Consider the following 56,350-nt stretch of genomic DNA (forward strand, 5'->3'; position numbering starts at 1 on the left):
AAATAGTTGAAGCACGACGAATAGCCTCTTCAGGATCAATCGTACCATTAGTTTCCATATCAATAACTAATTTATCTAAATCGGTACGTTGTTCCACACGAGCCGCATCGACAGAATAAGCGATACGCTCGACTGGGCTATAACATGCATCAACTAATAGACGACCAATCGGTCGCTCTTCATCTTCTGACTTAACGCGAGCAGAAGCAGGGACATAACCACGTCCTCGTTGTACACGAATACGCATACTAATTGAAGCATTGGCATCAGTAAGATGACAAATTACTAAATCAGGATTTACAATTTCAACATCACCATCGTGAGTGATATCTGATGCAGTTACCGCACCTACCCCTGATTTATTTAAAGTCAGCATAACATCATCTTTAGTATGTACACGTACTGCTAATTTTTTCAAATTAAGCAGAATATCAAGCACATCTTCTTGAACGCCTTCTTTAGTACTATACTCATGCAGAACACCGTCAATTTCAACTTCGGTCACTGCATATCCCGGCATAGATGATAATAAAATGCGGCGTAGTGCATTACCTAAAGTATGTCCAAAACCACGCTCAAGTGGCTCTAAAGTCACTTTTGCATGAGTTGGGCTGTATTGAACAACGTCAACTAGGTGAGGTTTTAAAAACTCTGTTACAGAACCCTGCATTATGTCCTCTCTTAAGTGCTAAACTTTACTTAGAGTAAAGTTCGACGATCAAATGTTCGTTGATGTCAGCAGATAAATCTGAACGTTCTGGTAAGCGTTTGAACACACCTTCCATTTTGCTAGCATCAACTTCTAACCATGTTGGTTTTTCACGTTGTTCAGCTAACTCTAAAGCGGCTTTAATACGTGCTTGTTTTTTAGATTTTTCACGAACACTAATCACATCTTCAGGTGAAACTTGATAAGATGCGATGTTAACAACGTGACCATTAACAAGAACAGCTTTATGACTAACTAATTGACGAGCTTCAGCACGAGTTGCACCGAATCCCATACGATAAACAACGTTATCTAAGCGACGTTCTAAAAGACCTAACAAGTTTTCACCTGTATTACCTTTAATACGTGCTGCATTTTTGTAGTAATTACGGAATTGACGTTCTAGAATTCCATAAATACGTCTAACTTTTTGTTTTTCGCGTAACTGAACACCATAATCTGATAAACGCGGTTTACGCGCACCATGTTGTCCAGGAGCTTGTTCTAACTTACATTTACTGTCAACCGCTCGGACGCCAGACTTAAGGAATAAATCTGTACCTTCACGACGACTTAATTTGAGCTTTGGTCCCAAATATCTTGCCATTTTTTTTCTCCAATAATCCTATAAACATTCAATGTTTAATAAAAAATTAAACACGACGTTTCTTTGGTGGACGACAACCGTTATGAGGAATCGGAGTAACATCAGTAATATTAGTGATGCGATAACCCGCTGCATTTAATGCACGAATTGTTGACTCACGACCAGGACCAGGTCCTTTTACCATAACTTCTAGATTCTTAATTCCGTAGTCTTTTACGGCTTCTGCACAACGCTCTGCTGCTACTTGAGCTGCGAACGGAGTTGACTTACGAGAGCCACGGAAACCAGAACCACCAGCGGTTGCCCAACCCAACGCATTACCTTGACGATCGGTAATTGTTACGATTGTATTGTTAAATGATGCATGAATATGAGCTATACCATCAGAAACTTGCTTTTTAACACGTTTACGTGTACGAACAGGTGTCTTTGCCATTTATTATCACCTCAATTATTTCTTGATTGGCTTACGCGGTCCCTTACGGGTACGAGCGTTAGTCTTAGTGCGTTGACCACGGACAGGAAGTCCACGACGATGACGCACACCACGATAACAACCAAGGTCTAATAAACGCTTGATACTCATAGTTACTTCACGACGTAAATCACCTTCAACAGTGAATTTAGCGACTTGTTCACGTAACTTTTCAATCTGATCTTCAGATAGTTCTCTGATCTTAACATGTTCAGGAATACCAGCTTCAGCACAAATTGTCTTAGCGCGGGTATTACCGATACCATAAATTGCTTGTAACGCAATAACAGTATGTTGTTGATCAGGAATGTTAATGCCTGCTATACGGGCCACTATGCACTCCTTTATTGTTAATGTTCAGCAAATCCACCATACTGAAAAGCCCGTTTTCAGGATACTCAAACGGCGGATCTACAAAAAAATTTTAGGCTGGCTATTCTAGCCAGCTTTACTATACTTTGGCAAGTAAAATATGCAAAAGTTCAATTTCGCAGTTAAATAATATTAACCTTGACGTTGTTTGTGTTTACCTTCAATGCAAATAACACGAACGATGCCATTGCGTTTGATGATTTTACAATTTCTGCATAATTTCTTGACTGAAGCACGAACTTTCATGTTTTTCTCCGTAACTTCTGGCTAACTTATCGGCCGTAGCCTTTAAGGTTCGCTTTCTTTAACACTGACTCATAACGATTTGGCATCATTAAAGTCTGTACTTGTGCCATAAAATCCATGATTACAACAACTACAATTAATAAAGATGTTCCACCAAATTGAACTGGAACTTTCATCGCACTTGTCATAAACATTGGTACCAAACATACAAAAGTAATGTAGATAGCGCCAATTAGCGTTAAACGTGTCATTACTTTATCAATATACTTCGATGTTTGTTCACCTGGACGGATACCTGGAATAAATGCACCAGATTTTTTTAACTGATCTGCTGTTTCTCTCGGATTGAAAACCAATGCGGTATAGAAGAAACAGAAGAAAATAATCGCAGCTGCAAAAAAGATTATGTATAACGGTTGATCATGAGAGAAATATTGCCCAATAAGAACAAAGATATATCTCCATCCTTCACCATTTCCTTGAAACCAAGAAGCCATCATTGATGGTAACATAATAATTGTTGAAGCAAATATTGCTGGAATTACACCTGCCATATTAATTTTAAGAGGTAAATGCGTGCTTTGTGCGGCATACACACGACGACCTTGTTGTCTTTGAGCGTAATTAACGACAATACGTCGTTGACCACGTTCAACAAAAACGACAAAGTAAGTCACACCAACCACTAATGCAGCGATTACTAATAATAAAATCGGATGCAAATCACCAGAACGAGCTTGTTCAATTGTTTCATATATCGCATGAGGAAGACTTGCCACAATACCAGCAAAGATAATGATAGAAATACCATTACCTACACCGCGCTCTGTGATCTGTTCACCCAACCACATAAGAAACATAGTGCCAGTAACTAAGCTAACCGATGCAATAAAATAGAAAGAAAATCCTGGATTAATCACAACTTGACTATAACCAGGAATATTCGGTAAACCAGTCGCAATACCGACTGCTTGTACAATCGCTAAAGCTAGTGTGCCATAACGAGTATATTGGCTAATTTTCTTACGACCTGATTCACCTTCTTTCTTCAATTCAGCTAATTTAGGATTAATTGATGTCAATAACTGCACAATGATTGATGCAGAAATATAAGGCATTATCCCTAAAGCAAATATTGAAGCACGGCTTAAAGCACCACCAGAGAACATATTGAACATACCAACAATACCATTAGATGATGCTTGTAGTAAGTCCGATAACGCTTTAGTATCAACACCAGGAACCGGAACGTAAGAACCAAGACGGAAAACAATAAGCGCTAAAAGCACAAATAATAAACGTCTTTTAAGCTCACTACTACCGCCTCGTGTGCTTTGAAAATCTAATCCTGGTTGCTTTGCCATCTTTCTAATTATTCCTCAATTTTTCCGCCAGCAGCTTCAATTGCAGCTTTAGCACCTTTAGTTACTCGAATACCACGAACTGTTACTGGTTTAGAAATTTCACCAGATAACATGATTTTTGCATATTCGATTTGTGAATTAATCACATTAGCAACTTTTAAGCTATTTAGGTCAACAATATCACCTTCAACTTTCATTAAATCTGAAAGACGAACTTGTGCTGTTACCATAGCTTTACGTGAGGTAAAACCAAATTTTGGTAAACGACGATATAAAGGCATTTGACCACCTTCAAAGCCACGACGAACGCCGCCACCTGAACGAGATTTTTGACCTTTGATACCACGAGTACCAGTTTTACCAAGCCCTGAACCGATTCCACGGCCTACGCGCTTAGGTGCATGCTTTGAACCTTCAGCAGGAGATAAAGTATTTAAACGCATTACTATTACTCCTCAACTTTAACCATGTAATAAACTTGGTTTACCATACCGCGAATTGCAGGTGTATCTTCACGTTCAACAGTATGACCAATACGACGTAATCCTAAACCAACTAACGTTGCTTTATGCTTCGGTAGACGACCAATAGAACTACGAGTTTGTGTAATTTTAATTGTCTTTGCCATGGCTAATTACCCCAAAATTTCTTCGACGGTTTTACCACGCTTAGCAGCAACCATTTCTGGAGATTTCATATTTTCTAAGCCATCAATCGTTGCACGAACCACGTTAATTGGGTTTGTAGAACCATATGCTTTAGCTAGAACGTTACGAACACCAGCAACTTCTAATACAGCACGCATCGCACCACCGGCGATAATACCAGTACCTTCTGATGCTGGTTGCATATAAACACGAGAACCTGTGTGAGCACCTTTAACTGGATGCTGTAAAGTATCGTTGTTTAACGCAACATTGATCATATTGCGACGTGCTTTTTCCATTGCTTTTTGGATTGCTGCTGGCACTTCACGTGCTTTACCATATCCAAAACCTACGCGGCCATTACCGTCACCAACAACAGTTAGTGCAGAAAAACTAAAAATACGACCACCTTTTACGGTTTTAGAGACTCGGTTAACTGCGATTAATTTTTCCTGCAGTTCACCAGCTTGTTTTTCGATGTTTGACATCTTTAACTCCTACCTTAGAACTGTAGGCCAGCTTCGCGAGCAGCATCTGCTAGCGCCTGAACTCGACCATGATATTGGAAACCTGAACGATCAAAAGAAACTTCTTTGATATCTTTCGCTAATGCACGCTCTGCAATTGCTTTACCAACTGCTGCTGCTGCATCTTTGTTTCCAGTGTATTTTAAACTTTCACTGATAGCTTTTTCTAATGTAGAAGCGGCTGCCAGTACTTCTGATCCGTTTGGTGCGATAATCTGCGCATAAATATGACGCGGAGTACGGTGAACTACTAAGCGAGTTGCAAGTAGTTCATGCATCTTACGACGCGCTTTAGTTGCACGACGGATACGAGCTGATTTCTTATCCATAGTGTTACCTTACTTTTTCTTAGCTTCTTTAGTACGCACAACTTCATCTGCGTAACGAACACCTTTACCTTTATAAGGTTCAGGACGACGATAAGCACGGATATCTGCTGCCACTTGTCCGATTAACTGTTTATCAGCACTTTTTAGTACGATTTCAGTTTGAGAAGGACATTCAGCTGTTACACCTTTAGGTAATTGATGTTCAATTGGATGTGAATATCCAAGAGATAAACCAATTGCATTACCTTTAACTTGTGCACGATAACCGACACCAACTAGCTGAAGTTTTTTAGTAAAACCTTCAGTAACACCAATTACCATTGCATTAATCAATGCACGAGCTGTACCTGCTTGAGCCCAAGCATCAGCAAAACCGTCACGAGGTGCAAATTTAATTTGACCTTCTTCTTGATTAATTACAACAGCATTATTTATTGTGCGAGATAACTCGCCATTTTTACCTTTAATCGTAATTACCTGACCATTGAGTTTTACCTCTACGCCAGCAGGAACAACGACAGGTGCTTTTGCAACACGAGACATTTTTTTCTCCCTTACGCTACGTAGCAGATAATTTCACCACCAAGACCAGCTTGGCGTGCTGCACGATCAGTCATAACACCTTTAGAAGTAGAAATAACTGCAATACCTAATCCAGCCATTACTTTTGGTAATTCATCTTTACGTTTATAAATACGTAAACCTGGACGGCTAACACGTTTAATACTTTCTACAACAGCCTTACCTTGGAAATATTTTAAAGTGATTTCCAATTCTGGTTTAGTGTCACCAACTACTTTATAGTCCCCGATATAACCTTCTTCTTTTAGCACATTGGCAATTGCCACTTTTAGCTTAGAGGAAGGCATGGTGACTGCAACTTTATTCGCAGCTTGACCGTTACGAATACGGGTCAACATATCTGCTATAGGATCTTGCATGCTCATCTATAACACTCCCCTGATTACCAACTTGCCTTTTTAAGACCAGGAATCTCACCACGCATGGCTGACTCACGAACCTTAATACGGCTTAAACCAAATTTACGAAGGACGCCATGAGGACGACCGGTTTGACGACAACGACGACGTTGACGTGATGGACTAGAATCACGAGGAAGCGTTTGCAATTTAAGCACTGCATTCCAACGATCTTCATCTGATGCATTAAGATCAGAGATAATCGCTTTTAATTCTTGACGCTTTGCAAAATATTTTTCTGCTAGCTTTACGCGTTTCTTATCGCGTTCAATCATTGATTGTTTAGCCATTATGCCCTACCTTACTTACGAAATGGGAAGTTAAAGGCAGATAATAAAGCTCGGCCTTCTTCATCAGATTGTGCAGTAGTTGTGATAGTAATATCTAAACCACGAACACGATCAACTTTATCATAATCGATTTCAGGGAAAACGATTTGTTCACGAACACCCATGCTATAGTTACCACGACCATCGAAAGATTTTGCGCTTAAGCCACGAAAATCTCGAGTACGAGGAAGAGCAATATAAACTAGACGTTCAAAAAATTCCCACATACGTTCGCCACGTAAAGTGACCTTACAACCAATAGGATACCCTTGACGGATTTTAAAACCAGCAACTGATTTGCGTGCTTTAGTGACAAGTGGTTTTTGACCACTGATTGCTGCTAAATCAGCAACCGCATTATCTAATAATTTCTTATCAGTAATTGCTTCACCCACACCCATATTCAAGGTGATCTTTTCGATCCGAGGGACTTGCATGACAGATTTGTAGCCAAACTGTTCTTGCAGTTTATTTACTACCTGTGCTTTGTAGTAATCATGCAGTTTCGCCATCGTACACTCCAAATTACTTAATTGATTAATTTATTAGTAGACTTATAAAAACGGACTTTTTTTCCATCTTCAAAACGAAAGCCTACGCGATCTGCTTTGCCTGTATCTTGGTTAAAAATTGCTACGTTAGAAACGTTAATTGGCGCTTCTTTCTCAACAATTCCACCTTCTTGATTTAATGCAGGTACTGGTTTTTGGTGTTTTTTCACCAAATTAATACCTTCAACAATCACTTTACCAGTAGACAAAACACTTTTTACTTTACCGCGTTTACCTTTATCTTTACCGGCTAACACGATAACTTCATCTTCTCGACGGATTTTAGCTGCCATTACCCGCTCCTTACAGTACTTCTGGTGCTAATGAAATGATCTTCATAAACTTCTCAGAACGAAGTTCACGAGTGACCGGTCCAAAAATACGCGTACCAATCGGTTGCTCACTGTTATTATTTAAAATAACACAAGCATTGCGATCGAAACGAATGACAGATCCATCAGGACGACGAACACCTTTTCTAGTGCGCACGACGACAGCTTTAAGTACATCACCTTTTTTCACTTTACCACGTGGAATTGCTTCTTTAATGGTAACTTTGATGATATCACCGACAGCTGCATAACGACGATGCGATCCACCGAGAACCTTGATACACATTACGCTACGTGCGCCAGAGTTATCAGCAACATCGAGCCTAGTCTGTTCTTGGATCATTTTAATGCTCCGTATAAATTAATTATTGTCTAATCTACCTTCATCCACCTCAACTACCATGGATAAGAATAGACAACCAAAAACCCACATATGTGAGGGCGCATAGTATAACACCACTCAAATAAAATGGATAGCATAAAATAAACGGCCGATGAGCCGTTTATTAAATTATGTACAGTTTTTAATCAAAAAAGATTAACTAACTGCTTTTTCAACGATTCGAACAAGAGTCCAAGATTTGGTTTTTGATAATGGACGACACTCTTTAATTTCAACAGTATCACCAATACCACACTCGTTGTTTTCATCATGTACATGCAATTTAGTCGTACGTTTAATGAACTTACCATATAACGGATGCTTCACTTTACGTTCAATAGCTACAGTAATAGATTTATCCATTTTGTCGCTAATAACACGACCTTGCTGAGTACGAATTTTTACTTCAGTAGTCATATTACGCACCCGCCTTCTCAGTTAATAACGTTTTAACTCGTGCAATATTACGACGCACTTGTTTTAACATATGAGTTTGTGTTAACTGACCCCCAGCTAATTGCATACGTAAGTTAAATTGCTCACGTAATAAATTAAGAAGTTCAGTATTTAACTCTTCAACGCTTTTTTCGCGTAGCTCTTTTGCTTTCATTTACATCACCGTCTTAATCACAAAGGTGGTTTTAATTGGCAGTTTTGCAGCTGCCAACGCAAATGCTTCACGAGCAACTTCTTCCGGTACACCGTCCATTTCATAAAGGACTTTACCTGGTTGAATCTGAGCAACCCAGTATTCAACGTTACCCTTACCTTTACCCATACGCACTTCAAGTGGTTTTTCAGTAATTGGTTTATCAGGGAAAACTCGAATCCAGATTTTACCTTGACGCTTAACTGCACGAGTCATTGCACGACGTGCCGCTTCGATCTGGCGCGCAGTCAAACGACCACGACCCACAGCCTTAAGACCGAATGTACCGAAACTAACGTCAGTACTTACAGCAAGACCACGATTGCGGCCCTTGTGCACTTTACGGAATTTTGTACGCTTTGGTTGTAACATCAGCGACGCTCCTTATTGTTTTCGGCCTTTGCGCTGCTTTTTCGGTTGAGCAGCAGGTTGTTTTTCTGCTTGTTCAACGGCAGCCATACCACCAAGGATCTCACCTTTGAAGATCCACACTTTAACACCAATAATACCATAGGTAGTTAATGCTTCAGATGTACCATAATCGATATCAGCACGTAGAGTATGTAGAGGCACACGACCTTCACGATACCATTCACTACGAGCGATTTCAGCGCCGCCTAAACGACCACTTACTTCAACTTTGATACCTTTAGCACCCGCTTTCATTGCGTTTTGAACCGCACGTTTCATAGCACGACGGAACATAACACGGCGTTCTAACTGAGAGGTAATACTGTCAGCAACTAATTTAGCGTCAAGTTCTGGTTTACGAACTTCAGCAATATTAATTTGTACTGCAACATCACGTTTCTCTCTTTTGTCTTTGTATTTATTGACAATAGAAGCTACGGCATTACGTAATTTTTCAACGTCCTCACCTTTTTTACCAATCACAATACCTGGACGAGCAGTGTGAATAGTAATGCGAACGTTAGTTTCTGCTGAACGGTCGATCACAATTTTAGAGATAGATGCTTGTGCTAATTCTTTATTTAAGAATTCACGCACTCTAAAATCACTTTCTAAATTATCAGCGAATGTCTTTGTACCCGAATACCATGTAGATGTCCAAGGCTTGACGATGCCTAGTCGGATACCATTTGGATTTACTTTTTGACCCATTGCTATTCTCCAGCCTAGCGATCAGAGACGATCACGGTGATGTGACTCGTACGCTTCAAAATTCGATCTGCACGACCTTTTGCACGAGGCATAATACGCTTCATGGTTGGGCCTTCGTCTACGAAAATTTTCGCGACTTTCAGATCATCAATATCAGCACCATCGTTATGCTCTGCATTAGCAATAGCAGACTCTAATACTTTTTTAACTAGTACAGCCGCTTTTTTATTGGTGTACGTTAAAATATCAAGTGCCTGAGACACTTTTTTACCGCGAACAAGATCTGCAACTAAGCGAACTTTTTGTGCAGAAGAACGAGCGTGGCGGTACTTTGCAATTGTTTCCATCTCTTTCTCCTACTTATTTCTTCTTAGCTTTCTTATCCGCAGCGTGGCCGCGATAAGTACGAGTCGGCGCGAATTCACCCAATTTATGACCAACCATTTCGTCGGAAACATAAACTGGAACGTGCTGACGACCATTATGGACAGCGATGGTCAAACCGATCATGTTAGGAAAGATCGTTGAACGACGGGACCAAGTACGAATTGGTTTCTTGTCCCCGCTTTCCACCGCTTTCTCTACCTTCTTCAGCAAGTGTAGGTCAATAAAAGGACCCTTCTTGAGAGAACGTGGCATAGCTAATCCTCTATATTAATTATTTCTTATTGCGACGGCGAACAATATACTTATCAGTACGTTTGTTGCTACGCGTTTTCAATCCTTTGGCTTTTTGACCCCATGGAGACACAGGATGTTTACCAAAGTTACGACCTTCACCACCACCATGTGGATGGTCTACCGGGTTCATTGCTGTACCACGAACAGTAGGACGAACACCACGCCAACGCGAAGCACCCGCTTTACCTAATACGCGAAGCATATGTTCTGAATTACCCACTTCACCAATAGTGGCGCGGCAATCAGATAATACTTTACGCATTTCACCTGAACGTAGACGTAATGTTACATAAGCACCATCACGAGCAACGATTTGAACATAACTACCAGCAGAGCGAGCAAGTTGTCCGCCTTTACCTGGTTTCATTTCAATATTATGCACGGTAGAACCGACTGGAATATTGCGCATCGGTAAACAGTTACCTGTTTTAATTGATGCATCAACACCAGATTGGATCTGATCACCTGCTTTTAAGCCTTTAGGCGCTAAAATATAACGACGTTCACCGTCTTTATATAGAACCAATGCAATATTTGCACTACGGTTCGGATCATATTCCAAACGTTCAACAACTGCTGGAATACCATCTTTATTACGCTTAAAGTCGACAATACGATAATGTTGTTTATGACCACCACCGATATGACGGGTAGTGATACGACCATTATTATTGCGACCACCAGTTTTGCTTTTTGAATCAAGCAACGGTGCATAAGGCTTACCTTTATGCAACTCTGGGTTAACCACTTTAACAACGTGGCGACGACCCGGAGATGTAGGTTTACACTTAACAACTGCCATTGTTCTTACTCCTCCGAATTACTCAGCGACGCCAGCAAGGTCTAAGTTTTGACCTTCTGCTAAAGTAACGTAAGCTTTTTTCCAGTCGCTACGGCGACCGATTTGTTGACCACGACGTTTTACTTTGCCTTTAACAACAAGAGTATTTACGTCATCTACTTTAACTTCAAATAGTTGTTCAACTGCGGCTTTAATCTCTCTCTTAGTAGCATCTTTAGCAACTTTCAATACTAATGTATTTGTTTTTTCCATTGAAATAGATGCTTTTTCAGAAACATGTGGTGCTCGCAGGACTTTAAGCAGACGCTCTTCACGAATCATGCTAACATCTCCTCTACTTGTTTAACGGCATCAACAGTGATAACCACTTTGTCAAATGCAATCAAACTAACTGGATCAATACCTGCCACATCACGCACATCAACTTTATATAAGTTACGTGCTGCTAAGAAAAGATTTTCATCAACTTCAGAGGTAATGATTAGAACATCATTTAAGTTCATATCATTTAATTTCTGAGTTAATAATTTAGTCTTAGGTGCTTCAACAGTAAATGTTTCAACCACGATTAAACGTTCTTGACGCACTAATTCAGAGAAAATACTCTTTAATGCACCACGATACATTTTACGGTTAACTTTTTGGCTATGATCTTGTGGTTTTGCTGCAAATGTTACACCACCACTACGCCAGATTGGGCTCTTAATAGAACCTGAACGAGCACGACCAGTGCCTTTTTGACGCCATGGTTTTTTGCCTGAACCAGCGATTTCTGCACGAGTTTTTTGTGCGCGAGAGCCTTGACGAGCAGCAGATGCATAAGCAACAACTACTTGGTGAACTAACGCTTCATTAAACTCACGTCCGAAGGTAGTTTCGGAAACAGAAAGCGCTTGCGCGTCTTTTACTACTAATTCCATCTCTATCTCCTCGACGTTAAGCCTTGATTGCCGGTTTAACAATTACGTCACTATTGATTGCGCCTGGTACTGCACCTTTAATTAATAAAAGGTTACGTTCTGCATCAACACGCACAATATCTAAGTTTTGAACAGTTACACGTTCATTACCTAGGTGACCTGCCATTTTACGACCTTTGAACACTTTACCTGGAGTTTGGTTTTGACCAATAGAGCCATGACCACGGTGTGCCAAAGAGTTACCATGTGTTGCATCTTGAGTACGGAAATTCCAACGTTTAGTTACGCCAGCAAAACCTTTACCTTTAGATGTTCCAGTAACATCAACTTTTTTAACGTCTGTAAAAATATCAACGTTAATGCTTTGACCTACAGTATATTCGCCTTCTTCAAAACGGAATTCCCATAGACCACGACCAGCTTCAACGCCAGCCTTAGCGAAATGACCTGCTTCAGGTTTATTTACGCGGCTTGCTTTTTTGCTGCCAGTAGTAACCTGAATAGCTTGATAACCATCATTCTCAAGCGTTTTAACTTGAGTAACGCGGTTGCTTTGAACTTCAACTACGGTGACAGGAATAGAAACACCCTCTTCGGTGAAGATTCGTGTCATTCCTACTTTACGACCGATTAAACCAATCATTGTTTAGACCTCTCAATCATTCAGCTTAGGATTAACCTAAACTGATCTGCACATCAACACCGGCAGCAAGGTCTAGACGCATTAAAGCATCAACTGTTTTTTCAGTTGGCTCAACGATATCAACTAGACGTTTGTGAGTACGAATCTCATATTGATCACGCGCATCTTTATTTACGTGCGGAGAAATCAATACGGTGAAACGTTCTTTGCGTGTCGGTAATGGAATAGGACCACGAACTTGTGCGCCTGTGCGCTTCGCAGTTTCTACAATTTCAGCAGTTGATTGATCAATCAAACGATGATCAAACGCTTTTAACCGAATACGGATTCTTTGGTTCGACATGAGACCAGAGCTCCACTATTTAAAAGTTATAACAAAAGATTACTCCTCTTGCCCTGTTTCGATTGACAGGAGAGTGTAATCCGTTCTTTTTCGTAATTCCCAAATCGGGAATATTGTTGATATAATTCAATATTTTTACATAAAGATTATATCTTTTTACTCATTTGCTTACATAAAGACAATAAACAAAGTGGCGGGATTATACCCCGTTAGTTAATCAACATCAAGTATTAATTATCATACAGATAGAGAAAATATGATCATTAATAGCTATCAAAAAAGTTGAGGAACGGGGTTTTTTGACATATTTATGTCGCTATCAGTCACTCAAGTCTGACTATCAAAATGCGCCTCAATACATCTTTTTTATTTAATATTGCAATAACTCATCGCGATTTCAGATGCTAATTTTGCATTATTAAAAACAAGATTGATATTTGCTTCTAAGCTATCACCACCAGTTAACTCAACCACCTTCGCTAACAAGAATGGGGTAGTCTCTTTACCTTTAATTCCTTGCTCAACTGATTCTTTTAATGCCTTTTCAATTGCTGCCGTAATTAACGCTTCATCCATTGCATATTGTGTCGGGATAGGATTTGCAACCACAACTCCACCATTTAAACCTAAATCCCATTTTACTTTAATCATGTCAGCAATCTGTTTAGCGCTATCTAGTTTTACGCTAACATCAAACGGACTAGTTCGGCTAAAGAACGATGGCAGTTTTTCTGTTTGATAACCAACCACAGGTACACCAAATGTTTCAAGATATTCCATCGTTAAACCTAAATCTAAAATTGATTTAGCACCAGCACAAACTACAGCGACACTTGTATTAGCGAGTTCTTGAAGATCGGCTGAAATATCAAAGGTATGCTCAGCGCCACGATGAACGCCACCAAGCCCGCCGGTTGCAAAAACTCGAATACCCGCTAATTCAGCAATAATCATTGTAGCTGCAACGGTTGTCGCACCATTTTGTTTATTGGCTACAACAACTGGTAAATCACGACGACTTACTTTTGTTACATTTAATCCTTCTTTACCAAGAATGGTGATCTCTTCTTTTGATAACCCAGCTTTTAATCGACCGTTAATTACCGCAATCGTTGCAGGAATTGCGCCATTTTTTCTGACTATTTCTTCCACTTTTAATGCTGTTTCCACATTTTGTGGATAAGGCATACCATGTGAAATAATAGTAGATTCTAAAGCAACGACAGGTTGATTATTTTCAAGCGCTCGTTTGACTTCAGGCGAAATATCAAGATATTGATTATACTTAGACATATTGTTCATGAAAGGGACTCCAAAATATTTTGAACACAATTAATTGATAAATTAGGATTATTAGTAAATTCTGATGATAATGTTAATGATGAACAGGCTTGACCAAATTTCACACTTTGATAAAAATTCAGTCCATCCAAATAACCTTGTACAAGCCCAGCCAGCATCGCATCACCAGCACCGGTTACGCTAACAATGTCGGTAGGAATTGGCGCGGACCAACCACGATCACCATCGATTTCACTATAGTAAACACCATCAGCACCAGCACTAATCGCAATTCGCTGTACACCTTGCTGATGGAACCAGTCAACTACTTTAGGAATATCATCATTGGTTTCGATTTTTATTCCACTTAAAATTTCCGCCTCTAAACGATTTGGTTTTAAGGTATGAATATATGATAACCAATCTTTGATTTTATGGGATTTAAATGCTGAAACAGTATCAACAAAAATCGGAATAGAACCAGCATTACTAAACAGCCATGTCAGAGCTTCTTGTTGCAAATTACAGTCAATAACCAGTAATTTAGCATGTTGAATTAACTGTTTTGATTCATTTAATAAACTTGGGTTTAACTTATTAATAATATCCATATCATTAATAGCTATCACCATTTCACCTGACTGATCAAGTAAAGAAAGATAGGTCGAAGTACGATCCCCTTTTATCACATGGCAATGATCCATATTAACGCCTGACTTTCGAGTATGTTCGATAAGTTGCGCACCATAAAAATCATCACCTATCATTGAAACAAGGTAGGTATCAAGCCCTAATAGCGCTAAATTTTCAGCAATATTTCGCCCCACACCGCCAGGTGTACAACGAATTTTACCGGGATTGGAATCTTCATAAACTAATTGCTTATTTGAATAGCCGGTCACATCCATATTACATGAACCAACGACAACAACATGATTATTCTCCGATAAAAGATACCCTTTTCCTTTTATATAGCCTTTTTGAGTCAGCGTCATAATATAACCTGCCACACTAGAACGGGTAATGCCTAACATATCAGCAATAACATGCTGTTGGATGAAAGGATCGTTGCGAATAATCGTGAGGATCTGTTTTTCTCTTTTATTCATAAACACCTGTCTATTTTTAAGCACATGTTTAGTCTCTGACAATAACAGAATTATGAAAAGGTTAAAAGCAAACAAATAAACTAGATTGATAAAATGTGATAACTATCACAATTAAAAAAGTTGAGGAGCGGGGTTTTTGAGGAAATCACGTCGCCATAAAGGCGACTAATTAATGATCTTCTTTGGCGTGATTTAGGCTATATCTTGGAATTTCGACTTCAAGATCTTCGTCGGTCACTCGAGCTTGACAACTTAAACGACTATGAGGCTCAACGCCCCAAGCTTTATCGAGCATGTCATCTTCTTGTTCATCACTCTCTTCAAGTGAATCAAATCCTTTTCGAACTATACAGTGGCAAGTTGAACAAGCACAAGACATCTCACAAGCATGTTCAATTTCAATGTCATTGCGCAAAGCAACTTCTAAAATAGATTCGCCTTCTTCTGCCTCAACAGTTTTTCCTTCAGGACAAAGATCAGCATTTGGTAAAAAGGTAATTTTTGGCATAATAATCTCATTGGTTAAATATCATCAACGCTATGCCCGGTTAAGGCATGGCGTATTGATCTATTCATGCGTTTTGCTGCAAAAGTTTGCGTTGCATTATCAACATGTTTAATTTCTTGCTCAATCAAATAATAATCATCAGATTCAGTCGCTTGCTGTAATTGATTTTTAGCCTGTAATATGAGGTTAAGTTCCTCTTCATCTAATAAATCGGCATCTTTATCTAAAGCACTTTGCAAGGTTTCAAGAACTCGTGCTGCTTCCACTTTCTGCTCTGCAAGCATTCTTATTTGTTTATCTTGATTTGCATAATTGATTGAATCTTGAATCATGGTCGCAATTTCATTTTCTGTCAGTCCATAAGATGGTTTAACTTGAATTGCTGCCTCAACTCCTGTCGATTTTTCCATTGCAGTGACACTTAATAGGCCATCAGCGTCAACTTGAAAGGTAACTCGAATATGAGCTCCGCCTGCTGGCATAGGAGGAATGCCCCTTAAAGTAAATTTTGCTAATGATCGACAATCATTAACACTTTCTCGTTCACCTTGTAAAACATGAATCATCATAGCCGTTTGGCCATCTTTAAATGTGGTAAATTCTTGTGCTCTCGCACACGGTATTGTGCTATTACGAGGGATGATTTTTTCCACTAAATCGCCCATCGTTTCAATGCCTAATGATAAAGGAATCACGTCAAGCAATAACATATCCGAATCAGGCTTATTGCCAACCAGTATATCCGCCTGTATTGCTGCACCAATGGCAACAACTTTATCTGGATCTATTGAAGTTAAAGGTTCGGTTTCAAAATAATGACCAACCAATTGTCTTACTAATGGCACTCGTGTTGAACCACCGACCATCACAACTTCACTAACTTCTTCAACATTAATTTGAGCATCTTTTAATGCTCGACGACAAACCGCCAACGTTCGTTTGACTAAAGGTTCAATTAGCGTTTCAAATTGCTCACGCGTTATAGTTAAAGATTGACCTTCTATGTTGACTAAAACAGAATCTTTCTGGCTTAGTGCAATTTTGATTTTAACCGCTTCATCAATAATTTTTTGGTTGATATGGGGATCAGTGTTATTTTCTAGACCGACTTGTCTTTTTAAATAATCGGCAAGTAGTCGGTCAAAATCATCACCGCCAAGCGCAGAATCGCCCCCCGTTGCTAAAACTTCAAATACCCCTTTATGTAAGCGCAAGATAGAAATATCAAACGTACCACCACCTAAATCATAAACAGCAATCACCCCTTCTTTGCCTGAATCTAAACCATAAGCAATCGCGGCAGCAGTTGGTTCATTCAATAATCTTAAAACATGCAGCCCAGCTAATTTAGCTGCATCTTTAGTTGCTTGTCTTTGCGCATCATCAAAATAAGCCGGTACGGTTATTACCGCCCCATCAATTTCACTTGCTAAACTCTGCTTAGCACGTTCAGCTAAAGCAATCAAAATTTCAGATGAAACTTGTACGGGATTAACTTGTTGATTAGGTAAATTTAATAAAGGAACACCATTATCAGTTTGGGAAAACGTATAAGGAAAACGCGAAATATCAATATCAGATAAACTTCTTCCCATTAAACGTTTTATAGAACTAACAGTATTTAATGGATCACTTGCCGCATTAGTTTTAGCATTTTTTCCGACAGTTATAATAGTATTATCATCATGATCAACACCATAATGCACAACTGAAGGCAATAAGGCATCGCCTTCTAAATCAGGCAATACTTCGGATTGCCCGCTACGAACTGTTGCGACTAAGGAATTAGTTGTTCCAAGATCGATACCAATTGCTACACGACGCTGGTGAGGTTCTGGTGTTTGCCCTGGTTCACTAATCTGTAATAATACCATTTGATCTATCTCTAATTGATGTGTGACTTAATCTTAAATTATAAAGCAAATTGCTTTTCTTGTAACTTTTCGATTTGTTCAATCAACCTAGCCAGATAACGGATTTTATAGATTTGATTAAGTGCGGTTTGCCAATCTTGTTTCGAAATATAATCCAATAATTGCTGATAGACTTGTTTTTTTCGTTCTGAAATTTCCGAATAAAAATTATCTAAAAGATCAAGATTATTTTGGCTTTCAATATCATCCAATTTTTCTCGCAAACTGAATTGTTCCATTAAAAAATCAGCATCGTGAATAATATTCTGTTCTGTAGCGACATCAAATCCCTGCAAAGATAACAAATATTCAGCCGCTTTTATCGGATTTTTTAATGTTTGATAGCCATCATTAATCATTGCCGACTTCTGAATAATTGCCACTTTTTCATTATCAGCTACCTGAGCGAAATTATCAGGATGATATTGCCGTTGTAACTGTTGATAGTTGACCGTTAACTGGCCATTATCAATTGGCAATTTAATCGGTAATTGAAATAATTCAAAATAATTAGTCAAAATTCATGTCCCAACTAAACATTAAAGCTTTCGCCACAACCGCATTCATTCTTAGAATTAGGGTTATTGAATTTAAAGCCTTCGTTTAGGCCTTCTTTGACAAAATCAAGCTCTGTTCCATCAATATAAGCTAAGCTCTTTTTATCAACGATAACTTTGATATCTTTATCTTCAAATACACTATCATCGTCATTAATAGCATCAGCAAATTCTAGGACATAAGCCATACCTGAGCAACCAGAGGTCCTCACTCCTAATCTGAGTCCAACCCCTTTACCTCTATTAGCTAAGAAAGCTTGAACTCGATTGGCTGCACTATTAGTTAATGTGATTGCCATCAACGTTGTCCTTTTTTGGATTTATAATCATCAATTGCCGCTTTAATTGCGTCTTCGGCTAAAATTGAACAGTGAATTTTAACTGGTGGCAAGGCAAGTTCTTTAGCGATATCTGTGTTTTTAATCGCTTCAGCTTCATCTAACGATTTACCTTTGATCCATTCAGTCACTAATGAACTTGAAGCAATGGCGCTACCACAACCATAAGTTTTGAATTTAGCATCTTCAATAATACCATCATCATTAACTTTGATTTGTAATCGCATTACATCGCCACACGCTGGGGCGCCAACCATTCCACTACCGACATTAGGATCATTTTGATCGAAAGAGCCAACATTGCGGGGATTTTCATAATGATCGACGACTTTATCACTGTATGCCATAATTTGCTCCTAATTTTAATGGGCTGACCACTTAATTTTTGTTAGATCAACACCATCTTTAAACATTTCCCAAAGTGGAGAAAGATCCCTTAATTTACCGATAGAATCTTTAATTAACTTAATAACATAATCCACTTCTTCTTCGGTACTAAATCGCCCAAGTGAGAATCGAATTGAGCTATGTGCAAGTTCATCGTTAAGTCCTAATGCTCGCAATACATAAGATGGTTCTAAACTTGCAGATGTACATGCAGAACCTGATGATACTGCTAAGTCTTTTAAAGCCATCATAAGTGATTCACCTTCAATATAAGCAAAGCTTACATTTAAGATATTAGGAACACTATGTTCTAATGAACCATTAAGGTAAACTTCTTCGATATCTTTTAAACCATTCCATAAACGGTTTTTTAATGCCAAAAGGCGGGGCATTTCTGTAGCCATTTCTTCTTTGGCTATGCGATAAGCTTCGCCCATACCAACAATTTGATGAACTGGTAATGTACCAGAGCGCATACCGCGTTCATGACCTCCACCATGCATTTGAGCTTCAATGCGCACACGAGGTTTACGTCTAACATAAAGTCCACCAATCCCTTTTGGTCCATAGATTTTATGTCCAGAAAATGACATAAGATCGACTTTTAATTTAGACAGATCAATTGGCAACTTACCAACACTTTGGGTTGCATCAACATGAAATACAATACCTCTTTCACGACACATCTCACCAATTTTTTCGATATCTTGAATAACGCCAGTTTCATTATTAACGTGCATAATAGATACCACTGTTGTATCACTACGCATTGCCGCAGCTAATTTATCAAGGTTAAGTATACCATCTGATTCTGGCGCTAAATAAGTAACTTCATAACCTTCTCGTTCTAATTGACGACAAGTATCAAGTACGGCTTTATGTTCAGTTTTACAGGTAATAATGTGTTTACCTTTAGCTTGATTGAAATGTGCTGCACCTTTAATGGCTAAGTTATCTGCTTCTGTCGCTCCTGATGTAAAAACAATTTCTCGTGAATCTGCACCAATTAAATCAGCAATTTGGTTACGTGCTATGTCAACAGCTTCTTCTGCTTGCCAACCAAATTTATGAGAACGTGAAGCGGGATTTCCAAAAACACCATCCGGTGTTAAATACTGCATCATTTTTTCAGCTACTCTTGGATCAACAGGCGTAGTGGCTGCATAATCCATATAAATAGGTAATTTCATTAATTACTCCCAATTACAAATTCTGTATTCTATTTCTTTAATTAATTCTGGCGTGATGGAGATGACTTTGTCGATTTGCGACAGCTCTTACTTCCTGATTATTCACTAGTTCGCTTAACGTGATGCTGGTCAAAAAATCGTTTATTCGTTCACTTAAATCATTCCATAAACTATGAGTAAGGCATCTTACACCTTTTTGACATCCAGTATGCCCATGGCATCTGGTTGCATGAACAGTTTCGTCTACTGCTTTAACAATCGAACTAATCGCAATTTGATCCATACTACGGCCAAGTACATAACCTCCGCCAGGGCCTCTTACACTTGAGACTAGACCATTTTTACGCAACCTAGAAAAAAGTTGTTCTAAATAAGATAGTGAAATTTCCTGACGTTCTGAAATATCAGCAAGTGATACAGGGCCGGAACCAGAATGCAGCGCTACATCTAACATAGCTGTAACCGCATAACGCCCTTTTGATGTCAATTTCATTAATCATTCCTCTATATTTAATAATAAATATTTTATATATCCTTTAATTTTAGTCAAGTATTTAGTTGACTATTTTAGTGGGAATTAAGTTATCAGTTCATCATCGACGAAATATAACCAAATATGCTAATCTAATAGGCTGATTTGATACTGGAGTTAAGGAATGAATTTAGTAATACGTTGGTGTTTAATATCAAGCACTTTATTGGCAAACAGTCTATTTGTAGAAGCATCACAACATGAGTTGCGCCAAAATTATCAAAGATGGCAAAACACCTATCAATCATTAAACTATGATGAGCAACAAGCATTACTAAAACAATTAAATAATTACTCACTTTATCCTTATGCGGCTGTGCAGTTTTTTCAAAAAAATATCAAAACGGTACCACCACAACTCGTCAGTAGTTTTGTAAAAAAATATGATGACTTTCCATTAACTTCATCATTAACGCAAGCTTATTTGAATGAACTATCAAATCGCAAAGATTGGAATGCCATAGTCTCTTTTCCTAAAGACAATTCAATTAGCTCTAATTGTCGATATCAATATGCAAAATTACAAAAAAATAATGACAAATCGGTTTTAGATAATGTCGAATCGCTATGGTTAACGGGTAAAGAATTACCTTCAGCCTGTGATCCATTGTTGGATGCATGGTCAAAAAGTGGAAAACGTACATCAAATCTTATTTTATCTCGTATTGAGCTTGCATTTGAAAGCAATAATTTAAAACTCGCTCGTCATTTAACCAACTTATTAGATGACAATAATCAAACAAATTATTTATTGGCCGTGCTTGATAATCCAAGAAAACTTGACGAATTTTCCAAAAACATTAAAACCAGCACATTTACCAAAAAAATAGTCTTAGCATCTTACCCTCGTTTGGTCAAAGCCGACAAAAATCTTGCGGCAGCATTGTTACCACAACTGATAAAAAAACAGAATCTAACTGATGAGGAACAAAATAGATTACAAAGTAGCTTAGCAAATAGCTATTTTAGTGATTCAGTAACAACAGAACAGAGCAAATGGCGAGATAATTACCTAACTAAAAGCCATGATACTGCATTAGTTGAAAAACGTATTCGCATGGCTATTGATGCAAATAACTACAAAGATATTGCTCATTGGATAAAACAATTAAAACCAGAAGACCAATTAAAAGAAGAATGGCAATACTGGCAAGCCAGAGTATTACTTAAAAATAAGAAAACCAATGAAGCCAAAAATATTTTAAAAACATTGAGCAACAACCGAGGTTTTTATGGAATGATCAGTGCTCAAGCACTTAATCAACCATATATAATCAACAATTTATCTAAAAAACTGCCAACAACAGAAGTAAATTCTTTGAAAGCCAAATATGATCAAAAACCATTTGCCATTCGAATCAAAGAGCTAAGGTTTTTAGGTATGCTAGCGGAATCAAAACAAGAATGGCGTTATATACTTAAAGCAAAAGAAAATGAATATCTCGATTTAGCTCAATATGCTTACCACAAGGGCTGGGGAGATCTTAGTATTCAAGCAACAATATCTGGAAAATTATGGGATAATTGGACAGAACGATTACCTATCATGTACAAAAAGCTATATAATGAAGCTTTAAAAGATAAAGCTATTCCGCTATCTTATGCTTTAGCCATCACGCGTCAAGAAAGTGCTTTTGATGCAGCAATACAGTCTCCTGTCGGAGCAAGTGGCTTAATGCAATTAATGCCAGCAACAGCAAAAGAAACGGCCAAAAAAGTCACCAACATTAGCTATAATTCACCAAACCAATTATTTGAGCCTATGACTAATGTACAATTAGGCACTTATTTTCTAAACAGCGTTTATTTACAAAATGATAATAACCGTATTTTATCTTCAGCAGCCTATAATGCAGGTCCAAGCCGAGTAAAAAAATGGTTGAATAATAGCAACGGAAAGCTTGATGCAGTCGAATTTATTGAAAGTATTCCTTTCAATGAAACGCGAAATTATGTCAAAAGTGTATTAGTATATGATTATATTTATCAGCACATTTTAGGGGAACAAACCCCACATATACTGACAAAAAAAGAATTTAATAGACAATACTAATGGTGCATTACATGAAAACTAAAGAATGGAACCAAACGGTTGAAATATTACACCAAGCATTTAATAACGGTTATTCATTAGATATTTTAAAACTACTGATGACATCTGATGAACGTGATGCTTTAATTACACGAGTCAAAATTGTACGCTCATTACTTGATGGATCAATTAATCAGCGCCAGCTTAAAGATCAACTGAAAATCGGTATTGCAACAGTCACCAGAGGCTCAAACAGTTTAAAAGAAGCAACACCTGAATTTAAAGCATGGCTAGAAAAGATTTTATTGAACTCTAATGACTAAAAACTATCGTCAATATTCATGACGATAGCATGTTATAACGATAGGTTTGATTGAATATTGACTTCTTCATCCGCCACAACAGGGACACAATAATCACATTCCATGCTAAGGATATCTTCAAAACATTTTACAGAATCATCATGGTGATTATGATGGATTTCAATTAAACAGCTTGAACTACGCAATCGCACTTTTAAGGCTGGCATCGCCGCTAAATGGACTTGAGAAATAAAATCACTAAAATTTTCTGGTGGACCAATATATTTAAAACAAAGATATAAACCACCTTCACTAACAAAAGGCTCAATATGCTCCAAATTGTTATTGTGATCTAAAGCAATGGTATATAAAAGTTCTTGCTCATTAGCATTATCTTTACTTTTTAAAATACGACTAAAAGCAAAGATTTTGTCGGGTAAACATTCACTCTTGTTCTCATAATGAGACAGATAATTATGAAAAAACTGCGATCTTAATTTATTTTCTTCATCTAAAATTTGGCTCAAATTACAGTTATTCTTATATGAAATTCCCCAAAATGTTTGCTTTGGCATATTAACGAATTTAGGTTCAGGTAAAGAGAGTCGATTTTTATTTAATTCAATAGCCGGGGTTAAGCCAGTTGGATCCCAAAATTCACCTCGTCGATAGCTGGCTGGTGTTTCATTAAATTGTTTTTTAAAAGATCGGGTAAAAGTTTGTTGTGAATCAAAACGATATTGCATAGCAATATCTAAAATAGGTTTGCTTGTCATTCGCAAAGATAATGCCGCATAAGTTAATCTGCGGTGACGAATATAAGTACCGAGCACTTGACCGGTTACTTCTTTAAACATCCGTTGTAAATGCCACTTTGAATAACCTGATTTTTGGGCAACATTATCAATAGATAAGGGCTGCTCCAAATTTTTTTCAATCCAAACGATAAGATCTGAAATAATACTAACTTGATTCATAAAACCCCATCATAAAGTGAATTGGCAGACATCATGCGATTATGACTTAATCCCAGCAATAAGCAAGATTTAAATCGAAAAATTTTTAACAATAAGAATGGCTTCCCGCTTGATGTTCAGTAATATCTTTAACGCCTGCTAATTCAGGGAATTCCGCAAGCAATTGCTTCTCAATACCCTCTTTTAAAGTAAAATCAACCATTGAACAACCATTACAACCACCACCAAATTGCAATATAGCATAATTATCTTCAGTCAATTCCACTAAGCTAACATGGCCACCATGACTAGCTAATTGAGGATTAACCTGAGCTTGAATAACATAATTAACGCGCTCAATTAATGGGGCATCATCCGCAACCTTTTTCATTTTTGAATTTGGCGCTTTTAAAGTTAACTGTGAACCTAATTCATCTGTCACATAATCAATCACGGTTTCTTCTAAAAAAGGTGCACTAATTTCATCGATATAAACAGAAAAACCTGCTTGTTGTTCTTCTTCGATATCACCATCTTCAACAGTATCTGCCGGACAATAGGAAACCCCACATTCAGCAGATGGCGTGCCAGGATTAATAACAAAAACCCGAATTTGAGTACCATCAGGCTGATTAGCAAGCAATTTTTTAAAATGTTGTTGAGCTGATTCAGAAATGGTAATAATAGACATAATCCCTCACTTTGACACGATTGACATTGATAATCCTCAACATCATCGATAATAGTTGACTTACTCTCTTGGTTATTATAGGGGGTGTTTTGGATTTTACAAGACGGTCCGACACAAACAAACTACCTGCACATAAGCGGCACCACTCTCTTTTAATTGCTGGCTAATAACATTTATCGTATTACCGGTAGTAACAATATCATCAATAAGCATTACCGATTGATTGGTTAAATCAGAGTGACATCGAAAAAGTGTTTCTACATTACTCATTCTTTGCTTAAGCGATAGGTTCTTCTGATCGCAAGCTGCAAATTTTCGCGACAATAGGTAAGGCTTAAATTCTCGATTTAACCATCTAGCTATTGGCTTAGCCAATAATGCCGCTTGATTAAAACCTCTAGACCAATAACGAAAATGGTGTAAAGGGACACAAGTCACAATGTCAGGTTTAGCAAGACCATCACTTAATCGACGTTGATACCAGGCTAAAAACATTAACCTAGCTAATGCGTTGGTTAATTCGATTTTATTATGAAATTTTAAATGTTGAATTAATTTTTTTAATGGATCGATATAGCCTGTTACTGCCACCATTTCATCCCAATAAGGTCTTTTCTCTCGGCATCGATAACATTCATTTGTTGATAATGAGTGAGGAAGGCAGCATTGATGGCAAACTTTATTAAGCTTCGGTAAGTTTTCTATACATTGGCTGCAAATTCCATGGTGAGATAGCACCAAAGGCATATTACATAAAATACATCGCATCATCATTCAGAAAAAAGTTGAGGAACGGGGTTTTTGAGCTAATTAATGGATTAAAAATAGTCATAAAGAAGAATATCAATTTAATAATATTCTGGATTATAGTGAATATAAGTCATTTTTTACTGGTTTAGAAAAATATTGCGATTTACCACACAAAATTTTAATTGATTTTGCATATTTATGATTTCAATTAAACCAATATTAGGTATAATTTGCCGGCAATATAATAATAAGGATTCATAAAATGAAAAAAATCAAAGTGTTATTTATAGGAATATTATTAACCCTCTTTTCAACCATTACTTTGGCTGATACTAAAGTATTAATTCAAACCAGCATGGGCGATATTGAAGTTGAGTTAGATAGCGAACATGCTCCAATCACTACGAAAAACTTTCTTGATTATGCTAATAGTGGTTATTACGAAAATCTAACATTCCATCGCGTCATTCCTGGATTTATGATTCAAGGTGGTGGTGCTGATGATCAATTAAAATTTAAAGAAACTAAACAACCCATCAAAAATGAAGCTAATAATGGCTTAAAAAATGATCGTGGAACTATCGCAATGGCAAGAACCAATGCTGTAGATAGCGCAACTAGCCAATTCTTCATTAATGTTGTGAATAACGATTTCCTCAACTACCAAGGACCAGAAAAATATGGCTATGCTGTTTTTGGAAAAGTCACCAAAGGAATGGATATTGTTGATAAAATTGTGAATGTACCAACTAAACGTATGGGACCACATCAAAATGTGCCTGTTGAGCCAGTTTATATTAAAAAAGTTACAGTTGTTGAAGATAAACAATAAGTTTATTTAAAACCAATAAATATTTCATGCAAACCATCTTAATGATTTAAGGTGGTTTTTCTCAAATCATCAAATAATAGTATTATTTTTCTAATTCGTCACAAGCCTTTTGAAAAGCTTGATCACAAGACTGCTTGAAATACTCTTTAGCTAACGATCTATTTTGCTCCACTCCGTTACCATTATAGTACATGATGGCGACATTGTACTGTGAAAAAGGATTACCTTGTGCGGCCGCTTTTTCAAACCAAAAAAATGCCTTTTGTTTATCCGCTTCGGTTCCTTCACCATTAAAATACATAGCTGCTAAATTGTTTTGAGCATTTAAGTAACCTTGTTCTGCAGCTTTAGTGTACCAAAAAAGAGTTTTTTGTTTATCCTGCTCAATTCCATCGCCTTGATAATACATCTGCGCTAAATTGAATTGGGCTTCAAGGTGACCTAGTTCTGCCGCTTTAGTATACCAATAAGCTGCTTTTTGTTTATCTTGCCCAACGCCTTTACCCTCATCATATACAAGTGCTAAATTGAATTGAGCATTAGGGTTATTTTGTTCTGCTTCTTGATGACATTGAGCGAAAAACTTTTCAAAATTTATTTTATGAAAATTTAGTTCGCACAGGCTAGCGTGAACGGCGGGAAAAAATAATAATATAATCCATAATATTTTTTTCATGGCTTTCCTTATTTCACTATAATCAACAATAGCTTAATTAGAAATTTAGTACCTATAAAATTATTGATAAATATTATAAATAATTCTTAAATTCGCCTTTAATTATCAAGATTAAAGATAATCAAACGCTTTTCAATTAATTGAAATAAATGCTTTTGTGTAAAACTATCTTCATATTGAAGATAGTTTTTCTAATTTATTTAATTATTTCTACAAAGTATTATCACAAGCAATTTGTAGCCCCAATGAACAAGCTTGTTTTAGATACTTTTTGGCTAAAGCTTTATCTTTTTCAACACCTTCGCCCTCATAGTACATAACAGCTAAATTATTCATTGATTCAGCTTTGCCCTGATCTGCTGCTTTTTTATACCAAAATGCTGCCTTTTTCTTGTCTTGAGCTATACCATCACCTTCATCATACATAATAGCTAAATTATGCTGAGCATCGGCATCACCTTGTTCTGCCGATTTTGTATACCACAATACAGCTTTTTCTTTATCTTGCTCTACACCCTCGCCATCATCATACAGAACCGCTAAATTAAATTGCGCATCAGAGTCACCTTGTTCAGCACTTTTAGAGTACCAATTAAAAGCTTTTTGTTTATCTTCTTCAGTACCTTCGCCTTTATCATACATAACCCCTAAATAAAACTGTGCAACAGAATCACCATTCGGCGCTTCTTTTGTACATGCCTCAAAAGCTTTTTCAAAATTTTCTTTTTCAAATTCTGTTTTACAATCACTTGCATAGACAGAAACTGAAAATAAAAGGGGTATCAGTGTTAATAACTTTTTCATACTATTCCTCATTCCTTATATATTTATAAATAATTTAGCGATTCAATTTTATTACAATTTAATACAATTTGCTTAATAAATTAGCAAGTGTTCTTATACCAATACCTGTTGCACCTGTTGCCCATAATGCGGTTGCGCTTTTACGAAAGGTTGCTGAACAGTCAATGTGGAGCCAATTTTTTTTATAATTTTTAATAAAATAGGATAAAAATGCCGCTGCTGTACTTGCACCAGCGGTGTTCGGTAATCCAGAATTTGCCATATCTGCAAACGAAGATGGGAATTGGGCTCGATGAAAATCAGCTAATGGTAATCGCCAAAAGGCTTCATGTTCAGCTTGACTACTTGCTAATAACTGATTAGCAAATTTGTCATCAAATGAAAGTAATGATTGATAATCATTACCTACAGCAATCTTTGCTGCCCCAGTAAGGGTTGCACAATCAATGATATAATTGGGGTTATCATTATCAGCACTAATTAATCCATCAGCCAAAACCAAACGCCCTTCGGCATCGGTATTATCAACTTCCACTGTTTTACCATTACGATAACGAATGATATCGCCAAGTTTGAAAGCATTACCACTTACCAAATTATCTGCACAGCATAAATAAAGTTTGATACGGTGTTTAACTCCACGTGCAATCGCAAGGGCTAGAGCTCCTGTCACCAATGCAGCTCCCCCCATATCCGATCGCATTGATTCCATAAAACTGCTTGGTTTCAAGCTATATCCACCTGAATCAAAAGTAATTCCTTTGCCAACTAAGCAAGCAATGATTGGTGCTTTAGGATTTTTAGTAGGATTATAATCAAGCTCAAGCAAGGCAGCCGGTCGTTGAGACCCTTTGCCAACTGTGTAGATCCCCATATAATCTTGCTCTTTTAATGCTTCACCTGAAATAATGTTATAAGCTACATCAGAGGAATAATGGCTAATTAAGTTTGCACTTTGCGTTGCCAGTTCGAAAGGGCTTAATGTTTCCGCTTGTTGATTAACAATGTCTCGACACCAATCAATAATGGCTAAGCGATTTTTTAGTTCTTGTTTATCTTTATTACTTAGCTTTGGCCAACTGATTTTATTATTATTCTTGGCATTACGATAACCCATCCAAAAATGCCAACATGACTCTAAATCCCAATTGTCACCACTCAATTTAACCGATCTAATACCTTGATTATCTAGTTTTCGTGCAGCTCGTTGAATAGCACCATGCCGATGCTCAGGTCGATAATGAATAGTAACAGCATCTTCTGAAAAACTGAGTAATGCATCTTTGCCCCACTTTGATGGAGCAGTTTTTTCCGAAAGTAATATAGATAACATCGACATAATAAATTCCTCAAGCAATAATAATGCGAAAACAATGAATCAATTCTAATCAGAAACATGCTAATATAGCAAGCAAAGTTAAGCATAAATAAGGACCTATAATGACATCAGTTGTACCGATCAAAAATGGAATTAATTTTCGTGACTTAGGTGGAATTAAAACTAGTGATGGTCGCCAAATTCGAGCTGGAATGTTGTATCGTTCAGGTGAGTTTTCACGCCTAAGTGATGATGAAAAAGATTTTTTATCTGATGAGCTTAATTTACATTATGTCTTAGATTATCGCGATCAACATGAAATCGATCGTCATCCAGATAATCTTTGGAACAATAGCCAATATATTAATATCCCTGCCAATCCATTAAGTGATGAATTTACGGCAAGTTTAACGAGTGAACAAGGTAAGGATATTTTTGTGTTAAAAAAATACTCACCGTTTGATTTTATGGTTAAGCTTTATCAATTGTTACCTTTTAATAATCTCGCGTATAAAAAGTTAACATCACTATTACTTAATGCTAACGGAAGACCTTTAGTCCAACACTGTGCTGTAGGTAAAGATAGAACTGGTATCGGTGTCGCTTTAACCTTATTTGCATTAGGTGTGAGTGAAGAAATTGTTATGCAAGATTATTTGCTTACCGAACGCTATTTAAACGACTATCGTGAAGCCGTACTTAGCGAAAATAAAAGTAAATTATCGCCAGAAGAACTTGAAAAACATAAGATCATCTTTGCGGCTAAAAAAGAGTTTTTAACCGCAGCTATTGAGGAAATAAAAAAACGTTATGACACTATCGATAATTGGTTAGCAAAAGAATATCAATTGGACGATAAAAACAGAAAAATTCTTCAAGATATTTATTTGATTTAAATTAGCTTAATGTTTGGACAGCCACCTTACGTTTATCAAAAAGCTGTCAGTAAGTAATTGCTAATGCATTAAGATTGTAAGACAAAATTTGTGATAGGTTTATCATGATTTACAGCAAGATGAACTGGTGCCTGTTGTTGATAATGATAATAAAAATGCTGACCAAACGGCGCGCTAATTAATTGGTTTTCAATATCTACTTTTACCAATTTCATTTGCCAAACCCCTTTGGCATATAATTTAAGCGCTGATTCTTTTAATGTCCAAAGTTGCCAAAAGGCGTTTAAAGTATTACTTTGCGCTAACATCCATTGATATTCATCATTAGCAAAAAAACTTTTGGCAACATTCAGATAATTTTGACGTTGTCGAGAAACTTCAATATCGAGCCCAACTTTACCATTAAGCGAAATTGCAACGGCTACCCAATCTTGGCTATGGCTGATATTAAAATCAGGAAGATGACTATCTAAAAAGCCTGGGCGATTATTGTCGGCAATTATCATCCTCGGCAAAGTATCAATATGGCAATACTGTTTAAGCAAACTCGCTAATATTGAACGGCAAGCTAAAAACTGTTTTTTACGTGTTCCATTTAACGATTCCGCATCATTAATAACTTGTGGTGATAACAGAGAATAATTTAATTCCACCGAATCTAAATGGGCTAGTTTGACAATTACCATGTGTGTAAGCCAGTTTAAACAAAAATTATTTTTTACTATTTTAACAGCATGCTATGCTAACTGTTATCGAAATTTATCAGATCACTAAGGATGCATCATGTCATTACAAACAAAATTAGTTCATGCTGGTCGAAAAAAACGCTATACCCAAGGTGCAGTCAATTCCGTTATTCAGCGAGCTTCATCGCTAGTTTTTGATTCAATCAAAGCCAAAAAAGAAGCAATGGAAAATCGGACTAAAGGGGGTCTATTTTACGGTCGTCGTGGCACTTTAACTCATTTTGCTTTGCAAGATGCCATGGTAGAAATAGAGGGAGGAGCAGGCTGTTACCTATATCCTTGTGGAGCAGCAGCAATTGCAAATGCCATTTTAGCTTTTGTAAAAGCAGGAGATCATATTCTGGTATCGGAAGCCAGTTACGAACCAACCCAAGAATTTTGCGAGCATATACTTAAAGATTTTGGAGTGGAAACTGATTATTTCCCGCCACTCATTGGTCGATATATTACTAAATATATAAAACCGAATACTAAAGTGGTATTTCTTGAATCACCAAGCTCAATTACCATGGAACTGCATGATGTGCCTGCAATTGTTAAAGCAATCCGCAGCGTGAATCCAGAAATTGTAATTATGATGGATAATACATGGGGAGCAGGTGTTTTATTTAAAGCATTAGAGCATGATGTTGATATCTCAATTCAAGCCGGTACAAAGTATTTAATTGGTCACTCAGATGCCATGCTAGGAACGGCTGTTGCTAATCAACGCTGTTGGGATAAATTACGTGAACGTTCTTATTTAATGGGGCAAATGTGTGATGCAGATACCGCTTATATGGCAGCACGAGGATTGCGAACTTTAGCCGTTAGATTAAAACAACATCATGAAAGCAGTATAAAAGTGGCAAATTGGTTAGCTAATCACCCTAAAGTGGCAACCGTTAATCATCCAGCACTCGAAAGTTGTAAAGGACATGAGTTTTTTAAACGTGATTTTAGTGGCGCTAGTGGTCTATTTTCATTTGTACTTAACGATCATTTAAGCGAAGTGCAATTATCTGATTTCTTAGATAATATGACTCACTTCTCAATGGCATATTCATGGGGTGGATTCGAATCACTAATATTGGCCAACCAACCCGAAGATCTAGCAAAAATACGACCAATATCCGGCATTGATTTCACTGGTACGTTAATCCGATTACATATCGGTCTTGAAGATCCTGATGATTTAATTGCCGATTTGGCTGCTGGTTTGGATAGAATCAAACTACATAAAAACAAGGTTAATGCATTACAAAGTTTAGTATAAATGGATAGCAGATGGGTCATCAAACAAAGAGCGACAATGTGATTGAACAAACTATTTTACAACACCTAAACGGTCGGCAATCGCTACTTGTTGCCTTCAGTGGTGGAGTTGATTCAACCGTATTAATGCAAGCATTAGTCAATTTAAAGCGACAGTTACAAAATTTGAAACTCAGAGCAATTTATATCCATCATGGTTTGAGTCAAAATGCCGATAATTGGGCTGAACATTGCAAACAACAATGCCTAGTTTGGCAAGTCCCTTTGATTATTGAAAAAGTAAAACTTGATAGAACAGCTGGCAATATTGAAGAACAAGCCAGAGAAGCCCGTTATCAAGCCATTTATCAACATTTAAAAAATAATGAATTTTTATGTACTGCCCAGCATCTTGATGATCAGAGTGAAACTTTTTTTCTAGCTTTAAAACGTGGCAGTGGTCCAGCGGGATTATCAAGTATGCCACTTGAAAATGGCCAACACCTTCGACCATTACTCACAATTTCACGTCAAGAAATTGAGCAATATGCCAATCAACACCAATTAAGTTGGATAGAGGACGAAAGTAATCAAGATGACCATTATGATCGCAACTTTTTACGTTTAAATGTTCTACCAACACTTAATCATCGTTGGCCTCATTTTTCACAAATGGTTGCTCGCAGTGCAGAGTTATGCCAACAGCAAGAAGCATTAATACATGAAATTTTATTTCCAGAATTTAAAAATATTATTGGTGATAAGAAGCAACTTAGCCTTCAACCATTATATGATTATTCAGAATATAAACGTAATGCAATGTTGCGAATGTGGTTCAAAGAGCAACATATTGGAATGCCAAGCCAAAAGCAACTTTCACTAATTTGGCATACGGTTATTCAAGCTAAACAAGATGCTAACCCGCGATTTATTTTACATAATTGGCAAATTCGCCGATATCAAAATCAGCTCTATTTGTTACCTTTGTATCAAGATATTGAGCAACAAATTTTACCTTGGGATTTAGCCGCTTCGCTAACGTTGCCGGATAATTTAGGTATATTGCAGCCCAATTACCAAACCAATTTAACTTGTCGTTTACCACAAAATGATGAAACCGTATCAGTCCGATTTCAGGCTCAAGGGCAATTTCAAATTGTTCAACGCCAGGGATCGCGCTCGATAAAAAAATTGTGGCAAGAGCATCATATTCCACCTTGGATGCGCACACGTATTCCCTTAATTTATTATAATGAACAACTCATTACCGCAGTTGGGGTATTTGTTACTGAGCAAGGTAAAGGGTCACAAATTGGATTTAACCTTATAAATAAAAAATAAGGAGACAATCCGTCTCCTCAATTTACAAAATATCAAATTATTCAGAACGCGCTTTCCATCGTTTCAACAACAACGCATTTGTCACCACACTCACACTGCTTAGTGCCATTGCTGCACCGGCTATCATTGGATTCAAAAATCCTAAAGCAGCGAGAGGGATGCCAATTAAATTGTAGAAAAACGCCCAAAATAGGTTTTGTTTAATTTTATTATAAGTTCTTCGAGAAATATCAATAGCATCGGCAATTAAAAATAGATTGCCACGCATTAAAGTAATACTGGCTGTATGCATTGCCACATCAGTTCCCGTCCCCATTGCAATACCAATATCAGCGGCAGCTAAAGCCGGTGCGTCATTAATACCATCACCAACCATGGCAACTTTATTATTACTTTGGCTATCTTTTTGTAATTGATAAATATAGTTCGCTTTATCTTGAGGCAAAACTTCAGCAATAACTTTATCTAAATTTAATTGCTGTCCTACATAATTAGCAGCTTGTTGATTGTCACCGGTTAACATAACCGTATTTACCTTTAATTGACGTAATGCATCAATAGCACTTTTCGCTTCAGGCTTAATAACATCAGAAAAACCGAATATGGCTAATATCACAATACTATTTTCTGATTGCTGTTTGGCTAAAAATGAAATTGTGTAACCTTTTTGCGTAAGCTCATTAACTTTATCCTGCATATCTACAAAATAGGCATTTAACGTTTTCATCCAACGCAGACTGCCTAAATAATATTCATGGCTATCAATCGTTGCCATCACTCCTGAACCCGCGATTGATGTAATATTTTGTGCATAACTGTAGGATTTATCCTTAGCTAATATTGCTTTAGCTAGTGGGTGTTCACTACCTGCTTGCATAGATGCTGCAACAGAAAGAATTTGATCGGCTGTTTCCATGCCCAGCACATCTAGTTCAACTAACTCTGGTTTACCGATTGTTAATGTGCCAGTTTTATCAAATGCTACAGTATTAATATTGTGTAAGGTCTCAAGTGCTTCGGCATCTTTAATCAAAATACCATGACGAGCAGCAACCCCCGTACCAACCATTATAGCTGTTGGCGTTGCTAACCCTAGCGCGCATGGGCAAGCAATCACTAACACCGCAACCGCATGAAGTAAAGCTTGCTGCCAATCATGAGAAATAAAGCCCCAAGCAAGCAGTGTAATTAAAGCAATCAATAAAATGACGGGTACAAAAATAGCACTAATCCGATCCACAATACGCTGAATTGGTGCTTTTTTCGCTTGGGCTGACTCAACCATAGCAATAATCTTAGACAACATAGAATCAGCTTGAATAGCGGTTGTTTTTACAATTAATAGTCCTTCACCATTTATAGTTCCACCGGTTACGGTACTATTGAGTGTTTTAGTAACCGGAAAACTTTCCCCAGTCAACATAGACTCATCACAACTTGATGCGCCTTCAAGAACAATACCATCAACGGGTATTCGCTCACCGGGTTTAATAACCACCACATCATTAACCTTAACCTGACTTATTGGCAAACTCACCTCTTGCTCCCCTTGTCGAACTAATGCCACTTCAGGGCGAAGCGCAGAAAGTGCCTCAATCGCTTGGGTCGTTTGATGTTTGGCCCTTGACTCTAACCATTTACCAATCAAGATCAAGGTAATAATAACCACTGATGACTCAAAATAGAGGTGATCGGCATGACCAATAATAAGCTGATAAAGAGAAAGCCCATAAGCAGCGCTGGTACCAATTGCAACAAGTAAATCCATATTCCCAGACAATGCTTTAGCTGCATTAAAACCACTACGATAAAATTTAGCGCCAAGTCCAAATTGTACAATCGAAGCAATCACTAATTGCAGCCAAGCGGGCATCATCCAATGAATTCCAAATAATTCAAATAACATCGGCAAAACAAAAGGAAGTGCTAATATAACCGAAATAATAATCGGCCAAACTGATGCTTGCTTACTCACGTCTTTAGCGTGAATTTCAGGCTCGGAAATCTTCACTGCATGGTAACCAGCTTTATCAACTGCTGCCATTAAAGTTTCTAATTTAACATCAGCATTAGCCTTAACGGTGGCCTTTTCAGTTGCAAGGTTTACACTAACATCAATCACACCATCAATCTTTTTTAATGCTTTTTCTACACGGCTAACACATGATGCGCAGCTCATCTCTTCAACAAAAAAATTATATTCGATAGTTTTCATTTGAGGCATTCCTTGATTTTAGGTATGGTAGATATTGTAGTATTAATTATCTTTTTAACAAGAATGCACCTTTTTGATATATACTACCCAAAAAGATACTGTAAAGATAACCAAGTGAAAAATAATTCGATTATCAACCCCCATTGTGAAAAACAAGACCAGACAATTACCTATTGCCCAGTTGATGTCACAATTAATATGATTGGTGGTAAATATAAATCGCTAATACTATGGAAATTGATGTCCAAAAGCGCCATGAGATTTTCTGAGTTACACAAAGAAATTCCAACGGCCACAGCTAAAATGCTAACCCAACAACTACGCGAACTTGAATCAAATGGCTTAATTCATCGACAGGTTTTTCCGGTGGTACCACCTAAAGTTGAATATTCTTTAACTAATTTTGGCAAAAGTATAAAACCAGTACTTGAATCTATGTATTTATGGGGCAGTGACTATTTAAATAATCAAGGCTTACAAGTTAATTGTTCAATGACCGCATTAGATCAATAAATTACTGTTCGTGGTTAATGACAAGTATAGATACAGGGACAATACATCCCTGCATTTAGAGAAAGAAATTAAAATTAATTACGTAATTTTTCTGGCCAATCGTTTTGAGTCGTCACCAGCAAATCTTTAACAATTTTCGGGTTTCCTGCGACAATATTACCAGAAACCATATAATTGTTACCGCCAGCAAAGTCGGTAACCACACCACCAGCTTCACGTAAAATCAGTTCACCTGCAGCAATATCCCATGGTTTTAAACCAATTTCAAAAAAGCCATCTAAACGGCCTGATGCAACATAAGCGAGATCTAACGCAGCTGAGCCAGTACGGCGGAAATCACCACATTTAGTAAATAATTTTTGCAAAACTGCAAAATAACTATCACTATGTTGTTTCGCTTTAAAAGGGAAAGCTGTTGCAAGCACACTACCTTCTAAATCTTTAGCATTACTTACACGAATACGATAACCATTAAGTTGAGCACCTTTACCACGTGCAGCAGTAAACAACTCATTACTCATTGGATTATAAACGACCGCCACTTCGGTTTTACCTTTGACACGAGCAGCAATAGACACAGCGAAATGTGGAATATTTTTAATAAAATTTGTAGTACCATCAATTGGGTCAATTATCCATTGCGTATCAGCATCACTACCTTTAGCAAGGCCACTTTCTTCGGCAATAATAGTATGATCTGGATAAGCTTTTTTGATTGTTTCGATAATCAAAGCTTCAGCGGCACGATCTGCATTAGTCGCAAAATCATTAGCACCTTTAGTATCAATTTCGATTGAACTAGGATTTTCATAGGCCTTAATGGCAACATTACCTGCTTTACGAGCAGCACGAATAGCAATATTAAGCATCGGATGCATAATTTTCTTCCAATTGATGATGTTAAAGAACGGGTTAATTTAGCAAACTTACAAAGTCATACTAAAATTTAGGGCATAGTATAAAGGTTTTATCGATTTATTGCCAGATTATGTTGGGATCTAGATTTGAAATCGCAAAAGTAAAAATTTGGGCAATAAATAAGCTGTTGCGTAATATAAAAACAAAATTTAATAATAAAAGTTATAATTATACTATTTAATAAATTTAACATACTTACTTGAATTTAATAGATTTAATATGAAAATATAAATTTTGTGTAATACCTGTGTAAATATTAAATTGTGAAGTTTTCGAATGAAAATGCATATTTTAAGTTTAGACTTTCTCGTCTTGTAAGCTAAGCCCCTCCCCATTTAAAGAAGCACATTATTTGCATAAAACCTAAATGTTTTAAAGCTAGACAAAAAGCTTATCTAGCTTGGGTAAAATGAAACTGGAAAGATAAAGAATTAACGGAATATGGAAAAAAGATTAGCGCTCTTTGAAAAATAAAACCCATCATAAATTAAATTGCTTTAGCTAGCATATTAATATGTTCTTCAGAAATATACTGAACAAAATCTAGACAAATGTCATATTCAATACAATAATAAAGATGCTTCAAATATTAACTTATTATTTATGGAGATAAAAAATAATTTGATGAAATAAAAATATACAAAAGGAAACATAAAATTATGAAAATTTTTAAATACGCTTTATTAAGTTGTAGTTTGTTCATATTATTTGGATGTTCTGGAAATAGAGAATCATTACCAAGAACAAAGATTGTAGAAACAGAAGTAATTACCTTAAATAATGGCACGAATATTAATGTAATAACTGAAAATGCCATTAATGGGCAGGTAATTAATGATACTAATAATTATTTAAACGTTGTTACCCGAGGTGATACAGCACAAGCTGTTGGAGTAAAAATGGTTCAATTTGCCACTGCATTTTTTGGTAACCTTGGTGGAAATGTAAATACTTTTTCAAAAACAGATTTAAAAGGTAGTTATGTAAATTCAGTACCAAATAAAACCATGGAGCTTTTAAAACCTCAGTTATATACAATATTAAAAAAAATAAAAGCTAACAAACAAAAAGAACACACCATAACTATTCAACCTTATAAATTTAAACTAATTTATGATGGTATAACTGATAATAAATACAATTTTATTTACCAAACATTCATTAAAACCAATGGATTTACTTTTACTTGTTCTAGCGATAGTTTACCGCTAGATGATAAAACCAAAACTTTTGATGCATGGGAAAGTAATAACTATCAGTTGGTCCAAAATATTACTTCAAAATTAATCAATAATTGTATAACTCAATTAAATTCAGAAAAAAATTTCATACAACTTGAAGATGCTTTTAAATAAGAATTAATTATTAGCAATATAGTATGCTAACCATATAAAAGATTGATTTTAATCAATCGGTTATAAAATTCTTTTTTGATTATAAAAACCAGAAATTTAAATTATAAATATCTGGTTTTTTATTCATCACATCGTAAATTATCATATATTAACTATTACCGTTTGAATTCAATATGATTATTAATCATAATCATTTGCTTTAGTAAAAATATCATTTAATACATACACTTAAATTAAAAATAAAGTTACATGTTTTTTTGTCTGGGAATTCGCTTATTATTCGCATTAAATTAGGAATTATTGCATAATATATGGCGTATAAAATACCGAACTTAAGTTAGGAATAATTATGGAACTTCTTTGCCCCGCTGGCTCATTACCATCCCTAAAAGTGGCGATTGATAATGGAGCTGATGCTGTCTATATTGGTTTAAAAGATGATACCAATGCTCGCCATTTTGCTGGTTTAAATTTTAATGAAAAGCGACTTGTTGAAGCATCAGATTATGTTCACAAGCGCGGTAAAAAATTACATATAGCTATTAATACCTTTGCTCATCCTGAAAACTTTGAGCGATGGCAATATGCTGTTGATACTGCAGCTAACATTGGTGCTGATGCTTTAATCATTGCTGATTTAGCGATGCTTGATTATGCTGCTGAGAAGTATCCGAACCTTGAACGTCATGTCTCAGTGCAAGCCTCATCAACTAATGAGGAGTCAATTAAGTTTTATTATAATAACTTTCAGGTGCATCGTATTGTTTTACCTCGTGTGTTATCTATGCATCAAGTTAAACAGTTATCACAAGTATCACCCGTGCCTTTAGAGGTTTTTGCGTTTGGTAGTTTATGTATTATGGCGGAAGGTCGCTGTTATTTATCTTCATACCTAACAGGTGAATCGCCAAATACTGTTGGCGCTTGCTCTCCTGCAAAATTTGTCCGTTGGGAAGAGACCGATAAAGGGCTTGAATCAAGACTCAACAATGTTTTAATTGATTGTCATAAACAAGGTGAAAATGCTGGGTATCCAACACTTTGTAAGGGACGTTATTTTGTTGGAAATACACTTTATCATCCAATTGAAGAGCCAACCAGTTTAAATACAATTGAACTATTACCGGAGCTTTTTGCTGCAAATATCGCTTCCGTTAAAATTGAAGGAAGGCAACGCAGTCCAGCTTATGTAGAACAAGTCACAAAAGTATGGAGACAAGCTATTGATCGCTATAAAGCGAATCCACAAGCATTCCAAGCTGAAAAGAATTGGATGGATACCTTGGGCTCTGTTTCAGAAGGGACTCAAACAACTTTAGGTGCTTATCACCGTAAATGGCAATAATTGGTCAGCATTGATATTGAAATTTTAAAATAAAATAAACATATAATAATCTTAGTAGTTTTCAATATTAATGTGCTAGCCAATTGACTATTCAAGAATTTAAATATAGTGAGCAAAACTATGAAATATGCATTAGGACCAGTGCTTTATTATTGGCCTAAAATTGAAACTGAATCTTTTTATCAAGCCGCTAAAGATAGTGAAGCTGATATTATTTATATGGGCGAAACGGTATGCACCAAACGCCGTGAAATGAAAGTACCTAATTGGTTAGATTTAGCCAAAGAAATTGCTAAGTCTGGTAAACAAGTAGTACTCTCTACCCTTGCGTTACTGGAAGCGCCATCAGAACTGAACGATTTAAGACAATTAGTAAATAATGGTGACTTTTTAGTTGAAGCTAATGATTTGGCTGCCATTAATATTGCCCACGATAATAAAGTACCTTTCGTCGCTGGCCCAGCGATTAACTGTTACAACGCATTTACGCTAAAATTATTACAAAAACAAGGTATGGTACGGTGGTGTATGCCCGTAGAACTATCTCGTGATTGGTTAAATAATGTTCTCAACCAATTTGATTCTTTAAAAATTGATCGTAAATTTGAGGTTGAAGTGTTTAGTTATGGTTATTTGCCATTAGCTTATTCTGCTCGTTGTTTTACAGCCAGATCAGAAGATAGACCAAAAGATAAATGTGAAACTTGCTGTATAAAATATCCTGTAGGACGAGAAGTCTTTTCTCAAGAACAACAAAAGGTGTTTGTACTAAATGGCATTCAAACTCAAAGTGGTTATTGTTACAATTTAGGTAATAATCTTAAAGATATGAAAGGGTTAGTCGATATTGTGCGTATTTCACCACTTGGTATTGAAACGCTTGATATAGTTAAACAATTTAAAGCCAATGAAGACGGCACAAACCCATTACATATTGAACATAAACGAGACTGTAATGGTTATTGGAATGGGATTGCTGGACTTGAACTTACACAATAAACTACCTGAAAAATTTAGAGCAGATTTCCCTGCTCTAAGTAACTCTGTTTATCTTGATTCGGCTGCTACTGCGTTAAAACCGCAAACTATGATTGATACAACGGTTGAATATTATGCACATAATACCGCAACCGCACAGCGCAGTTTACACCAAGATGCACTAAAAGTTACCACAGCGATTAGTGAAGCTCGGCAAAGTGTGGCTAAGTTTATTCATAGTCAATCAAGCCATCAAATTGTTTGGACTCGTGGAACCACCGAATCTATAAATATAATTGCGCAAAGTTATGCGAGACCTTTACTACAGGCCGATGATGAAATAATTGTCAGCGAATTAGAGCACCATAGCAACCTATTACCTTGGTTAATCGTAGCCAAACAAACTGGTGCAAAGGTAATTAAGTGGACTGCCGATGTTAATGAACTTTCATCATTACTATCACCCAAAACTAAAATTGTGGCCATAACCCAGATGTCTAATGTTACTGGCTTTTGCCCAGATTTAGTAAAAATTAGTCAATTAGTCCATCAGCATAATGCCATTTTAGTGGTAGATGGTGCACAAGGTGTTGTTCATCAGCCAATTGATGTTGAAAAGCTAGATATCGATTTTTACGCTTTTTCTGCCCATAAGTTATATGGCCCAACAGGGCTTGGCGTTCTATATGGAAAACAACATTTATTAGAACAGATGGACGTTTGGCAAGGTGGCGGAAAAATGTTGAAAAATACAACATTTTCAGATTTTGAAGTCGAAGATTTGCCTTATAAATTCGAAGCTGGTACCCAAAATATTGCAGGAATACTTGGTTTTAAAGCAACATTAGATTGGCTAAAAAAATGGGATGAAGCACAATTAAATGGTTATATAACACAATTGGCAAATTACGCTGAATCAAAATTAAGTGAATTGAACCATATCCAATTCTACAGTGTTAAGAATAGTCCAATAATTAGCTTTAATATGCACAACATTCATCATAATGATATCGCTATTTTATTAAGTGAACAAAACATAGCAATTCGAACAGGTGGATTATGTGCAAAGCCGCTGATGGATAAACTTGGCTGTCATGGGGTTATTCGCATTTCAATAATGCCATATAATAATCAGCAAGACATTGATAGTTTTGTTACAGCACTGAAAAATGCTATTGAGGTATTAACTTAGGATTTTACGCTAATCGCTTATCTTTTATCTCTAATTACTAACTGGTTTTATTATGTTATCACCACTATTTGAACTATTTTCTAAGCAACATAATTGGCAAGATCGTTATCGGCAATTAATTGCTTTATCAAAGCAATTACCAGCGTTTCCTGATGACCAAAAAACTGAGGCTAATCAGATTGATGGCTGTGAAAACCGTGTATGGTTAACAGTCAAAAAACAACCTGATGATTCATTTATTTTTCAAGGTGACAGCGAAGGTCGAATTGTTAAAGGATTACTCGCCGTTTTAATTATGATTGCCAATAATAAAAATGCAGAACAAATTAAGGCTCTTGATTTTCACGCGATATTAAATCAGTTAAAAATTATTGATGAATTGAGTCAATCCAGGCAGCAAGGACTAGATAAAATAATTGAACGAATTAAATTGTTAACTAATGATGTAAAAAAAGGAGAATAAATTCTCCTTTTTTTAACTATTTATGATTAGCGTTGAGTGAATAATGTAACAACTTTCTTCACGCCAGCAACTTTACTTGCAACATTAGCGGCTTCTTGCCCTTCTTCACTGGTAACAATGCCAATTAAAAACACTTCGCTATTTTCAGTTACCACTTTGATATTACGTGCTTTTGTTTTGGAATTCATGACAAGTTGTGATTTAACTTTTGTTGTTATCCACATATCATTACTGATAGTTCCAGCACCGACAGGCTCACCTGAACGAATTTGATTGTAAACTTTCTTCACACCTTCAACTTGATATGCAAGACGTTCAGCCTTTTCAATTTGTTCTGCATTCGCTTGGCCAGTTAAAATAATATTGCCATCATAGGTACTTGAAGAAATACGAGAGCCTATAAAGAAAGGACCATTTTCGCTTAGCTTATTATTCATTCTGGTATTGAGCGTTGTATCATCAACTTGCGTTCCAGTAGTACGTGGATCGGTTGCAACTTTTGCTGTAGCGCCAGCGCCGACACCAATAACAGCCGCGACACAACCTTGTAGCATTAAAGCACCCGATACTAATACAGCAACTAAGACAATTTTTTTCATTATTACTCCTTTTATTTACAGCTCAGTAAAATTCAAATACTGATAAATTCTTTTTATTATGCCTTGTAGATAATGATTTGCAAAATAATTTTATTATTCTGAAATGTAAAAGTTATTTGATTATTTTTAATTAACATATCTCAAGAAAGCAATTACTCTACTTGTTAAAACAAACATTTATTTTTCTATAAAATCTGCTATCTTTTTACACAGATTAATAATAAACATTAACAGAGTTAAGCTATGCATCAAGATTGTATCGATTGGTTATTTGGATTATCTGCACCAATGGTTGCATTAAATAAAGAAGAAGGCGCAAGTTATACCTCACCTTATTTTTATCCAGAACGAAATTATACTGATATGAAAAAAGACTGGGGCATTGACTCTCGAGAAAGCCTATTATCAATGATTTTTGATATGGTTGATGATGGTCATGCGCCGGCTTTATCTAAACACTATTTTATGTACCCAAGATTAACCGCTCCTCATTGGCTTAAATATATTGAAAAACACTGCGATTACGATAAAGTCTTAATTGAATATGTAGAAAAAACCTATTCCGAGTGTGGTGTTGGTGGCATACGTAGCTTTGATTATGCAAGAATGGGCTATCTATTACGCAATGGCACCAGCAATATGTTCATTACTGAAGATGAAGCACTATGGATTTTTTATAGAATAGCGCTACGAGCTCAGCACTATTATTCATCTTGGCAAAGCTATTTTTCAGGATGGTTTATTGGGTATCAATATTGGGAATCATTATCCAATAAAGAAGATTTAGAGCAGCTACGTTGCGAATTATGTCGCTCATCGCGTAATTGGACTATGTCCAAATTATATTCCAATGAAGACTCCCCCTACCATCATTTACCTTGGTATATCGAACTTGAAGAAATAGAAAAACCACAATCTTTAATGGAGTATGCTTGGTCATGAATAATAATTTTTGGCAATTATTGGGTATTGATAAAACCATTGATATAACAGAAATTCGTAATGCTTATCGGGCAAAACTTCCGCAATATCACCCCGAAACAGATCCAGTAGGCTTTAAAGCTTTACGGGAAGCTTATGAATTGGCGATGCAATACGCAAAGTCACCAGAAGAAACAGATGAACAGTCCAATCAAGAGCAAGAGGAAGTAAGCATTACCGAAGAAGAACGCCAAGTCAAAGAGATCTGCGATAATTATCAAGCTTTACTAGATGATCCTGCTCGCTGCAATGATGTTGATGAATGGCAAAAGTTTATTGCCTCCTTTTTTGATTACCCAATGTCTGTATTAGATATTGCCAAATGGAAAATGTTAGATATCAGTTATGATACATTAACCATATCACTTACTTGCTTAAAAATATTGGCAGAAAATTTACGTTGGCGCCAACAAGTGATGGATCACTATCCTGATAAGATTGAAATGTACGAGAATTTTTTCGATCACATTGAACGAGGTGATTTGTTTGACTATAACTGCCTACCTAAAAATAATAAAGCAGTACAAAATGAAACTATCAATTATGTGCGTAATGCGCAATGGATTTTTTGGGATAAACCTTATAAGGAATTAAATAAGTATTTTTCTATTCATACTGTGATTTACTTACCCAATAACCAGGAATTGATGGAAGATTTAGCTCATTGGCATAGCTTTGCTAAAGTGAAAAATAAAAGTTTATTAGAGTATGCTTTAACTCGCATCGCTAATTCCAATCAAGATGAAGCTAATCAATGGAAAGTTGTTGCAGCAATACAATACTCTTTACTTGAAGATGAAGAAAATGCCTTTCAATTCTGGGTAGAGTTATATCATTTACCACAATATCAAGAGCAAGCTACTTTTTGGTTAATTGAGTGGTGTACCAAAAACCATCAAAATTATTTACCTTTACTGCTCCTTGCACTTAATCAATCACATTGTCTACCCGCTGAAACTGATAATAAATATTTATATGCGATACCCCAGCTTACTACATCTACAAACTCGCGATTGTTTAAATTAAAAATAGAAGATTACCCAGAAGAAATTGCTAATGTTATTAGATGGGCAACTGATATTAATTGGAATTATCGCCAAGTGTTATATACATTATTACATGATGATGGAACCAGTAGCTTTTATCGCTTATATCGTCATGCAATTATGTTACGACACGGTAATGAAACATTATTACATGCAATCTTAAATGATCACTTTGAAGATCAATTTGAACAATTTATCTTACAAAATCTACAACGCCAGGCTAAACAGCACCTTGAATGGCTAACAAAACTTTCACCAGTCCAAGAATTTAAAGCTTGGTTATATTATGATGATACTATTATTCCAACTAAGTTTGACCCAGATGAAAATGGTGAATATGTTTTATTTGGTCGTTTATGGCTAGATAGATTCGATGATATTCCAGACACAGCTAAACTAAATTTATATAGAAATATTAACTATCGCAATATGGAGATGTTTGACTGGCCAATATATTTTCATTTCAGAGGGCGAGATAATTTACCCAAATTACCAGTCGAGTTAATTACTGAGAATAAAGATGCATATTGGCAATGGTATCGTCATTGTCTATTGGTCGTGACTATTGGTAATTCGCCGTTTAAAGCTGCAAATTTCATTAGGAAAAATAATCAGTTATTTCATTTGCCTGATGATGATCAACTCACACCACTACTAAATACTTTTAAGTCTAATGAATGGCAAAATGAAGTTGAGTTATATAATCTGATCGATTGTAATAACAAGTTAACTAGTAGTATGTTATGTAATTACCCTAATGCCATTGAATATTTTATTGATATACCTGAGGATGTTAATTTTACCGATATCAAACAAAATATAGATCAATTATGGCAAGCTAAATTAGCTAACCACTCACCAGCATATTTAATGCTACTCCATACAATAATCTTAAATAAACTGAATCAAAAAGAGGAGTTACATCAGGTCTTACAAAAATTAGCTGGTGATGATGAAGCATTGCAACAATTAGCTAAAGCATTTGAGAACAAACTATCAATCTCCTCCTCATTTAGGAAAGAAAATCGTGATATTTATCAATTATTAAACCAATTGAAAACCCTTAATGAAAATTTATCTGAAGATAATATGATTTTTAATGATGATAAAAGTAATAAATTGGAGAATATTAGAAGTGATACGGATAATGATCTAATATTACGTTTATGCTCGACACTACTTCTAGCAAAAAATATTGAAAATCAAAAGAACCTTGAAGCAAAATCACTACCTAAAAATAAATCGAATCAAATATGGCGTTGGAATGGTCGAACCAATGGCAAAGGTTTTTATAATCAAATATGTTGCGTCACCGCGATATTAAGTTTTTTGATAATAAAGTTAAGTGGGGTGAAATCATCTCATCATATGATTTACTATATATTATTTGCATTAATTATAATTAATATTATTTTTGCAATTAGGCGACGTTCAAATGATGCATATAGTAGCGGAAAATATCGTCTTTCTATTTTCTCACCCTCAATTAATCAAACTAATCGCTATGGACCACCATTAGATAGCTAAGCAAAGATACGGCTTATGCTATCTTCTTTGTATACTATCATCTTTGTATACTATCTCGTTTGTATAAAATCCCCTTTGAAAAGCTATTTAATTATGACCAAAGGGGATATTTTAAATCTATCTGATTATCGATTAAGATCGTTAAGATTCGATTCAATTTCGCTTCGAACCTGTTCTATCTCTTCAAGATTTTGCTGATTTAAGACTTCCATAAAAGCTTCGATATAAGAGCCAATGAGTAGTCGTTCATCACCCAATGATTGTGCCCATGCTCTCTCTAACCTTGCTAATAAAGTACGATTTAACATTTCATCACGAGGATGAATTTTAAGTGCCGCTAATCGGTCATGGCTTTCTTGTTTTTGTTTATCGGTTAATCCAATCGGACTGTGATCAATCACTTTACCATGCAATGCCCCTGTTTCAAGTAATACCACGTCGACTTCAAGCAAACCATTTAAATCATAACTAAAGCGAACATCAATACCTTGTATTTTTTCCATAGGTGTGACTGGCACTTCAAATTCATCAATCAAAACGTTATTTTCAACCTTTGGATTCTCACCTTGATAAACAGAAAGCATAATACTTTTTTGTTGAGGGTATGAAGTGTAAAACGTTTTGACCTTTGAAGTTGGAACTATCGTATTACGCTCAATAATTGGCGAAAATAACCCTTTAATATTACCCGAAGAAATTTCAATACCAAGTGTATATGGGCAAACATCGGTTAGAATAACCTCTTCAACATCGGCATTTCGCAAACGACATGCCGCCTGAACAGCTGCACCTTGTGCAACAATAGTAGTTGGATTGATATGACGATAAGGCAGTTTACCAAATAACTTTGTCACTAACTCACGAACCACACCTAATTGCGATGAACCACCAACTAAAACAATATGTTCGAGTTCATTAGCCTTTAAGCGAGCATCACTTAATGCTTGTTCAACTGGCGCTCGTAATCGATTGAGTAATGGCAACCAAATTGACTTAGCTCTTACTTCATTTAATGAAAATTGCCATTGCTTATCTTGCCAAAACCATGTCAAATTATGCATTTGCTCGCCACTTAGCTTACATTTTAATTGTTCAGCTAAATCCAATAAACGCGCATAATCATCGACAGGAATATCTTCTTGTTTAAGTTCCCATTCACTCAAACATGCTTTAACTATTTCATGAGTAAAATCTTCACCGCCTAAGTAGTTATCGCCTGCTGATGCATGAACCTCAATGATTGGCATTGCATATTCCAATACTGTCACATCAAATGTGCCACCACCTAAGTCAAAAACCAGCGTATTTCCTGATTGTTCTTCATGTAATCCATACGCCATTGAAGCAGCTGTGGGCTCATTGATTAGACGGACCGCGTTTAATCCTGCAAGCTCAGCAGCAAAGCGAGTTTGTTTACGCTGTTCGTCATTGAAATAAGCGGGAACTGAAATCACGACATCACGAATTTCTTGTTTCAAGAAAGCTTCAGCATCCGCTTTTAATGATTTTAAAACTAATGCTGAAAGTTCTGTTGGGGTAAATTTTTGATCACCCAACTCAAAAACTTTACTTGAACCTAAAAAACGTTTGAATGCTGCTGCACTACGACTAGGATGAGTAGTTAAACGAGATAAAGCCGCATGACCAACCAAAATGGTATTATCTTCATCAATGCTGACAGCTGAAGGAGTAACAACTTCACCTATTGAATTGGGAATTAGTGTCGGCTGGCCATTTTGCCAAACACAAATTAAACTATTGGTAGTACCTAAATCAATACCTATTGGAGGATGTATAACCACTTTATTCTCTTAGTATTTTCCAACATGTCAGATATTATATCCTTAATACTATTTGAGGTGCAATTTTATCCAATGTGTTGAGTTAAACATTATTGAAAAAAGAGCAGTTTTACTTATTTTTTTTATCTATCTCAACAATTTGGCTGATTAATTTACCTGTCTTAAGCTGGGTTAAAATAAAGTCACCAATAGACACTTGTTCAACCGTTCTTATCACTTGTTGTTGCTGGTTAGTCGTTACTGAATAACCACGATCTAAAGTAGCAAGTGGACTAACACTATTAAGCTGAGATGTTTTTAATACAAATTCATGCTTAGCGTCCGTTAACCTTTTTTGAACCAGATTAATCAGTTGCTGCTGTTTTCTCTCTAGGTTTTGACCATAATAGAGCACTTTATGTTGTGGTGAAACACGTAACAAATATTTATCCAGCATATTATGTCGATAGGATTGTTTAGATAAATAGTGCTGCATATTTTCAAATAAAGCATGACGACTAGTTAATAAACGATTTAATTGCTTAGATAATTTAGTTTGAGGATGTTGTGATTGCAATCGTTGATAACGCTTATTTAATAATTCTCGTCGACGTACTAAATAGTAATCAATCGCCATACATAAGTATTGTTCTTGAACTTGTAAACTTTTTATCTGCTCTAGCTTATCCCGGCTAACCAACTCAGCTGCTGCCGATGGGGTAGCTGCGCGCACATCAGCAACAAAGTCAGCAATGGTGAAATCAACTTCATGACCAACAGCACTAATAATAGGTAATTGACTAGCAAAAATAGCTCTAGCTAAAAGCTCCTCATTAAATGACCAAAGATCTTCAAGCGATCCCCCTCCTCGCCCAACAATTAAAACATCACATTCTTGGCGAATATTTGCGATTTGAATCATTCTGGCAATTTGTGCCGCTGCTTCGGTACCTTGTACCGACGTTGGGTAAATAATCAAATTCAAACTTGGATCGCGCCGGTTTAATATCTGACAAATATCATGTAGTGCTGCACCTGTTGACGAAGTAATAATCCCAACCGTACGAATATTATCAGGTAACGACTTTTTATAAATCGGATCAAACAATCCTTCTTCTGACAGTTTTTGCTTTAGTTGCTCAAACTTTTGTTGTAACAAACCAGCACCAGCTGGTTGCAATTGATTAATAACCAATTGATAATCACCACGTGCTTCATAAAGAGTTACCGAGGCATTAACTAAAACTTGTTGACCATTTTGAGGGGTAAATCCCGTACGATAATTATTATTACGAAACATGGCACAACGCACTTGCGCAATATCATCTTTCAAAGTGAAATACCAATGACCTGAAGCTGGACGAGAAAAATTGGAAATTTCACCAACTAACCAAACTTGCCCAATAGCATCAGAAAGCAAATCTCTAACTATTTGATTAAGATCTTTTACCGATAAAATCGAACTATTGTGCATACTATTATCCTAACAAGTTTAATCTAAATCAAAGTCGGCCCAAATTGGCGCATGATCGGAAGGTTTTTCCATACCACGAATATCGTAATCAATACCGGTTTCACCACAATACTGCATAAGTTTTTCACTAGCTAAAATAAGATCGATTCTTAATCCGGTTTTTACACTAAAACCTCTGGAACGATAATCAAACCAAGAAAATCTCTGTGTATCTGGATTGGCATGACGGTAAGTATCAGTATAACCTGCTGCCATTAAATTATTTATCCATTCACGCTCTTCAGGTAAAAAAGAGCATTTACCCGCACTTAACCACCGTTTGCGGTTATTTTCATTAATCCCAATATCTAAATCAGTTGGACAAATATTCATATCACCCATAATGAGTGATAATTGGCTATTCAGCTGTCGATCCTGTATATATTCAATTAAATCTTGATAAAATTTACGCTTAGCTGGATATTTAATTTCATTATGCAAACTTTCACCTTGCGGGAAATAACCATTAATGACGGTCAAATTACCTTTGCTAGTAGGAAATTCAGCTACCATTAATCGACATTGAGCACCATCTTCATCGGTCGGAAACCCACACTCGACCGACAACGGTTTTTGCTTAGTCAATAAGGCTACACCATAATAACCTTTTTGACCGTGATAATATAAATGATAGCCAAATTGCTTAAGTTCTTCGATTGGAAATTGGTCATTATGAACTTTAGTCTCTTGTAAACCAATGATATCGGGCTGATGTCTTTCAATAATCGCAGCTAATTGATGGATTCTAATACGAATACTATTAATATTAAAAGATAAAACTTTAATCATAAATTTATTGTATTTGATTTAATTTTGCAATTGACCCATGCTACCAAAAATACGTTATACTGTTAAGCAATTACAGCGAAAGCTATAACTAGTGATTAAAGGATCAACAATATGTCTAAGGAATTACTTTCATTGCGTCATAAAATTGATGAAGTTGACAAATCAATTTTAGCTTTAATTAGTCAACGACTAGCATTAGTTGCTGAAGTTGGTGAGGTAAAAAGCGAGCATGGAATTCCGATTTATGATCCTAAACGTGAAGCCGATATGTTAGCTAAACGTAAGCAAGAAGCCGAAAATTTAGGTATATCACCCGCATTAATTGAGGATATTTTACGCCGGTTAATGCGTGAATCCTATATCAGTGAAAACGACAAAGGTTTTAAAAAAGTTTACAACGGCAAAGGCTCGATTGTCATCATTGGCGGTAATGGACAAATGGGTAGATTATTTACCAAACTATTTACCCTATCAGGTTATGAAGTTAAAACCTTAGGTTCCAAAACCATGCATCAAGCAGCCGAAGTTGTCGCTGATGCCGCTGCCGTTATTGTTACAGTACCTATCAACAAAACATGCGAAATAATTGAACAATTACCGCCATTACCTAAAGATTGCATTTTAACCGATTTTACATCAATCAAAGTCAAACCTTTACAAGCCATGCTAGCCAAACACGCGGGGCCTGTGGTTGGATTGCATCCAATGTTTGGTCCGGACGTGCCAAATTTAGCCAAACAAGTCATTGTCTACTGCCAAGGTCGATATCCTGAACAATATCAATGGTTAATTGAACAGATGCGAATTTGGGGAGCCAATTTGTGCGCGATTGATGCCAAAGAGCATGACAAATGTATGTCGTTTATTCAAGCATTACGCCATTTTACTTCGTTCTCATATGGTGTAAATTTACAACGAGAACACGCTGATTTAGAACAATTAATTACCTTATCATCACCTATTTATCGCTTGGAGTTAATGATGGTTGGTCGCTTATTTGCTCAAGATCCCGTTCTTTATGCCGATATCATCATGGCGTCAGATGAAAATATTGAGTTAATCAAACGCTATTATGAATGTTTTGGGCAAATGGTTAAATTAATTGAACAACGAGATAAAACTAAATTCATTGAAAATTTTAATGAAGTAACTAAATGGTTTGGCAGTTATGCTGAACGTTTTATAAAAGAGAGCCAAGTATTATTAAAATTTGCTAATGACAATCGAGAATAATTTTACTTCGCTTCCTTTTATAGGATAAAAAACGACTTATAAGAAAGGCAATTGGTCAAATAAAAAACTTTAGTATGAGGAAATAACATGTCTAATCGGAAATATTTTGGGACAGATGGTATTCGTGGAAAAGTTGGAGAATATCCTATCACGCCTGATTTCGCCCTCAAGTTAGGCTGGGCAGCAGGACGAGTACTGGCTAAAGATGGTGTTAAAAAAGTCCTCATCGGTAAAGATACTCGTATTTCAGGTTATATGCTTGAATCGGCTTTAGAAGCAGGATTTGCCTCCGCGGGCGTCGCTGCTGCTTTTACTGGACCAATGCCAACACCTGCCATTGCTTATCTAACTCGCACATTTCGGGCTGATGCGGGTGTAGTCATATCGGCCTCTCATAACCCATTTTATGATAACGGTATTAAATTTTTCTCAACTGAAGGGCGAAAACTCGATGACGCCATTGAATTAGAAATCGAAGCCGAGCTTGAAAAACAGATCGACTGTGTTGAATCAAAACAACTTGGCCGAGCAAGCCGAATAACCGATGCAGCGGGTCGATACATCGAATTTTGTAAAAGCACCTTTGATCACGACTTAAGTCTATCAGGACTAAAAGTTGTTGTGGATTGTGCCAACGGAGCCACTTACCACATTGCCCCAAAAGTACTTCGAGAACTTGGTGCTAAAGTAATAAAAATTGGTTGTGAACCGGATGGAGTCAATATTAATGAAAACTGTGGTGCTACTGATGTAAAAGCATTAACTAAAACTGTCCTTGAAGAAAAAGCTGACTTGGGCTTTGCTCTTGATGGTGATGGTGACCGCATCATTATGGTCGATCATAAAGGCAATAGAATTGATGGTGATTTAATTATTTACATTATTGCTCGTGAAGCCTTAAGGCAAGGTCAACTTAAAGGTGGCGTTGTCGGGACCTTGATGAGCAACATGGGACTTGAAATCGCCCTTAAAAATCTTGGCATCCCATTTGTACGAGCAAAAGTGGGGGACCGTTATGTGCTTGAAATGCTGGTTGAAAAAAATTGGCGATTAGGTGCAGAAAATTCAGGCCATGTCCTTTTACTTGATAAAACTACAACAGGCGATGGTATTGTTGCAGGCTTACAAGTTCTGGCAGCAATGATAAGAAATAACATGTCACTCGCTGAATTATGTCAAGGCATGACCATGCTACCACAAATATTAATTAACGTCCGTTATACAGGAAACCCATTAGCCAATGCTGCGGTCAAATCTGCAATTGAACAGGCAGAAACGCAACTTGGCAATGAAGGTCGGGTATTGATACGCAAATCAGGCACCGAACCGCTTATCCGCGTAATGGTAGAAGGTAGTAATCACTCTCAAGTGCAAAAATTAGCGGAACAAATTGCCAATGCAGTTAAAGCATCAAATTAGCCTGTTTTTTCATCATTAATTAAGCTATTGATGAACAATATTTCTAATAAAGTGATCGGTAAAGCTGTTATTCTTTACACAAAATTAGTAAAAAGTGTCTAAATTCTTTATTTTTTTAATCAGTTGTTGACTTATTATAGGGAATTAGGTTTAAAATAATAGCTTCGGTTATTGCAGTGATTGTTTATACCTTTTAAGGCAAAAACAAACTGTAGTTTTTATTTTTAAAATAGGTAAGAGGGTTATATGGCAGTTTCCTCTCCAGCTTCACCGCAAGCTTATATAAAACACCATCTGGAGAACTTACAAGTTGGTTCTGGTTTTTGGACCTTTAATCTTGATTCCTTGTTCTTCTCAATTGTACTTGGTGTGCTTTTCTTATGGATTTTCCATCGTGTAGCAAGGAAAGCGACGAGTGGCGTACCAGGTAAACTTCAATGTGCGGTAGAGATGATCTTTGAATTTGTAAATAATACTGTCAAAGACATGTTCACAGGTCAAAATAAACTCATTGCCCCTTTAGCACTTACTGTGTTTATCTGGGTATTTTTAATGAACTTAATGGATCTAATCCCTGTTGATTTCCTACCTTATGCGGGACAATATTTAGGTCTATCTCATTTAAGAGTCGTACCGACAGCTGACGTGAGTATCACAATGTCAATGTCACTCGGTGTCTTTGCACTTATCATCATTTATTCAATCAAATATAAAGGGATTTCAGGGTTTATTAAAGAATACACCTTGCATCCATTTAATCATTGGGCATTTGCACCAATCAATTTAGTCCTTGAACTTGTTAGCTTATTGGCTAAACCTGTTTCTTTAGGATTACGACTCTTCGGTAACATGTATGCTGGTGAACTTATCTTCATCTTAATAGCAGCATTATTACCTTGGTGGTCACAATGGGTATTATCACTACCATGGGCTATCTTCCATATTTTGATAATCACCTTACAAGCATTTATTTTTATGGTGTTGACTATCGTCTATTTAGCGATGGCCTCAACAACAGAAGATCATTAATTTTAACTTTTTTTTAGATAATAAACTGGAGTATATAATGGATAGTATGAGTATGTTATTTGTAGCCGCTGGCATAATGATGGGATTAGCTGCAATCGGTGGTGCAGTTGGTATCGGTCTATTAGGTGGTAAATTCTTAGAAGGTGCTGCTCGTCAACCAGAATTAATGCCTATGTTACGTACACAATTCTTTATCGTTATGGGCTTAGTTGATGCGATTCCTATGATTTGTGTGGGTATTGCGCTATATGTTATTTTTGCTGTTGCTGGTTAATAATAATTTAAGAGGAATTGTCTCATGAATATGAACGCAACTCTCCTCGGCCAAGCAATTACATTTGTATTGTTTGTTTGGTTCTGTATGAAGTTTGTTTGGCCTCCGGTTATCCGAGCGATTGAAAAACGCCAAAAAGAGATAGCGGAAGGATTAGCTTCAGCAGAAACAGCAAAAAAAGATTTGGAATTAGCCAAAGCAAATACATCTGACATAATGCAACAGGCTAAGGTTGAGGCTAATGCAATTATTGAGCAAGCGAATAAACGCAAAGCAGCCATTCTAGAAGAAGCTAAACAAGAAGCTACTCGTGAAAAAGAAAGGATTGTTGCTCAAGGACTTGCTGAAGTTGAGGCTGAGCGTAAACGCGCTCGTGAAGAGCTTAAACAACAAGTCGCTACACTCGCTATTGCCGGTGCAGAAAAAATTATTGAACGTTCTGTTAATGAAGCCGCTAACAGCGACATCATTGATAAACTCGTAGCTGAACTATAAGGAGAATAGAGCAATGGCTGACTTAATTACGATTGCTCGCCCTTATGCTAAAGCCGCTTTCGACTTTGCTGTTGAAAAAAATAGCATCGAATCATGGCACAAAATGTTAGTGTTAACTGCTGAAGTGAGCAAAGATGCTCAAATAAAAAGCATTTTAACATCTGACATGAAAACCGATTCAGTGGCTAACTTACTCATCAACATCTGTAAAGATGTGCTTGATGAGTTTAGCACTAATTTTATTAAAGTGATGGCTGAAAACAAACGCTTATCCCTTCTTCCTGAAGTGTTAACATTGTTTGAGCAATACTGTTTAGAAAGAGAAGCGCAAGCAGACGTTGATGTAATTTCTGCCAATGAGCTTACTAGTGAACAACTTGATAAAATTTCTGTCGCTGTCGAAAAACGTTTATCACGAAAAGTAAAACTAAAATGTCATATTGATAAATCGCTCATTTCTGGTTTTATTATTCGTACGGGCGATATGGTTATTGATAGTAGTATCAGAGGACGTCTAAATCGACTAAATGACGTTCTACAGTCTTAAGGGGACTGATAATGCAGCTAAATTCAACTGAAATAAGTGAACTAATTAAAGAGCGGATAGCTCAGTTCAATATTGTGAGTGATGCTCACAATGAAGGAACGATCATCTCAGTAAGTGATGGTATCCTTCGAATCCACGGATTAACTGATGTCATGCAAGGCGAAATGATTGCATTACCAGGCAACCGATATGCAATGGCATTAAACCTTGAAAGAGATTCTGTTGGTGCGGTGGTCATGGGACCATACGAAGACTTATCTGAAGGGATGAAAGTACAATGTACTGGCCGTATTTTACAGGTACCAGTAGGTGATGGTTTATTAGGCCGTGTTATTAACACACTTGGTGAACCAATTGATGGTAAAGGTTCGATTCAACATGACGGCTTCTCACCTGTAGAAGTTGTTGCGCCAGGCGTTATCGATCGTCAATCTGTTGACCAAGCGTTACAAACTGGTTATAAAGCGGTTGACTCAATGATTCCAATTGGTCGTGGTCAACGTGAACTTATCATCGGTGACCGTCAAACCGGTAAAACCGCATTAGCCATCGACGCCATTATTAATCAACGTGATTCTGGTGTTAAATGTATTTACGTCGCAATCGGTCAAAAACAATCAACTATTGCTAACGTAGTGCGTAAACTTGAAGAGCACGGTGCACTTAAAAATACCATTGTGGTTGTTGCATCAGCGTCTGAATCAGCAGCATTACAATACTTAGCACCTTACGCGGG

The 56,350-nt window shown here is 36.6% G+C and carries 70 protein-coding genes (2 of these 70 only partly in view); 21 read left to right on the plus strand and 49 right to left on the minus strand.

The genetic code is table 11. The features are described from left to right. The 36 genes from J3U16_RS03855 to iscR all read right to left on the minus strand — a co-directional run. A protein-coding gene (locus tag J3U16_RS03855) for a DNA-directed RNA polymerase subunit alpha (protein WP_065562938.1) crosses the window boundary here: on the minus strand, positions 1-670 show its 5' portion. Its footprint begins 320 nt before the window's first position; the window shows 670 of its 990 coding nt (coding positions 1-670); its start codon is at positions 668-670; its stop codon lies beyond the left edge, outside the window. Positions 671-695: 25 nt separating this feature from the next. Continuing rightward, on the minus strand, positions 696-1,316 hold the full coding sequence (gene rpsD / locus J3U16_RS03860) for a 30S ribosomal protein S4 (RefSeq protein WP_065558591.1): 621 nt from the start codon (positions 1,314-1,316) through the stop codon (positions 696-698). A gap of 46 nt (positions 1,317-1,362) precedes the next feature. Next, complete coding sequence (rpsK, locus tag J3U16_RS03865; RefSeq protein WP_025314405.1) at positions 1,363-1,752, minus strand: 30S ribosomal protein S11; 390 nt, start codon at positions 1,750-1,752, stop codon at positions 1,363-1,365. 15 nt (positions 1,753-1,767) lie between these two features. Continuing rightward, positions 1,768-2,124 (minus strand): 30S ribosomal protein S13, encoded by a 357-nt coding sequence (gene rpsM / locus J3U16_RS03870; protein ID WP_034884217.1) that lies wholly within the window; start codon positions 2,122-2,124, stop codon positions 1,768-1,770. Between the two features lie 171 nt (positions 2,125-2,295). After that, the gene (rpmJ, locus tag J3U16_RS03875) at positions 2,296-2,409 is read right to left on the minus strand and encodes a 50S ribosomal protein L36 (RefSeq protein ID WP_034884218.1); all 114 of its coding nucleotides are present in this window, start codon (positions 2,407-2,409) and stop codon (positions 2,296-2,298) included. Positions 2,410-2,435: 26 nt separating this feature from the next. Continuing rightward, positions 2,436-3,773, minus strand: coding sequence for a preprotein translocase subunit SecY (gene secY / locus J3U16_RS03880; protein ID WP_065562939.1), 1,338 nt, complete (start codon positions 3,771-3,773; stop codon positions 2,436-2,438). An 8-nt stretch (positions 3,774-3,781) separates the two neighbouring features. Continuing rightward, positions 3,782-4,216 carry a 50S ribosomal protein L15 gene (rplO, locus tag J3U16_RS03885; RefSeq protein WP_065562940.1) on the minus strand — a complete coding sequence of 145 codons (435 nt, stop codon included), beginning with the start codon at positions 4,214-4,216 and terminating at the stop codon, positions 3,782-3,784. A 5-nt stretch (positions 4,217-4,221) separates the two neighbouring features. Beyond that, positions 4,222-4,401, minus strand: a complete 180-nt coding sequence (gene rpmD / locus J3U16_RS03890; RefSeq protein ID WP_025314400.1) for a 50S ribosomal protein L30 — start codon at positions 4,399-4,401, stop codon at positions 4,222-4,224. Between the two features lie 6 nt (positions 4,402-4,407). After that, on the minus strand, positions 4,408-4,908 hold the full coding sequence (gene rpsE / locus J3U16_RS03895; RefSeq protein WP_025314399.1) for a 30S ribosomal protein S5: 501 nt from the start codon (positions 4,906-4,908) through the stop codon (positions 4,408-4,410). A 14-nt stretch (positions 4,909-4,922) separates the two neighbouring features. After that, positions 4,923-5,276, minus strand: coding sequence for a 50S ribosomal protein L18 (gene rplR, locus J3U16_RS03900; protein WP_025314398.1), 354 nt, complete (start codon positions 5,274-5,276; stop codon positions 4,923-4,925). Between the two features lie 9 nt (positions 5,277-5,285). Then, positions 5,286-5,819, minus strand: coding sequence for a 50S ribosomal protein L6 (gene rplF, locus J3U16_RS03905; protein ID WP_065562941.1), 534 nt, complete (start codon positions 5,817-5,819; stop codon positions 5,286-5,288). A gap of 11 nt (positions 5,820-5,830) precedes the next feature. After that, positions 5,831-6,223: a 30S ribosomal protein S8 gene (gene rpsH / locus J3U16_RS03910; RefSeq protein ID WP_034884228.1), complete on the minus strand. Its 393-nt coding sequence runs from the start codon at positions 6,221-6,223 to the stop codon at positions 5,831-5,833. Between the two features lie 17 nt (positions 6,224-6,240). After that, the gene (gene rpsN, locus J3U16_RS03915; RefSeq protein WP_025314395.1) at positions 6,241-6,546 is read right to left on the minus strand and encodes a 30S ribosomal protein S14; all 306 of its coding nucleotides are present in this window, start codon (positions 6,544-6,546) and stop codon (positions 6,241-6,243) included. Between the two features lie 11 nt (positions 6,547-6,557). Continuing rightward, positions 6,558-7,097: a 50S ribosomal protein L5 gene (rplE, locus tag J3U16_RS03920; RefSeq protein WP_025314394.1), complete on the minus strand. Its 540-nt coding sequence runs from the start codon at positions 7,095-7,097 to the stop codon at positions 6,558-6,560. 17 nt (positions 7,098-7,114) lie between these two features. Next, complete coding sequence (rplX, locus tag J3U16_RS03925) at positions 7,115-7,429, minus strand: 50S ribosomal protein L24 (RefSeq protein WP_034884230.1); 315 nt, start codon at positions 7,427-7,429, stop codon at positions 7,115-7,117. 10 nt (positions 7,430-7,439) lie between these two features. Next, positions 7,440-7,811, minus strand: a complete 372-nt coding sequence (rplN, locus tag J3U16_RS03930) for a 50S ribosomal protein L14 (RefSeq protein ID WP_025314392.1) — start codon at positions 7,809-7,811, stop codon at positions 7,440-7,442. Positions 7,812-8,006: 195 nt separating this feature from the next. Continuing rightward, positions 8,007-8,267: a 30S ribosomal protein S17 gene (gene rpsQ / locus J3U16_RS03935; protein ID WP_025314391.1), complete on the minus strand. Its 261-nt coding sequence runs from the start codon at positions 8,265-8,267 to the stop codon at positions 8,007-8,009. A 1-nt stretch (position 8,268) separates the two neighbouring features. Continuing rightward, positions 8,269-8,460, minus strand: coding sequence for a 50S ribosomal protein L29 (gene rpmC / locus J3U16_RS03940; RefSeq protein ID WP_034902373.1), 192 nt, complete (start codon positions 8,458-8,460; stop codon positions 8,269-8,271). Further along, complete coding sequence (gene rplP, locus J3U16_RS03945) at positions 8,461-8,871, minus strand: 50S ribosomal protein L16 (protein ID WP_025314389.1); 411 nt, start codon at positions 8,869-8,871, stop codon at positions 8,461-8,463. 12 nt (positions 8,872-8,883) lie between these two features. Beyond that, the gene (gene rpsC / locus J3U16_RS03950) at positions 8,884-9,621 is read right to left on the minus strand and encodes a 30S ribosomal protein S3 (RefSeq protein WP_065562942.1); all 738 of its coding nucleotides are present in this window, start codon (positions 9,619-9,621) and stop codon (positions 8,884-8,886) included. Between the two features lie 14 nt (positions 9,622-9,635). Beyond that, positions 9,636-9,968, minus strand: a complete 333-nt coding sequence (gene rplV, locus J3U16_RS03955) for a 50S ribosomal protein L22 (RefSeq protein WP_034884235.1) — start codon at positions 9,966-9,968, stop codon at positions 9,636-9,638. A 13-nt stretch (positions 9,969-9,981) separates the two neighbouring features. Beyond that, entirely contained in the window at positions 9,982-10,260 is a 279-nt protein-coding gene (rpsS, locus tag J3U16_RS03960) for a 30S ribosomal protein S19 (RefSeq protein ID WP_024496505.1), read from the minus strand. Positions 10,261-10,279: 19 nt separating this feature from the next. Beyond that, complete coding sequence (gene rplB, locus J3U16_RS03965) at positions 10,280-11,104, minus strand: 50S ribosomal protein L2 (RefSeq protein ID WP_065562943.1); 825 nt, start codon at positions 11,102-11,104, stop codon at positions 10,280-10,282. An 18-nt stretch (positions 11,105-11,122) separates the two neighbouring features. Further along, a complete protein-coding gene (rplW, locus tag J3U16_RS03970) occupies positions 11,123-11,425 on the minus strand; it encodes a 50S ribosomal protein L23 (protein WP_034885052.1) in 303 nt (100 codons plus the stop codon). Next, the gene (rplD, locus tag J3U16_RS03975) at positions 11,422-12,024 is read right to left on the minus strand and encodes a 50S ribosomal protein L4 (protein ID WP_065562944.1); all 603 of its coding nucleotides are present in this window, start codon (positions 12,022-12,024) and stop codon (positions 11,422-11,424) included. Before rplD ends, rplW begins: the two co-directional genes overlap by 4 nt. 16 nt (positions 12,025-12,040) lie before the next feature. After that, positions 12,041-12,667 (minus strand): 50S ribosomal protein L3, encoded by a 627-nt coding sequence (rplC, locus tag J3U16_RS03980; protein WP_034902384.1) that lies wholly within the window; start codon positions 12,665-12,667, stop codon positions 12,041-12,043. Positions 12,668-12,698: 31 nt separating this feature from the next. Next, positions 12,699-13,010, minus strand: a complete 312-nt coding sequence (gene rpsJ, locus J3U16_RS03985; protein WP_006120582.1) for a 30S ribosomal protein S10 — start codon at positions 13,008-13,010, stop codon at positions 12,699-12,701. 366 nt (positions 13,011-13,376) lie between these two features. After that, a complete protein-coding gene (locus tag J3U16_RS03990; RefSeq protein ID WP_267342514.1) occupies positions 13,377-14,312 on the minus strand; it encodes a pseudouridine-5'-phosphate glycosidase in 936 nt (311 codons plus the stop codon). Continuing rightward, positions 14,309-15,400: a PfkB family carbohydrate kinase gene (locus tag J3U16_RS03995; protein ID WP_267342516.1), complete on the minus strand. Its 1,092-nt coding sequence runs from the start codon at positions 15,398-15,400 to the stop codon at positions 14,309-14,311. The genes J3U16_RS03990 and J3U16_RS03995 overlap by 4 nt, the downstream gene beginning before the upstream one ends. Before the next feature lie 169 nt (positions 15,401-15,569). Further along, the gene (fdx, locus tag J3U16_RS04000) at positions 15,570-15,908 is read right to left on the minus strand and encodes an ISC system 2Fe-2S type ferredoxin (protein WP_065562946.1); all 339 of its coding nucleotides are present in this window, start codon (positions 15,906-15,908) and stop codon (positions 15,570-15,572) included. Positions 15,909-15,922: 14 nt separating this feature from the next. After that, complete coding sequence (gene hscA / locus J3U16_RS04005; protein ID WP_267342517.1) at positions 15,923-17,782, minus strand: Fe-S protein assembly chaperone HscA; 1,860 nt, start codon at positions 17,780-17,782, stop codon at positions 15,923-15,925. Between the two features lie 38 nt (positions 17,783-17,820). After that, positions 17,821-18,339: a Fe-S protein assembly co-chaperone HscB gene (hscB, locus tag J3U16_RS04010; protein ID WP_065562948.1), complete on the minus strand. Its 519-nt coding sequence runs from the start codon at positions 18,337-18,339 to the stop codon at positions 17,821-17,823. A gap of 14 nt (positions 18,340-18,353) precedes the next feature. After that, entirely contained in the window at positions 18,354-18,677 is a 324-nt protein-coding gene (iscA, locus tag J3U16_RS04015) for an iron-sulfur cluster assembly protein IscA (RefSeq protein WP_267342518.1), read from the minus strand. Further along, on the minus strand, positions 18,677-19,063 hold the full coding sequence (iscU, locus tag J3U16_RS04020; protein ID WP_065562950.1) for a Fe-S cluster assembly scaffold IscU: 387 nt from the start codon (positions 19,061-19,063) through the stop codon (positions 18,677-18,679). The genes iscA and iscU overlap by 1 nt, the downstream gene beginning before the upstream one ends. Before the next feature lie 15 nt (positions 19,064-19,078). Continuing rightward, positions 19,079-20,293 carry an IscS subfamily cysteine desulfurase gene (locus J3U16_RS04025; RefSeq protein ID WP_065734977.1) on the minus strand — a complete coding sequence of 405 codons (1,215 nt, stop codon included), beginning with the start codon at positions 20,291-20,293 and terminating at the stop codon, positions 19,079-19,081. A 37-nt stretch (positions 20,294-20,330) separates the two neighbouring features. Next, positions 20,331-20,786, minus strand: coding sequence for a Fe-S cluster assembly transcriptional regulator IscR (gene iscR, locus J3U16_RS04030; RefSeq protein ID WP_267330548.1), 456 nt, complete (start codon positions 20,784-20,786; stop codon positions 20,331-20,333). 163 nt (positions 20,787-20,949) lie between these two features. Between iscR and sltY the strand changes: the two genes are divergently transcribed. Both sltY and trpR read left to right on the plus strand, forming a co-directional pair. Further along, positions 20,950-22,878 (plus strand): murein transglycosylase, encoded by a 1,929-nt coding sequence (gene sltY, locus J3U16_RS04035; protein WP_267342519.1) that lies wholly within the window; start codon positions 20,950-20,952, stop codon positions 22,876-22,878. A gap of 11 nt (positions 22,879-22,889) precedes the next feature. Next, on the plus strand, positions 22,890-23,180 hold the full coding sequence (gene trpR / locus J3U16_RS04040; RefSeq protein ID WP_218058433.1) for a trp operon repressor: 291 nt from the start codon (positions 22,890-22,892) through the stop codon (positions 23,178-23,180). Between the two features lie 32 nt (positions 23,181-23,212). On the opposite strand, the gene robA is transcribed toward trpR, so the two are convergent. The 3 genes from robA to J3U16_RS04055 form a co-directional block, all read right to left on the minus strand. Then, positions 23,213-24,136, minus strand: a complete 924-nt coding sequence (robA, locus tag J3U16_RS04045; protein WP_065562955.1) for an MDR efflux pump AcrAB transcriptional activator RobA — start codon at positions 24,134-24,136, stop codon at positions 23,213-23,215. A gap of 85 nt (positions 24,137-24,221) precedes the next feature. Next, the gene (gene nfuA, locus J3U16_RS04050; protein ID WP_065562971.1) at positions 24,222-24,800 is read right to left on the minus strand and encodes a Fe-S biogenesis protein NfuA; all 579 of its coding nucleotides are present in this window, start codon (positions 24,798-24,800) and stop codon (positions 24,222-24,224) included. 102 nt (positions 24,801-24,902) lie between these two features. Continuing rightward, a complete protein-coding gene (locus J3U16_RS04055) occupies positions 24,903-25,574 on the minus strand; it encodes a phosphoribosyltransferase family protein (RefSeq protein ID WP_267342520.1) in 672 nt (223 codons plus the stop codon). Positions 25,575-25,818: 244 nt separating this feature from the next. On the opposite strand from J3U16_RS04055, the gene J3U16_RS04060 reads away from it, so the two are divergent. Continuing rightward, positions 25,819-26,388, plus strand: a complete 570-nt coding sequence (locus J3U16_RS04060; protein WP_220225316.1) for a peptidylprolyl isomerase — start codon at positions 25,819-25,821, stop codon at positions 26,386-26,388. Between the two features lie 82 nt (positions 26,389-26,470). Here the strand turns inward: J3U16_RS04060 and J3U16_RS04065 are convergent, their stop codons facing one another. The 3 genes from J3U16_RS04065 to pepB form a co-directional block, all read right to left on the minus strand. Continuing rightward, positions 26,471-27,064: a tetratricopeptide repeat protein gene (locus J3U16_RS04065; protein WP_065734982.1), complete on the minus strand. Its 594-nt coding sequence runs from the start codon at positions 27,062-27,064 to the stop codon at positions 26,471-26,473. A gap of 210 nt (positions 27,065-27,274) precedes the next feature. After that, positions 27,275-27,868: a tetratricopeptide repeat protein gene (locus J3U16_RS04070; RefSeq protein ID WP_065734983.1), complete on the minus strand. Its 594-nt coding sequence runs from the start codon at positions 27,866-27,868 to the stop codon at positions 27,275-27,277. A 58-nt stretch (positions 27,869-27,926) separates the two neighbouring features. Beyond that, on the minus strand, positions 27,927-29,207 hold the full coding sequence (gene pepB, locus J3U16_RS04075; RefSeq protein ID WP_267342522.1) for an aminopeptidase PepB: 1,281 nt from the start codon (positions 29,205-29,207) through the stop codon (positions 27,927-27,929). Between the two features lie 101 nt (positions 29,208-29,308). Between pepB and J3U16_RS04080 the strand changes: the two genes are divergently transcribed. Then, a complete protein-coding gene (locus J3U16_RS04080) occupies positions 29,309-30,082 on the plus strand; it encodes a tyrosine-protein phosphatase (protein WP_267342523.1) in 774 nt (257 codons plus the stop codon). A 68-nt stretch (positions 30,083-30,150) separates the two neighbouring features. Here J3U16_RS04080 and J3U16_RS04085 read toward each other — a convergent pair whose 3' ends face one another. Further along, the gene (locus J3U16_RS04085; protein ID WP_065562962.1) at positions 30,151-30,768 is read right to left on the minus strand and encodes a 4'-phosphopantetheinyl transferase family protein; all 618 of its coding nucleotides are present in this window, start codon (positions 30,766-30,768) and stop codon (positions 30,151-30,153) included. 97 nt (positions 30,769-30,865) lie between these two features. Here J3U16_RS04085 and metC point away from each other — a divergent pair, with 97 nt between their 5' ends. Beyond that, positions 30,866-32,083: a cystathionine beta-lyase gene (gene metC / locus J3U16_RS04090; RefSeq protein ID WP_267342525.1), complete on the plus strand. Its 1,218-nt coding sequence runs from the start codon at positions 30,866-30,868 to the stop codon at positions 32,081-32,083. Positions 32,084-32,094: 11 nt separating this feature from the next. Then, positions 32,095-33,402 carry a tRNA lysidine(34) synthetase TilS gene (gene tilS, locus J3U16_RS04095; protein WP_267342527.1) on the plus strand — a complete coding sequence of 436 codons (1,308 nt, stop codon included), beginning with the start codon at positions 32,095-32,097 and terminating at the stop codon, positions 33,400-33,402. A 37-nt stretch (positions 33,403-33,439) separates the two neighbouring features. Here tilS and J3U16_RS04100 read toward each other — a convergent pair whose 3' ends face one another. Continuing rightward, on the minus strand, positions 33,440-35,617 hold the full coding sequence (locus J3U16_RS04100; protein ID WP_267342529.1) for a heavy metal translocating P-type ATPase: 2,178 nt from the start codon (positions 35,615-35,617) through the stop codon (positions 33,440-33,442). A 198-nt stretch (positions 35,618-35,815) separates the two neighbouring features. Between J3U16_RS04100 and J3U16_RS04105 the strand changes: the two genes are divergently transcribed. Continuing rightward, positions 35,816-36,130, plus strand: coding sequence for a winged helix-turn-helix transcriptional regulator (locus tag J3U16_RS04105; protein ID WP_416379940.1), 315 nt, complete (start codon positions 35,816-35,818; stop codon positions 36,128-36,130). A gap of 74 nt (positions 36,131-36,204) precedes the next feature. Here J3U16_RS04105 and suhB read toward each other — a convergent pair whose 3' ends face one another. After that, positions 36,205-37,008 (minus strand): inositol-1-monophosphatase, encoded by an 804-nt coding sequence (suhB, locus tag J3U16_RS04110; protein WP_065734990.1) that lies wholly within the window; start codon positions 37,006-37,008, stop codon positions 36,205-36,207. 699 nt (positions 37,009-37,707) lie between these two features. On the opposite strand from suhB, the gene J3U16_RS04115 reads away from it, so the two are divergent. The 5 genes from J3U16_RS04115 (at position 37,708) to csdE (ending at position 42,381) form a co-directional block, all read left to right on the plus strand. Beyond that, the gene (locus J3U16_RS04115) at positions 37,708-38,403 is read left to right on the plus strand and encodes a hypothetical protein (protein WP_065563760.1); all 696 of its coding nucleotides are present in this window, start codon (positions 37,708-37,710) and stop codon (positions 38,401-38,403) included. A gap of 349 nt (positions 38,404-38,752) precedes the next feature. Continuing rightward, positions 38,753-39,748, plus strand: a complete 996-nt coding sequence (gene ubiU, locus J3U16_RS04120; protein ID WP_065563761.1) for a ubiquinone anaerobic biosynthesis protein UbiU — start codon at positions 38,753-38,755, stop codon at positions 39,746-39,748. A 120-nt stretch (positions 39,749-39,868) separates the two neighbouring features. Beyond that, positions 39,869-40,747 (plus strand): U32 family peptidase, encoded by an 879-nt coding sequence (locus J3U16_RS04125; protein WP_065563762.1) that lies wholly within the window; start codon positions 39,869-39,871, stop codon positions 40,745-40,747. Beyond that, complete coding sequence (gene csdA / locus J3U16_RS04130) at positions 40,704-41,918, plus strand: cysteine desulfurase CsdA (protein ID WP_267342531.1); 1,215 nt, start codon at positions 40,704-40,706, stop codon at positions 41,916-41,918. Before J3U16_RS04125 ends, csdA begins: the two co-directional genes overlap by 44 nt. Positions 41,919-41,970: 52 nt before the next feature. Continuing rightward, positions 41,971-42,381: a cysteine desulfurase sulfur acceptor subunit CsdE gene (gene csdE / locus J3U16_RS04135; RefSeq protein WP_065563763.1), complete on the plus strand. Its 411-nt coding sequence runs from the start codon at positions 41,971-41,973 to the stop codon at positions 42,379-42,381. Between the two features lie 26 nt (positions 42,382-42,407). Here the strand turns inward: csdE and dolP are convergent, their stop codons facing one another. Then, positions 42,408-42,980 carry a division/outer membrane stress-associated lipid-binding lipoprotein gene (dolP, locus tag J3U16_RS04140; protein WP_065734991.1) on the minus strand — a complete coding sequence of 191 codons (573 nt, stop codon included), beginning with the start codon at positions 42,978-42,980 and terminating at the stop codon, positions 42,408-42,410. A gap of 243 nt (positions 42,981-43,223) precedes the next feature. Here dolP and J3U16_RS04145 point away from each other — a divergent pair, with 243 nt between their 5' ends. Beyond that, positions 43,224-43,922, plus strand: a complete 699-nt coding sequence (locus J3U16_RS04145; protein ID WP_065563765.1) for a DUF1266 domain-containing protein — start codon at positions 43,224-43,226, stop codon at positions 43,920-43,922. After that, positions 43,919-46,534, plus strand: coding sequence for a J domain-containing protein (locus J3U16_RS04150; protein WP_267342533.1), 2,616 nt, complete (start codon positions 43,919-43,921; stop codon positions 46,532-46,534). The genes J3U16_RS04145 and J3U16_RS04150 overlap by 4 nt, the downstream gene beginning before the upstream one ends. A gap of 125 nt (positions 46,535-46,659) precedes the next feature. Here J3U16_RS04150 and J3U16_RS04155 read toward each other — a convergent pair whose 3' ends face one another. The 3 genes from J3U16_RS04155 to xthA form a co-directional block, all read right to left on the minus strand. Continuing rightward, positions 46,660-48,336 carry a molecular chaperone HscC gene (locus J3U16_RS04155; RefSeq protein WP_220225328.1) on the minus strand — a complete coding sequence of 559 codons (1,677 nt, stop codon included), beginning with the start codon at positions 48,334-48,336 and terminating at the stop codon, positions 46,660-46,662. Positions 48,337-48,445: 109 nt separating this feature from the next. Continuing rightward, complete coding sequence (gene xseA, locus J3U16_RS04160; RefSeq protein WP_267330538.1) at positions 48,446-49,789, minus strand: exodeoxyribonuclease VII large subunit; 1,344 nt, start codon at positions 49,787-49,789, stop codon at positions 48,446-48,448. 18 nt (positions 49,790-49,807) lie between these two features. Continuing rightward, the gene (xthA, locus tag J3U16_RS04165; protein ID WP_065563846.1) at positions 49,808-50,614 is read right to left on the minus strand and encodes an exodeoxyribonuclease III; all 807 of its coding nucleotides are present in this window, start codon (positions 50,612-50,614) and stop codon (positions 49,808-49,810) included. A gap of 114 nt (positions 50,615-50,728) precedes the next feature. Here xthA and tyrA point away from each other — a divergent pair, with 114 nt between their 5' ends. The 7 genes from tyrA to atpA all read left to right on the plus strand — a co-directional run. Then, a complete protein-coding gene (tyrA, locus tag J3U16_RS04170; RefSeq protein ID WP_267330537.1) occupies positions 50,729-51,850 on the plus strand; it encodes a bifunctional chorismate mutase/prephenate dehydrogenase in 1,122 nt (373 codons plus the stop codon). An 87-nt stretch (positions 51,851-51,937) separates the two neighbouring features. Then, complete coding sequence (gene glmM / locus J3U16_RS04175) at positions 51,938-53,269, plus strand: phosphoglucosamine mutase (protein ID WP_065563770.1); 1,332 nt, start codon at positions 51,938-51,940, stop codon at positions 53,267-53,269. A gap of 246 nt (positions 53,270-53,515) precedes the next feature. Beyond that, on the plus strand, positions 53,516-54,298 hold the full coding sequence (atpB, locus tag J3U16_RS04180; RefSeq protein ID WP_065734997.1) for a F0F1 ATP synthase subunit A: 783 nt from the start codon (positions 53,516-53,518) through the stop codon (positions 54,296-54,298). A 37-nt stretch (positions 54,299-54,335) separates the two neighbouring features. Beyond that, entirely contained in the window at positions 54,336-54,572 is a 237-nt protein-coding gene (gene atpE, locus J3U16_RS04185; RefSeq protein ID WP_065563772.1) for a F0F1 ATP synthase subunit C, read from the plus strand. Between the two features lie 24 nt (positions 54,573-54,596). Then, on the plus strand, positions 54,597-55,067 hold the full coding sequence (gene atpF / locus J3U16_RS04190) for a F0F1 ATP synthase subunit B (protein WP_065563773.1): 471 nt from the start codon (positions 54,597-54,599) through the stop codon (positions 55,065-55,067). Positions 55,068-55,080: 13 nt separating this feature from the next. Next, entirely contained in the window at positions 55,081-55,614 is a 534-nt protein-coding gene (atpH, locus tag J3U16_RS04195) for a F0F1 ATP synthase subunit delta (protein ID WP_065563774.1), read from the plus strand. An 11-nt stretch (positions 55,615-55,625) separates the two neighbouring features. After that, positions 55,626-56,350, plus strand: partial view of a F0F1 ATP synthase subunit alpha gene (gene atpA / locus J3U16_RS04200; RefSeq protein ID WP_065563775.1) — the beginning only. It continues 817 nt past the right edge of the window; the window shows 725 of its 1,542 coding nt (coding positions 1-725); the start codon lies at positions 55,626-55,628; its stop codon lies off the right edge, out of view.

The organism is Gilliamella sp. B3023, from assembly GCF_026536845.1.
Classification (GTDB): domain Bacteria; phylum Pseudomonadota; class Gammaproteobacteria; order Enterobacterales; family Orbaceae; genus Gilliamella; species Gilliamella apicola_E.

What these genes read in the sequence shown, in the direction of transcription:
- ubiU (WP_065563761.1), top strand. Translation starts at nt 38,753, where the DNA reads ATGGAACTTCTTTGCCCCGCTGGCTCATTACCATCCCTAAAAGTGGCG.
- rplB (WP_065562943.1), bottom strand. Translation starts at nt 11,104, where the DNA reads ATGGCAGTTGTTAAGTGTAAACCTACATCTCCGGGTCGTCGCCACGTT.
- metC (WP_267342525.1), top strand. Translation starts at nt 30,866, where the DNA reads ATGTCATTACAAACAAAATTAGTTCATGCTGGTCGAAAAAAACGCTAT.
- J3U16_RS04025 (WP_065734977.1), bottom strand. Translation starts at nt 20,293, where the DNA reads ATGAAATTACCTATTTATATGGATTATGCAGCCACTACGCCTGTTGAT.
- rpsE (WP_025314399.1), bottom strand. Translation starts at nt 4,908, where the DNA reads ATGTCAAACATCGAAAAACAAGCTGGTGAACTGCAGGAAAAATTAATC.
- J3U16_RS03990 (WP_267342514.1), bottom strand. Translation starts at nt 14,312, where the DNA reads ATGAACAATATGTCTAAGTATAATCAATATCTTGATATTTCGCCTGAA.
- rpmC (WP_034902373.1), bottom strand. Translation starts at nt 8,460, where the DNA reads ATGAAAGCAAAAGAGCTACGCGAAAAAAGCGTTGAAGAGTTAAATACT.
- tilS (WP_267342527.1), top strand. Translation starts at nt 32,095, where the DNA reads ATGGGTCATCAAACAAAGAGCGACAATGTGATTGAACAAACTATTTTA.
- tyrA (WP_267330537.1), top strand. Translation starts at nt 50,729, where the DNA reads ATGTCTAAGGAATTACTTTCATTGCGTCATAAAATTGATGAAGTTGAC.
- J3U16_RS04065 (WP_065734982.1), bottom strand. Translation starts at nt 27,064, where the DNA reads ATGAAAAAAATATTATGGATTATATTATTATTTTTTCCCGCCGTTCAC.
- rplW (WP_034885052.1), bottom strand. Translation starts at nt 11,425, where the DNA reads ATGATTCGTGAAGAGCGTCTGCTTAAAGTCCTGCGAGCACCACATGTT.
- dolP (WP_065734991.1), bottom strand. Translation starts at nt 42,980, where the DNA reads ATGAAAAAAATTGTCTTAGTTGCTGTATTAGTATCGGGTGCTTTAATG.
- J3U16_RS04145 (WP_065563765.1), top strand. Translation starts at nt 43,224, where the DNA reads ATGCATCAAGATTGTATCGATTGGTTATTTGGATTATCTGCACCAATG.
- xseA (WP_267330538.1), bottom strand. Translation starts at nt 49,789, where the DNA reads ATGCACAATAGTTCGATTTTATCGGTAAAAGATCTTAATCAAATAGTT.
- csdA (WP_267342531.1), top strand. Translation starts at nt 40,704, where the DNA reads ATGGTTATTGGAATGGGATTGCTGGACTTGAACTTACACAATAAACTA.
- iscR (WP_267330548.1), bottom strand. Translation starts at nt 20,786, where the DNA reads ATGAAATTGACATCAAAAGGGCGTTATGCGGTTACAGCTATGTTAGAT.
- rplF (WP_065562941.1), bottom strand. Translation starts at nt 5,819, where the DNA reads ATGTCTCGTGTTGCAAAAGCACCTGTCGTTGTTCCTGCTGGCGTAGAG.
- rpsD (WP_065558591.1), bottom strand. Translation starts at nt 1,316, where the DNA reads ATGGCAAGATATTTGGGACCAAAGCTCAAATTAAGTCGTCGTGAAGGT.
- secY (WP_065562939.1), bottom strand. Translation starts at nt 3,773, where the DNA reads ATGGCAAAGCAACCAGGATTAGATTTTCAAAGCACACGAGGCGGTAGT.
- rpsC (WP_065562942.1), bottom strand. Translation starts at nt 9,621, where the DNA reads ATGGGTCAAAAAGTAAATCCAAATGGTATCCGACTAGGCATCGTCAAG.
- pepB (WP_267342522.1), bottom strand. Translation starts at nt 29,207, where the DNA reads ATGTCGATGTTATCTATATTACTTTCGGAAAAAACTGCTCCATCAAAG.
- rpsN (WP_025314395.1), bottom strand. Translation starts at nt 6,546, where the DNA reads ATGGCTAAACAATCAATGATTGAACGCGATAAGAAACGCGTAAAGCTA.
- rplR (WP_025314398.1), bottom strand. Translation starts at nt 5,276, where the DNA reads ATGGATAAGAAATCAGCTCGTATCCGTCGTGCAACTAAAGCGCGTCGT.
- iscA (WP_267342518.1), bottom strand. Translation starts at nt 18,677, where the DNA reads ATGGCAATCACATTAACTAATAGTGCAGCCAATCGAGTTCAAGCTTTC.
- J3U16_RS04085 (WP_065562962.1), bottom strand. Translation starts at nt 30,768, where the DNA reads ATGGTAATTGTCAAACTAGCCCATTTAGATTCGGTGGAATTAAATTAT.
- J3U16_RS04150 (WP_267342533.1), top strand. Translation starts at nt 43,919, where the DNA reads ATGAATAATAATTTTTGGCAATTATTGGGTATTGATAAAACCATTGAT.
- rplV (WP_034884235.1), bottom strand. Translation starts at nt 9,968, where the DNA reads ATGGAAACAATTGCAAAGTACCGCCACGCTCGTTCTTCTGCACAAAAA.
- rplP (WP_025314389.1), bottom strand. Translation starts at nt 8,871, where the DNA reads ATGTTACAACCAAAGCGTACAAAATTCCGTAAAGTGCACAAGGGCCGC.
- rpsJ (WP_006120582.1), bottom strand. Translation starts at nt 13,010, where the DNA reads ATGTCGAACCAAAGAATCCGTATTCGGTTAAAAGCGTTTGATCATCGT.
- rpsQ (WP_025314391.1), bottom strand. Translation starts at nt 8,267, where the DNA reads ATGACTACTGAAGTAAAAATTCGTACTCAGCAAGGTCGTGTTATTAGC.
- J3U16_RS04055 (WP_267342520.1), bottom strand. Translation starts at nt 25,574, where the DNA reads ATGCGATGTATTTTATGTAATATGCCTTTGGTGCTATCTCACCATGGA.
- J3U16_RS04125 (WP_065563762.1), top strand. Translation starts at nt 39,869, where the DNA reads ATGAAATATGCATTAGGACCAGTGCTTTATTATTGGCCTAAAATTGAA.
- rplC (WP_034902384.1), bottom strand. Translation starts at nt 12,667, where the DNA reads ATGATTGGTTTAATCGGTCGTAAAGTAGGAATGACACGAATCTTCACC.
- rpmD (WP_025314400.1), bottom strand. Translation starts at nt 4,401, where the DNA reads ATGGCAAAGACAATTAAAATTACACAAACTCGTAGTTCTATTGGTCGT.
- trpR (WP_218058433.1), top strand. Translation starts at nt 22,890, where the DNA reads ATGAAAACTAAAGAATGGAACCAAACGGTTGAAATATTACACCAAGCA.
- J3U16_RS04080 (WP_267342523.1), top strand. Translation starts at nt 29,309, where the DNA reads ATGACATCAGTTGTACCGATCAAAAATGGAATTAATTTTCGTGACTTA.
- rplN (WP_025314392.1), bottom strand. Translation starts at nt 7,811, where the DNA reads ATGATCCAAGAACAGACTAGGCTCGATGTTGCTGATAACTCTGGCGCA.
- J3U16_RS04100 (WP_267342529.1), bottom strand. Translation starts at nt 35,617, where the DNA reads ATGAAAACTATCGAATATAATTTTTTTGTTGAAGAGATGAGCTGCGCA.
- J3U16_RS04105 (WP_416379940.1), top strand. Translation starts at nt 35,816, where the DNA reads ATGATTGGTGGTAAATATAAATCGCTAATACTATGGAAATTGATGTCC.
- rplE (WP_025314394.1), bottom strand. Translation starts at nt 7,097, where the DNA reads ATGGCGAAACTGCATGATTACTACAAAGCACAGGTAGTAAATAAACTG.
- robA (WP_065562955.1), bottom strand. Translation starts at nt 24,136, where the DNA reads ATGAATCAAGTTAGTATTATTTCAGATCTTATCGTTTGGATTGAAAAA.
- J3U16_RS04060 (WP_220225316.1), top strand. Translation starts at nt 25,819, where the DNA reads ATGAAAAAAATCAAAGTGTTATTTATAGGAATATTATTAACCCTCTTT.
- rplD (WP_065562944.1), bottom strand. Translation starts at nt 12,024, where the DNA reads ATGGAATTAGTAGTAAAAGACGCGCAAGCGCTTTCTGTTTCCGAAACT.
- J3U16_RS04115 (WP_065563760.1), top strand. Translation starts at nt 37,708, where the DNA reads ATGAAAATTTTTAAATACGCTTTATTAAGTTGTAGTTTGTTCATATTA.
- atpH (WP_065563774.1), top strand. Translation starts at nt 55,081, where the DNA reads ATGGCTGACTTAATTACGATTGCTCGCCCTTATGCTAAAGCCGCTTTC.
- sltY (WP_267342519.1), top strand. Translation starts at nt 20,950, where the DNA reads ATGAATTTAGTAATACGTTGGTGTTTAATATCAAGCACTTTATTGGCA.
- rpsH (WP_034884228.1), bottom strand. Translation starts at nt 6,223, where the DNA reads ATGAGCATGCAAGATCCTATAGCAGATATGTTGACCCGTATTCGTAAC.
- csdE (WP_065563763.1), top strand. Translation starts at nt 41,971, where the DNA reads ATGTTATCACCACTATTTGAACTATTTTCTAAGCAACATAATTGGCAA.
- suhB (WP_065734990.1), bottom strand. Translation starts at nt 37,008, where the DNA reads ATGCATCCGATGCTTAATATTGCTATTCGTGCTGCTCGTAAAGCAGGT.
- fdx (WP_065562946.1), bottom strand. Translation starts at nt 15,908, where the DNA reads ATGCCAAAAATTACCTTTTTACCAAATGCTGATCTTTGTCCTGAAGGA.
- rpmJ (WP_034884218.1), bottom strand. Translation starts at nt 2,409, where the DNA reads ATGAAAGTTCGTGCTTCAGTCAAGAAATTATGCAGAAATTGTAAAATC.
- rpsK (WP_025314405.1), bottom strand. Translation starts at nt 1,752, where the DNA reads ATGGCAAAGACACCTGTTCGTACACGTAAACGTGTTAAAAAGCAAGTT.
- J3U16_RS04070 (WP_065734983.1), bottom strand. Translation starts at nt 27,868, where the DNA reads ATGAAAAAGTTATTAACACTGATACCCCTTTTATTTTCAGTTTCTGTC.
- atpB (WP_065734997.1), top strand. Translation starts at nt 53,516, where the DNA reads ATGGCAGTTTCCTCTCCAGCTTCACCGCAAGCTTATATAAAACACCAT.
- atpE (WP_065563772.1), top strand. Translation starts at nt 54,336, where the DNA reads ATGGATAGTATGAGTATGTTATTTGTAGCCGCTGGCATAATGATGGGA.
- glmM (WP_065563770.1), top strand. Translation starts at nt 51,938, where the DNA reads ATGTCTAATCGGAAATATTTTGGGACAGATGGTATTCGTGGAAAAGTT.
- hscA (WP_267342517.1), bottom strand. Translation starts at nt 17,782, where the DNA reads ATGGTATTATTACAGATTAGTGAACCAGGGCAAACACCAGAACCTCAC.
- J3U16_RS03995 (WP_267342516.1), bottom strand. Translation starts at nt 15,400, where the DNA reads ATGAATAAAAGAGAAAAACAGATCCTCACGATTATTCGCAACGATCCT.
- rplO (WP_065562940.1), bottom strand. Translation starts at nt 4,216, where the DNA reads ATGCGTTTAAATACTTTATCTCCTGCTGAAGGTTCAAAGCATGCACCT.
- rpsS (WP_024496505.1), bottom strand. Translation starts at nt 10,260, where the DNA reads ATGCCACGTTCTCTCAAGAAGGGTCCTTTTATTGACCTACACTTGCTG.
- iscU (WP_065562950.1), bottom strand. Translation starts at nt 19,063, where the DNA reads ATGGCATACAGTGATAAAGTCGTCGATCATTATGAAAATCCCCGCAAT.
- rplX (WP_034884230.1), bottom strand. Translation starts at nt 7,429, where the DNA reads ATGGCAGCTAAAATCCGTCGAGAAGATGAAGTTATCGTGTTAGCCGGT.
- atpF (WP_065563773.1), top strand. Translation starts at nt 54,597, where the DNA reads ATGAATATGAACGCAACTCTCCTCGGCCAAGCAATTACATTTGTATTG.